General features: G+C 71.0%; 48 protein-coding genes, 1 tRNA gene and 1 pseudogene (1 of these 50 running past the window's edge). 31 read left to right on the forward strand and 19 right to left on the reverse strand.

The window, feature by feature from the left end; translation table 11 throughout:
• The 3 genes from ACFQ87_RS22590 to ACFQ87_RS22600 form a co-directional block, all read left to right on the forward strand.
• Positions 1-1,350, forward strand: the 3' portion of a protein-coding gene (locus tag ACFQ87_RS22590; protein WP_380612598.1) for an amino acid adenylation domain-containing protein. The gene continues 5,799 nt to the left of window position 1, outside the view; the window shows 1,350 of its 7,149 coding nt (coding positions 5,800-7,149); the start codon falls outside the window, past its left edge; its stop codon occupies positions 1,348-1,350.
• A complete protein-coding gene (locus tag ACFQ87_RS22595; RefSeq protein WP_380612599.1) occupies positions 1,347-2,615 on the forward strand; it encodes an MFS transporter in 1,269 nt (422 codons plus the stop codon). Before ACFQ87_RS22590 ends, ACFQ87_RS22595 begins: the two co-directional genes overlap by 4 nt.
• A gap of 342 nt (positions 2,616-2,957) precedes the next feature.
• On the forward strand, positions 2,958-3,233 hold the full coding sequence (locus ACFQ87_RS22600) for a hypothetical protein (protein WP_380612600.1): 276 nt from the start codon (positions 2,958-2,960) through the stop codon (positions 3,231-3,233).
• Positions 3,234-3,306: 73 nt separating this feature from the next.
• Here ACFQ87_RS22600 and ACFQ87_RS22605 read toward each other — a convergent pair whose 3' ends face one another.
• Positions 3,307-4,446 carry a serine hydrolase domain-containing protein gene (locus ACFQ87_RS22605; RefSeq protein WP_380612601.1) on the reverse strand — a complete coding sequence of 380 codons (1,140 nt, stop codon included), beginning with the start codon at positions 4,444-4,446 and terminating at the stop codon, positions 3,307-3,309.
• A gap of 270 nt (positions 4,447-4,716) precedes the next feature.
• Entirely contained in the window at positions 4,717-4,989 is a 273-nt protein-coding gene (locus tag ACFQ87_RS22610) for a DUF6225 family protein (protein WP_380612602.1), read from the reverse strand.
• 252 nt (positions 4,990-5,241) lie between these two features.
• Between ACFQ87_RS22610 and ACFQ87_RS22615 the strand changes: the two genes are divergently transcribed.
• From ACFQ87_RS22615 to ACFQ87_RS22630, 4 genes are all read left to right on the forward strand, one after another.
• On the forward strand, positions 5,242-5,436 hold the full coding sequence (locus ACFQ87_RS22615) for a hypothetical protein (RefSeq protein WP_380612603.1): 195 nt from the start codon (positions 5,242-5,244) through the stop codon (positions 5,434-5,436).
• Between the two features lie 163 nt (positions 5,437-5,599).
• Positions 5,600-6,181, forward strand: coding sequence for a telomere-protecting terminal protein Tpg (tpg, locus tag ACFQ87_RS22620; RefSeq protein WP_380612604.1), 582 nt, complete (start codon positions 5,600-5,602; stop codon positions 6,179-6,181).
• 213 nt (positions 6,182-6,394) lie between these two features.
• Positions 6,395-6,727 (forward strand): metalloregulator ArsR/SmtB family transcription factor, encoded by a 333-nt coding sequence (locus ACFQ87_RS22625; protein ID WP_380612605.1) that lies wholly within the window; start codon positions 6,395-6,397, stop codon positions 6,725-6,727.
• A complete protein-coding gene (locus tag ACFQ87_RS22630) occupies positions 6,724-7,470 on the forward strand; it encodes a DUF2071 domain-containing protein (RefSeq protein WP_380612606.1) in 747 nt (248 codons plus the stop codon). The genes ACFQ87_RS22625 and ACFQ87_RS22630 overlap by 4 nt, the downstream gene beginning before the upstream one ends.
• A 163-nt stretch (positions 7,471-7,633) precedes the next feature.
• On the opposite strand, the gene ACFQ87_RS22635 is transcribed toward ACFQ87_RS22630, so the two are convergent.
• The 5 genes from ACFQ87_RS22635 to ACFQ87_RS22655 all read right to left on the reverse strand — a co-directional run bounded on the left by ACFQ87_RS22635 (position 7,634) and on the right by ACFQ87_RS22655 (position 10,764).
• The gene (locus tag ACFQ87_RS22635; RefSeq protein WP_380612607.1) at positions 7,634-8,458 is read right to left on the reverse strand and encodes a hypothetical protein; all 825 of its coding nucleotides are present in this window, start codon (positions 8,456-8,458) and stop codon (positions 7,634-7,636) included.
• Between the two features lie 55 nt (positions 8,459-8,513).
• A complete protein-coding gene (locus ACFQ87_RS22640) occupies positions 8,514-8,843 on the reverse strand; it encodes a hypothetical protein (protein WP_380612608.1) in 330 nt (109 codons plus the stop codon).
• A gap of 72 nt (positions 8,844-8,915) precedes the next feature.
• The gene (locus ACFQ87_RS22645) at positions 8,916-9,368 is read right to left on the reverse strand and encodes a hypothetical protein (RefSeq protein ID WP_380612609.1); all 453 of its coding nucleotides are present in this window, start codon (positions 9,366-9,368) and stop codon (positions 8,916-8,918) included.
• Between the two features lie 60 nt (positions 9,369-9,428).
• A complete protein-coding gene (locus tag ACFQ87_RS22650; RefSeq protein WP_380612610.1) occupies positions 9,429-9,950 on the reverse strand; it encodes a winged helix-turn-helix transcriptional regulator in 522 nt (173 codons plus the stop codon).
• Complete coding sequence (locus ACFQ87_RS22655) at positions 9,886-10,764, reverse strand: helix-turn-helix transcriptional regulator (protein WP_380612611.1); 879 nt, start codon at positions 10,762-10,764, stop codon at positions 9,886-9,888. The genes ACFQ87_RS22650 and ACFQ87_RS22655 overlap by 65 nt, the downstream gene beginning before the upstream one ends.
• Before the next feature lie 105 nt (positions 10,765-10,869).
• On the opposite strand from ACFQ87_RS22655, the gene ACFQ87_RS22660 reads away from it, so the two are divergent.
• From ACFQ87_RS22660 to ACFQ87_RS22705, 10 genes are all read left to right on the forward strand, one after another.
• Complete coding sequence (locus ACFQ87_RS22660) at positions 10,870-11,568, forward strand: SDR family NAD(P)-dependent oxidoreductase (RefSeq protein ID WP_046426084.1); 699 nt, start codon at positions 10,870-10,872, stop codon at positions 11,566-11,568.
• Between the two features lie 284 nt (positions 11,569-11,852).
• Positions 11,853-12,389 (forward strand): helicase associated domain-containing protein, encoded by a 537-nt coding sequence (locus ACFQ87_RS22665; RefSeq protein WP_380612612.1) that lies wholly within the window; start codon positions 11,853-11,855, stop codon positions 12,387-12,389.
• Positions 12,390-12,774: 385 nt separating this feature from the next.
• On the forward strand, positions 12,775-13,188 hold the full coding sequence (locus ACFQ87_RS22670; protein ID WP_380612613.1) for a squalene/phytoene synthase family protein: 414 nt from the start codon (positions 12,775-12,777) through the stop codon (positions 13,186-13,188).
• 375 nt (positions 13,189-13,563) lie between these two features.
• Positions 13,564-13,902, forward strand: a complete 339-nt coding sequence (locus tag ACFQ87_RS22675; protein ID WP_380612614.1) for a hypothetical protein — start codon at positions 13,564-13,566, stop codon at positions 13,900-13,902.
• A 403-nt stretch (positions 13,903-14,305) separates the two neighbouring features.
• Positions 14,306-14,866 carry an RNA polymerase sigma factor gene (locus ACFQ87_RS22680; protein WP_380612615.1) on the forward strand — a complete coding sequence of 187 codons (561 nt, stop codon included), beginning with the start codon at positions 14,306-14,308 and terminating at the stop codon, positions 14,864-14,866.
• A complete protein-coding gene (locus tag ACFQ87_RS22685) occupies positions 14,863-15,690 on the forward strand; it encodes a zf-HC2 domain-containing protein (RefSeq protein ID WP_380612616.1) in 828 nt (275 codons plus the stop codon). Before ACFQ87_RS22680 ends, ACFQ87_RS22685 begins: the two co-directional genes overlap by 4 nt.
• Before the next feature lie 32 nt (positions 15,691-15,722).
• Positions 15,723-16,532, forward strand: coding sequence for an ABC transporter ATP-binding protein (locus ACFQ87_RS22690; RefSeq protein WP_380612617.1), 810 nt, complete (start codon positions 15,723-15,725; stop codon positions 16,530-16,532).
• Positions 16,529-17,920 carry a hypothetical protein gene (locus ACFQ87_RS22695; RefSeq protein ID WP_380612618.1) on the forward strand — a complete coding sequence of 464 codons (1,392 nt, stop codon included), beginning with the start codon at positions 16,529-16,531 and terminating at the stop codon, positions 17,918-17,920. Before ACFQ87_RS22690 ends, ACFQ87_RS22695 begins: the two co-directional genes overlap by 4 nt.
• Complete coding sequence (locus tag ACFQ87_RS22700) at positions 17,917-18,489, forward strand: hypothetical protein (RefSeq protein WP_380612619.1); 573 nt, start codon at positions 17,917-17,919, stop codon at positions 18,487-18,489. The genes ACFQ87_RS22695 and ACFQ87_RS22700 overlap by 4 nt, the downstream gene beginning before the upstream one ends.
• Positions 18,490-18,560: 71 nt before the next feature.
• The gene (locus ACFQ87_RS22705; RefSeq protein ID WP_380612620.1) at positions 18,561-18,890 is read left to right on the forward strand and encodes a hypothetical protein; all 330 of its coding nucleotides are present in this window, start codon (positions 18,561-18,563) and stop codon (positions 18,888-18,890) included.
• Between the two features lie 152 nt (positions 18,891-19,042).
• On the opposite strand, the gene ACFQ87_RS22710 is transcribed toward ACFQ87_RS22705, so the two are convergent.
• From ACFQ87_RS22710 to ACFQ87_RS22730, 5 genes are all read right to left on the reverse strand, one after another.
• The gene (locus ACFQ87_RS22710; protein WP_380612621.1) at positions 19,043-19,453 is read right to left on the reverse strand and encodes a hypothetical protein; all 411 of its coding nucleotides are present in this window, start codon (positions 19,451-19,453) and stop codon (positions 19,043-19,045) included.
• A gap of 87 nt (positions 19,454-19,540) precedes the next feature.
• On the reverse strand, positions 19,541-19,864 hold the full coding sequence (locus ACFQ87_RS22715; protein WP_380612622.1) for a transposase family protein: 324 nt from the start codon (positions 19,862-19,864) through the stop codon (positions 19,541-19,543).
• 142 nt (positions 19,865-20,006) lie between these two features.
• Positions 20,007-20,342, reverse strand: coding sequence for a hypothetical protein (locus ACFQ87_RS22720; protein ID WP_380612646.1), 336 nt, complete (start codon positions 20,340-20,342; stop codon positions 20,007-20,009).
• Positions 20,343-20,836: 494 nt separating this feature from the next.
• On the reverse strand, positions 20,837-20,944 hold the full coding sequence (locus tag ACFQ87_RS22725; protein ID WP_380612623.1) for a hypothetical protein: 108 nt from the start codon (positions 20,942-20,944) through the stop codon (positions 20,837-20,839).
• Positions 20,905-21,633: a transposase gene (locus tag ACFQ87_RS22730; protein WP_380612624.1), complete on the reverse strand. Its 729-nt coding sequence runs from the start codon at positions 21,631-21,633 to the stop codon at positions 20,905-20,907. The genes ACFQ87_RS22725 and ACFQ87_RS22730 overlap by 40 nt, the downstream gene beginning before the upstream one ends.
• Positions 21,634-21,991: 358 nt before the next feature.
• On the opposite strand from ACFQ87_RS22730, the gene ACFQ87_RS22735 reads away from it, so the two are divergent.
• The 6 genes from ACFQ87_RS22735 to ACFQ87_RS22760 all read left to right on the forward strand — a co-directional run bounded on the left by ACFQ87_RS22735 (position 21,992) and on the right by ACFQ87_RS22760 (position 26,464).
• Positions 21,992-23,338 (forward strand): alkaline phosphatase family protein, encoded by a 1,347-nt coding sequence (locus ACFQ87_RS22735; protein ID WP_380612625.1) that lies wholly within the window; start codon positions 21,992-21,994, stop codon positions 23,336-23,338.
• 996 nt (positions 23,339-24,334) lie between these two features.
• On the forward strand, positions 24,335-24,544 hold the full coding sequence (locus tag ACFQ87_RS22740) for a hypothetical protein (RefSeq protein ID WP_380612626.1): 210 nt from the start codon (positions 24,335-24,337) through the stop codon (positions 24,542-24,544).
• A 20-nt stretch (positions 24,545-24,564) separates the two neighbouring features.
• Positions 24,565-24,786: a hypothetical protein gene (locus ACFQ87_RS22745; protein ID WP_380612627.1), complete on the forward strand. Its 222-nt coding sequence runs from the start codon at positions 24,565-24,567 to the stop codon at positions 24,784-24,786.
• 106 nt (positions 24,787-24,892) lie between these two features.
• The gene (locus tag ACFQ87_RS22750; protein WP_380612628.1) at positions 24,893-25,492 is read left to right on the forward strand and encodes a hypothetical protein; all 600 of its coding nucleotides are present in this window, start codon (positions 24,893-24,895) and stop codon (positions 25,490-25,492) included.
• A 351-nt stretch (positions 25,493-25,843) separates the two neighbouring features.
• Positions 25,844-26,200 (forward strand): penicillin acylase family protein, encoded by a 357-nt coding sequence (locus ACFQ87_RS22755; RefSeq protein ID WP_380612629.1) that lies wholly within the window; start codon positions 25,844-25,846, stop codon positions 26,198-26,200.
• A gap of 187 nt (positions 26,201-26,387) precedes the next feature.
• Positions 26,388-26,464: transfer RNA gene (locus ACFQ87_RS22760), tRNA-Met, on the forward strand.
• 66 nt (positions 26,465-26,530) lie between these two features.
• On the opposite strand, the gene ACFQ87_RS22765 is transcribed toward ACFQ87_RS22760, so the two are convergent.
• Positions 26,531-26,725, reverse strand: coding sequence for a hypothetical protein (locus tag ACFQ87_RS22765; RefSeq protein ID WP_380612630.1), 195 nt, complete (start codon positions 26,723-26,725; stop codon positions 26,531-26,533).
• Positions 26,726-27,093: 368 nt separating this feature from the next.
• Positions 27,094-27,618, reverse strand: coding sequence for a MepB family protein (locus tag ACFQ87_RS22770; RefSeq protein WP_380612631.1), 525 nt, complete (start codon positions 27,616-27,618; stop codon positions 27,094-27,096).
• 72 nt (positions 27,619-27,690) lie between these two features.
• On the opposite strand from ACFQ87_RS22770, the gene ACFQ87_RS22775 reads away from it, so the two are divergent.
• The 3 genes from ACFQ87_RS22775 (at position 27,691) to ACFQ87_RS22785 (ending at position 32,120) form a co-directional block, all read left to right on the forward strand.
• Positions 27,691-28,425 (forward strand): replication-relaxation family protein, encoded by a 735-nt coding sequence (locus ACFQ87_RS22775; RefSeq protein ID WP_380612632.1) that lies wholly within the window; start codon positions 27,691-27,693, stop codon positions 28,423-28,425.
• 1,121 nt (positions 28,426-29,546) lie between these two features.
• Positions 29,547-31,595 (forward strand): glycosyl hydrolase, encoded by a 2,049-nt coding sequence (locus ACFQ87_RS22780; protein ID WP_380612633.1) that lies wholly within the window; start codon positions 29,547-29,549, stop codon positions 31,593-31,595.
• 312 nt (positions 31,596-31,907) lie between these two features.
• Positions 31,908-32,120 carry a hypothetical protein gene (locus ACFQ87_RS22785; protein WP_380612634.1) on the forward strand — a complete coding sequence of 71 codons (213 nt, stop codon included), beginning with the start codon at positions 31,908-31,910 and terminating at the stop codon, positions 32,118-32,120.
• A 121-nt stretch (positions 32,121-32,241) separates the two neighbouring features.
• Here ACFQ87_RS22785 and ACFQ87_RS22790 read toward each other — a convergent pair whose 3' ends face one another.
• Positions 32,242-33,957, reverse strand: coding sequence for an IS1182 family transposase (locus ACFQ87_RS22790; RefSeq protein ID WP_380612635.1), 1,716 nt, complete (start codon positions 33,955-33,957; stop codon positions 32,242-32,244).
• Between the two features lie 507 nt (positions 33,958-34,464).
• Between ACFQ87_RS22790 and ACFQ87_RS22795 the strand changes: the two genes are divergently transcribed.
• Entirely contained in the window at positions 34,465-35,337 is an 873-nt protein-coding gene (locus ACFQ87_RS22795) for a nucleoside hydrolase (protein ID WP_380612636.1), read from the forward strand.
• Positions 35,338-35,567: 230 nt separating this feature from the next.
• Positions 35,568-36,065, forward strand: a complete 498-nt coding sequence (locus tag ACFQ87_RS22800; RefSeq protein ID WP_380612637.1) for an SMI1/KNR4 family protein — start codon at positions 35,568-35,570, stop codon at positions 36,063-36,065.
• A 248-nt stretch (positions 36,066-36,313) separates the two neighbouring features.
• Here the strand turns inward: ACFQ87_RS22800 and ACFQ87_RS22805 are convergent, their stop codons facing one another.
• Positions 36,314-38,143 (reverse strand): pentapeptide repeat-containing protein, encoded by a 1,830-nt coding sequence (locus ACFQ87_RS22805; protein ID WP_380612638.1) that lies wholly within the window; start codon positions 38,141-38,143, stop codon positions 36,314-36,316.
• A 249-nt stretch (positions 38,144-38,392) separates the two neighbouring features.
• Between ACFQ87_RS22805 and ACFQ87_RS22810 the strand changes: the two genes are divergently transcribed.
• Complete coding sequence (locus tag ACFQ87_RS22810; protein WP_380612639.1) at positions 38,393-38,869, forward strand: hypothetical protein; 477 nt, start codon at positions 38,393-38,395, stop codon at positions 38,867-38,869.
• Positions 38,870-38,943: 74 nt separating this feature from the next.
• On the opposite strand, the gene ACFQ87_RS22815 is transcribed toward ACFQ87_RS22810, so the two are convergent.
• The 3 genes from ACFQ87_RS22815 to ACFQ87_RS22825 form a co-directional block, all read right to left on the reverse strand.
• Positions 38,944-39,453 (reverse strand): hypothetical protein, encoded by a 510-nt coding sequence (locus ACFQ87_RS22815; RefSeq protein ID WP_380612640.1) that lies wholly within the window; start codon positions 39,451-39,453, stop codon positions 38,944-38,946.
• A 311-nt stretch (positions 39,454-39,764) separates the two neighbouring features.
• The gene (locus tag ACFQ87_RS22820) at positions 39,765-40,736 is read right to left on the reverse strand and encodes a phosphotransferase family protein (protein ID WP_380612641.1); all 972 of its coding nucleotides are present in this window, start codon (positions 40,734-40,736) and stop codon (positions 39,765-39,767) included.
• Between the two features lie 568 nt (positions 40,737-41,304).
• Complete coding sequence (locus tag ACFQ87_RS22825) at positions 41,305-41,649, reverse strand: hypothetical protein (RefSeq protein WP_380612642.1); 345 nt, start codon at positions 41,647-41,649, stop codon at positions 41,305-41,307.
• Between the two features lie 111 nt (positions 41,650-41,760).
• On the opposite strand from ACFQ87_RS22825, the pseudogene ACFQ87_RS22830 reads away from it, so the two are divergent.
• Both ACFQ87_RS22830 and ACFQ87_RS22835 read left to right on the forward strand, forming a co-directional pair.
• A pseudogene (locus ACFQ87_RS22830) lies at positions 41,761-42,564 on the forward strand (IS5 family transposase).
• Between the two features lie 187 nt (positions 42,565-42,751).
• Positions 42,752-44,005, forward strand: coding sequence for an MFS transporter (locus ACFQ87_RS22835; RefSeq protein ID WP_380612643.1), 1,254 nt, complete (start codon positions 42,752-42,754; stop codon positions 44,003-44,005).
• Positions 44,006-44,095 lie beyond the last annotated feature (90 nt).

The raw sequence follows: 44,095 nt of genomic DNA on the forward strand, positions 1-44,095 counted from the left end.
GAGGTCGAGGCGGCGCTCGCAGCCGCCCCCGGCGTCGCCCAGGCCGCCGTGACCCTGCGCTCCGACGGTCCGGGCGGCGGCACACGGCTGGTCGGGTACGTGGTCCCCGGCCAGGGCCGCGCGGCGGTGGAGCCCTCCGCGCTGCGCGCCCACGTGGCCCGAACCCTGCCGGCCCACATGGTCCCGTCCGCGGTCGTCGTGCTCGACGCGTTCCCGCGCACGCCCAACGACAAGCTCGACCGGGCGGCGCTGCCCGCACCCGACCCGGCCCACCCGGCGTCAGCGACGCGACGTGCCCCCCTGACCCGGCGCGAGGAAGTCCTCGCGGTCCTGTTCGCCGAAGCGCTGGGCCTGCCCCACGACGCCGTCGGCGCCGACGACGGCTTCTTCGACCTCGGCGGCCACTCCCTGCTGGCCGCCCGGCTGATGTCCCGCGTCCGGGAGGCCCTCGGCGAGGACCTGGGAGTCCAGGACCTCTTCGCGGCCCCCACCGTCGCGGGCCTGGCCGCCCGAGTGCCGGAGCGCGGTACCGCCGAGCCCGGCCGGACCGACGACGCGCTCGCCCCCCTGATCACCCTGCGGCCCGGCGCCGCCGGCGAGCCCGCCCTGTTCTGCGTCCACCCGGGCGCCGGCACCGGCTGGGTGTACCGGTCCCTCCTCGACCACCTCGGCCCGCACCGGCCCGTCCACGCGCTGCAGGCCCGCGGCCTCAGCCGGCCGGGGGCGCGGCCCGCGAGCGTCGCGCAGATGGCCGACGACTACGCCGCACTGATCCGCACGGTCCAGCCGAGTGGCCCCTACCACCTCCTGGGCTGGTCGTTCGGCGCACTGGTCGCCCACGCGGTGGCGGTGCGGCTCCAGACGGACGGCGAGGACGTGGCGCAGCTCGTACTCCTGGACGGCTACCCGGCCACCGAGGCGCAGCCGCACACCGGCACGGGTGCGGCCGACCCCCTGCGGGACCTGCTGGACTCGCTCGGCTACCCGCCCCAGGAACCGTCCCACGCCACGGGCCCCGCCCCGATGACCCTCGCCGACCTCGTCCGCGTGGCCCGAACGGCCGACGGCCCGCTGGCGGCCTTCGACGAGGAGACCATCGCCGCGCTGGGCGAGGCGTACGCCCACCACGACGCGCTGGCCGCGGCCCACCGTCCGGGTGTCTTCCACGGCGACCTCACGCTCGTCGGCGCCGCGCACGAGGCCGACGCGCCGGGTCCCGAGACCTGGCAGCCCCACGCCTCGGGCCGCGTCGACCACCACGAGGCGCCGTGCACCCACGGCGAGATGATGGCCGCGAAGCCGGCCGCGCAGATCGCTGCGCTCCTGTCCGAGGGCGTGGTCCGCCGATGAGCACGACGACGACCACGGCGCCGACCACCCCGTCCGGCGCCCTGCGCCGGCGCGACTTCCGTCTCCTGTGGGCGGGCGAGTCCGTCAGCCAGTTCGGCAGCGCCACCACCCGCGTGCTCCTTCCGCTGATCGCGGTGAACACCCTGAACGCCGACTCCTTCACCATGGGCCTGCTGGGCGCCGCGGCCTGGGTGCCGTGGCTCCTGATCGGCCTGCCCGTGGGAGCCTGGACGGACCGGATGCGACGCCGACCGGTGATGATCGTGTGCAACACGGTCTCGGCGGTGCTGATGCTCTCCCTGACGGCGGCCGACTGGCTGGGCCTCCTCACGACCGGTCAGGTCCTCCTCGTCGCCCTCCTGACCGGCACCGCCGACGTGTTCTTCCGCGCGGCCTACAGCGCGTACATCCCCACCCTGCTGCCGCAGGAGGAACTGGCCGACGGCAACGCCAAGCTCCAGACCAGCGAGTCCGCCGCCGAGGTCGTGGCGCCGGGGGCGGGCGGCGTGCTGGCCCAGACCGCGAACGCGGCCCTGGGCTTCCTCGCCGACGGCCTGAGCTTCCTGATCTCCGCCGTGCTCCTCATCCGGATCCGCGCCCGCGAGAACCCGCCCGGCGGCGAGGAGCGGGCGGGAGCCGACCGGTCCCTGCCCGCCGAGATCCGGGAAGGCATCGTCCACCTCGCCCGCGACCCCTTCCTGCGCACCATCCTGGCCTGCGACGCGGCGATGAACCTCTTCCTGGCCGGCGCCCAGTGCCTGGCGATCGTCTTCCTCAGCCGAACCGTCGGCGCCGACAGCGGCGTCATCGGCATCCTCATCGCCCTGACCGGCCTCGGTGGCGTCCTCGGCGCGATGCTCTCACCCCGCCTGGCCCGCCGGTTCGGCACCGCCCGTGCGGTCATCCTCTGCGCCTTCTGCAGCGGCCCGTTCGGACTGCTGATCCCACTCACCACCAACGGCACCGGCCTGCTGGCCTTCCTGCTCGGAGACTTCTGCCTGATGGCCGGCGTCGTTGCCGGAAACGTCATCATCGTGAGCTTCCGTCAGGCCTACTGCCCCCCGGAGTTGCTCGGCAGGGTCAGCTCCAGCATCCGCTTCGTGATGTACGGAACGATCCCCATCGGCAGCCTCCTGGGCGGCACCCTCGCCACCGTCCTCGGCAACCGGGACGCCCTGTGGCTCCTCTACACCGGCAACGCCCTCTGCGCCCTCCTCCTCCTCACCGGCCCCCTGCGCACCCGACGGGACCTACCGGTGCCGTGAGCCCCCGCCCCACGGCCCGGGCCCCGACCGGCCGACGAGCACACGGCCGCGTACCATCCCCGTCCCCCGGGGGTGGTGCGCGCGGAAGTGCACGTCCACTGCCTCGGCATACGCGATTGCGTCGCTCTCCAGCTCCGACAGGTCCCTCCCGACCGGCTTCCGTCGTACGCGACCTCGGGACCGTGCGCGGCGTCGGCAGCGATGCGGAACAGCCCCACGACTTGGCTCACACAGGCCGTGACAAGCAGGCGGTGAAGAGGACTGCTCGTCCCGTTCGGCGGCTCCGGTCTTGAATGCCGTAGTCACTCCTCTGGAGGCACCTGAGACTTGCCGCTGCCCGTCATGTCGATCGCCGACCAGCAGACTGCCGGGTGCCGCCGAGCTCGCACGGATCACGCAGAAGTGATCCGCAAACCCGTCACGGGGCTTGGGATCAGCGCTCTCCTCGCCGGGGTCGAGTTCGGGCAGGCAGCCGGTCACCGCGACGGTCTTGCCGAAGCCGGCGCCACCGTGGATGCACATCATGGCGCGGGCGGCGACGGCGTCGGCGAGGTTCTCCCGCACGGTGAGCAGCGCGCGGGTGGTGACCAGACGGGCCTCGGACGGGTGATGCACTGAACGGCCCTGTCGAGACCGAAGCAGCGCGCCGCCTCGCCGACGGCCTCAAGAGCGACTGATCACCCGCTTACCCTCAGGCGGCGGCCAGGCCCAGGGCCGTGCGGACCTCGTGGACGAGGCGGGAGTCCAGGCCGGGGGCGGTCATCCGGTTCTTGATCAGGGCGAACGAGAACCGGGCCGCCGGGTCGGCGAACGCCGTGCTGCCGCCGGAGCCGCTGTGACCGAAGGCGCTCGGCGGGCGGACAGGGGGCGACGAGGCGTCACCGACGACGAAGCCGCGGCCCATGGTCCAGGGGATGCCCATCGTCCGGTCCACCCCGCTGGCCCGGCCGGTGGCGGCTTCCTTCAGGGTCGCCTCGGAGAGCAGCCGGACGCCCGACAGTTCGCCACCGCAGGCCAGCGCCGCGTAGAGCCGGGCGACGGCGCGCGCGGTCATGATCCCGTTGGCCGGCAGCGGGGTGCGGCGGAAGTCGGCGCGATTGGCCAGCGCGGCGACCGGCAGCACGGCGCGCGGCACGGCCGCGAAGAACGGCGCCTCGGCCGGCATGCGCTCAAGCAGGGCCGCCCAGCCGCCGTCGTAGCAGGTCGCGAGCCGCGGCAAGAGGTGGTCGGGGACGTGGAACAGCAGCTCGTCGGAGACGCCGAGCGGCGCGGCCAGTTCGTCCCGCAGCAGTTGGTCGCAGGTGCGGCCGGTGGCGCGGCGCAGGATCTCGGCCAGCAGCACCCCGTACGTCCAGGCGTGGTAGCCGACCGCACTGCCGGGCTCCCACCGCGGCCGCTGGCCGGCGAGCCAGGCGGCCACGGCCGGCAGGTCAAGCAGCCGCTCGGGCGTCACGTCAGTGGGCAGCTGCGGCACGCCCGCGGTGTGGTCGAGCACCTGTCCCAGCGTGACGAACTCCTTACCCGCGGCCCCGAACTCCGGCCAGTAGCGTGCCACCGGCGCCTCGTACGCCAGCACCCCCCGGTCCACCAGCACCGCGACCAGGGCCGCCGCCACGCCCTTCCCGGTCGACCAGGACGGCACCAGGGTGTCCGGCCCCATCGGCCGCCCCCCGGCCAGGTCGGCCCTGCCCGCCCGGGCGTCCACCACCACCTCACCGTCCAGCCAGGCGGCCACCTGCACCCCGGTCTCCTCACCCGTACCGGTCAGCTCCGCCAGGATCGCCTCGACCCGTCGCTGTGCCGGGTTGTCCGGCGTCGTGTCGGCCGTCATGTCCCGTACCCCTTCGATCCTTCGGGCCACCCACGACCGCGGGGGCCCGAAGGGTCCAACTCGGGCGACGATCAGAACGATCCCCACGGCCGGCCGCAGACCGCCCGGCCACGTCCCGGCGCCCCGGTCCTCGGGGAGCCGGCAACAGCTGAACGTGTGCCTGGAGCCCATCAGTACCGAGGCCGTCGATGGCGCCCTTGGCATCACCGCTGGGGTGTGCCGGGCAGGGAAGGGCTCCTGGGGTCCGGATGGCCGCCCGCGGCGGAGCTGTCAGTCCGGCACGTCGTAGGTTCCTGCTGGCCAGTCCGCGAACAGGGTGTACTCGACCTCGTTCCGCTCCGGCGCGGTCGTCGTCGCCGGCCAGCACAGCTCGATGGGTTCGTAGTCGACCAGGACGTGGTCTTGGTATCCGTCGAAGTCGCCCGGGTCGGACGCAACACCGATGTGGATGGGTGCGTCGTCGGGGAGGTCCTTGATCGCTTCGCGGAGGCGTCCAGCTGTCCAGACCTCGGGCGAATGAGCGTAGGTGTCAGTGTCGGCCATACCGGGAGTATCCCCCTCGGGGCTCTCCGCCCAGGGCGAATGCGCCGCCGCCATCACCGTCGTGTCGGCCGAGATGTCAGCACCACCCTGCTCCCGCCCGGACGGCCAGGGATGAGGGAGAACGAGGGTGGTCGGGCGTAGCCACAGGTCACAAGCGTGCGTACATCAACAAGCGCGTTGCGTCCGCGACGAGCGACAGTGGCCTGCCAGGCCGGCACGCCACGGGAGTGCCGGTGCAGTCAAGCTCAGGCCTTGACCGGGACCAAGGTGCCGGCGGTGACCGCCTGGACGAAGGCGGCGAACGCCTCCGGCCCCGGCGCCCTGGACATCCTCACCAAACCCGACGGCACCCTCACCACCTCGCTGCGCCTCGGGGTCTCACCGGGCCTGGTGAAGTTCGAGGGCTCCCGGCCGGTGGGCCGAGGTACTGGAGCTGATCGCCGATAGGGCCAACCCGGCCCGGCACATGAAGCCCGCCGGGCCGACCTCGCCCGGCGGAGCCGTCGCCGACGAGTAGTCACCTGCGCGGCCCGTCGGCACCGACGGGCGGGCCGCCATCACGACCACCAGCAGTGGCCGCCGCCTGGGCGGCCGGGAAGGGAGGAACGGCGTGAGTCGGGAGATCGACGAGGGCCTGGAGCGCGCCGAGCAGACCCGCCCGATCCCGGTGCACCTCAACACCCGGGTGAAGTTCCTGTGGGAGAAGGTCGCCAAGCAGGACACCAAACGCCTCGCCCGGCTGGCCGGCGTTTCGCAGCGCACCGCGCAGCGCTGGTCCCACGCCCTCAAGGAGCTGGCCGAAGGCCGGCTGGCGGGCGACATCCCGATGACCAAAGCCAACGCGGGAAAGGTCGAGCAGGCGGTGCGCACCGCCTGGCAGCCGCGGGTGAAGCAGCGGGTGCGCCGGGACGCCGAGAAGAACGGGTTCATGCTGCACATCAGCGGCACCTTCGGGTTCAGCGCCTCCGGCGGCACGACCGACGACCCCTGCCCCCGGGTGATCTCGCAGAAGATGCCCGGAAGTGTCGCCCAGGCCCTGCACGCGGCCCGCGACACCCGAGCCACCCAGGCCCAGCAGGAAGCGATCCTCGCCGAGGCCCTCGGCGAGCGCTACTTCAAGGACGGAGGCCGCCGCGCCCGCGGCCTCGACGTCGAGCTCAACGACGTCGCGCGGATGGACGTCGAGATCTGATCCAGTCCTGGCCCCGGTGCAGGCGCGGCGCGTGCGGTCGGCGTCGGCAGATCCGGCGCCTCCACCCCCCTGGAGGTCCTGTTGTGACTGAGCGTTTCAGCCGGCGAGTGAGCGGTCCAGCTGGCCGACTGAGTCGAAGCGGTCGGCCGCAACTGCCGACGGAGGTCGCGGAACCTCTTGTTAGATATTTAGCCAAGGTGCTAAATATCGAGCATGACAGAAGCTCAGGACGAGGCGGGAGCCTTCCGTGCTCTCGCCGATCCGACGAGGCGCCAGATCCTCGAGGATCTCAGAGGCGGTGAGCTCGCGGCCGGCGAGATCGCAGCCAGGTTCGCGATCAGCGCGCCCTCCATCTCACGGCATCTCGGCGTGCTCAAGGGAGCCGGACTGGTCACCGAGCGACGGGAAGGCAACCGGATCCTCTACGCGCTGGCCGAGGATCGCCTGGCCACCTGCATCGGCCGGTTCCTCAGCGCCGTCTGCCCCGAGCAGATCGTGCTTCGCCACACCAAATGGCGCCCCGGGGCGCAGAGCGAGGGGTCATGAGGCAGCCGCGACTGGCCAGCGTCGTTGAACGACGGCTACTGGTGAACTACCGAGTCGCCCCGGATGTCGCGGCACGCCTGCTCCCCGGGCCACTTCGCCCGCAACTGGTGCACGGCTACGCGGTCGCGGGCATCTGCCTGCTGCGCCTGGGAAGTGTCCGGCCCGCCTGGGCACCCAAGGCGTTCGGACTGCGGAGCGAGAACGCGGCACATCGGATCGCCGTCGAATGGGACGGACCGGGCGGCGTCGAGACCGGCGTCTACATCCCACGGCGCGACACCTCCTCGCGGCTCAACGCCTGGGCCGGAGGCCGCATCTTCCCCGGTGAACACGGCCGCGCCGACTTCGAGGTGCACGAGACGCCCGGTCAGATGCGCGTCGCACTGGCGACACGGGATGGCGAGACCCGAGTGGATGTCACGGTCGAGCCGGCCGACGAGCTGCGCGGCAGCGAGCTCTTCGCCGATCTTGCCGAGGCTTCCCGTTTCTTCCGGGGCGGGGCAAAGGGCTTCTCGGCCACCAGCTCCGGCCGTCACCTGGACGGTATGGAACTGCGGACCAACGGCTGGCACGTGGAAGCCGGCCGGGTTCGCTCTGCCGCGTCGTCCTTCTTCGACGACCCGGACCGCTTCCCGTCAAGGAGTGCGACCGTGGACTGCGCTCTGGTCATGCGCGACGTTCCCGCCAGTTGGCGGCCACTCCCGGCCATGCCTTCCGAGCGAGGTGCTCAACTCGCCAACTGAAGCGCTCAGTCACACCTGTGGGTTCTCTGTACCTGGTCGACGGCGAGTCCACGTGTCCGACTGTCAGTCCCCGGCGTTCCCAGGCCGGTCTGCGCTCGGCGCTTTCGACAGCCGTGTGCCGGCCGGGCCGACTTCCCGCGCGGGCGTGCGGTGGTCGTTCGGATCATGCGGTGGTTCCGGGCTCGTCGCCTTCGCGGGAGCGGCGGAGTGCTTCGGCTGCGGCCTTGCGACCGGCGGCCGTGAAGATCATCTCGTTGGAATCCACCTCGTGCCACTTCGCGTCGTGCAGGCGGACACGGAACGCCCGGACGGGCAGTCGGCCGTCATCCGTGGAGTAGAGCTCCTCCCGCAGGCCGCGCTCGAAGGCCTCGGCGAGATACAGCGGAAGGCGGTCCTCGGGAACCTCCAGGACGAACTCGAAGTGCTGCTCCCCGTTGGCGGGCAAGGGCGTGAAGTCCGCGGTGGCAATGGCGTAGTGGCCGCACATCGTGAAATTGACCAGGCGAACGTGCACGTCCCGGATGACGGACGCCTCGCCCGTGGCCTCCTCCTGCGGCTGCTGCGCGCCGGGCCGCAGGGTGACGAGCCGACGCGGACCGACGCCGTCATGGAAGGACTCGGAGAACTCGTGGGCCGCCTGCTGCCCGGCTGCCGCGAAGCCGGCCGCCGTCGACTGCCCCTCACGCCACCGCGCGTGGCGCAGCCGCACCCGCACCGCGTACGGCAGGACCTGGCGGAAGGACCAGGCCCGGAGTTGGGCGAGCAGCCCCTCGCCGAAGGCGGCGCCGAACTCGGCGGGCAGTACGGAGGAGGGCACCTCGTTGACGAACTCGAACGGAAGGTTCGGGTCCCCGCCACCGGTCGGGAGGGGTTCGAAGTCGGCCGAGGCGACGGCGAAGGGACGCACTCCGCCCCGGCTGGACAGGTACGCCTGGACGTCCCTGATCGGCCGGTCGAGTTGCTGAGGATAGTCACGGACTCCTGCCATGATCCGATCGTAGGTGCCACCGCGGTGCGGGCCTCGCCGGGGGCACCGACGAGGGTCAGTCCTCGCCGGTGGCCACGATCACCACGGCGTGACCGTTGCCGGTACCGACGATGGCCGCGTCGAACGTGGCCTCGGTGACCGCCCGGTACAGGACCTCGCCGCGAGACCCGCCGGCCATGTCGGCCAGGCGCTGGTCGTGGCGCAGCACGGCCAAGACGATCACCGTGATCCTCCCGGGCGGCAGGATCCGCCACCTGGACCGAATCGCCTTCAGGTGGCGTCGCAGTAGATCGGCGAGGTACTTGACGGTGCTCGTGGACAGCGGCAGACGGCACTGGTAATCAAGCGGGCAGGTGTCCTCGGCGCGTTCTTTGGATCTCGTCACACAGTTCCAACGGCCGCCGGGGGCACCCCGGTTACGCCCGCACCCCGCTACTCCGGGCGCTGGCGTCCCTGGTCACAGGCAGGTGGTAAACCGGCCGTCGGGTAGTTTCCGCAGCCAGCCGCGATCGACGAGTCTGACCAGTCTCCCGCGCAGCGGTTCCAGCTCGGCCCGCACACTGACGTCGATTCCCAGCGCGTCACCGACCTGCCGGGCCATGACCGGTCCGGCGGCCTGCCGCACGGCGGCGAGAATGCCCTGGTAGTCCGGCGGGGGTGTGCTCTCCTCCACGCCTGACGTGCGGTGCGGGATCAGCATCACCGCTCGTCCGCCCACCTGCCCGGGCGCCGGCGTGACCGATGCCCGTTCGTTGGCGAGCTGTTCGCTCACCCGTTCAAGGACGCGTTCGGCGACGGCGAGTTCGTTCCGCTCGGCCCGTACCTCCGCCAACTGCTTGGCCAGCTGTTCTTCGAGTTCGTCCAGTTCCGCGCGCCGCGCGGTGATCCGTTCCAGCAGCTCAGGATCCATGCACCGGATCGCAGAAGGCCGTCCAGCTGCAGCGAGCAAGAACCGGGGAGCTGACGAGGTTCAGGCCGTGTTCAACGGGTCTGGCGTTTGGTCAAGGGAGTCCCGTCGCGCTGTGCCTCGCTCCCACATGCTGCGCGCCACTGGTTCCAGCGCCCGGCCCTGGCTGGTCAGAATGTAGCGGACGCGCGGAGGCCGGCCCGGGGTGCGGTGACGCTCGATGACGCCCGCACTGGTCAACTGGGTCGGCCTGTCCGAGAGAGCGGGCAGGGCGGCGGACAGTTCGGAGTATGTGGTCTGACCGCGGCGTAGGAACCCGCGGACTACCAGCGGCGTCCACCGACCACCCAGCGCGGCGAGGGTGATGTCAACGGGGCACCGCGGTTCGTGGCCAGGCGGAACGAGGGCGCTGTCCGGGCAGTCCGCCAGCGGGCCGTCCTGATCACCCGTCGGTGCGTGTCCAACGGTTTGGTGCGTCACGAAAACCGTGAGCCGTCGGTCGGCCGATGGGCGGGGCGGATCAGTTGCGCGTGCCGGCCGGTGGGCCGACGACGGTGGTGAGCTGGAGTTTGGTCTCGTCCTCACTGCCCGGCGCGGCGGTCATGATGACAATCTTGAGCTCCGTGTCGCCGTCGGTCAGGACATCGCAGTCCACCGTGACCGGGCCCACCGACGGGTGATCGACCCTCTTGTGGACCTCGCGGTTCGCGGTCACCTCTCCCGTCGCCCACAGCTCGGCGAACCTCTCGTTGCCTGCGTTCAGGTCGCGGACCAGCGCGGCCAGGCGGCTGTCCCGGGGGAAGCGGCCGGTGGCGCGGCGCAGATCGGAGACGAGGGCGGCGTCGGCGGTGTCGGGGTCCGTCTCGGTGACCGGCCACAGCGCGAGGGGGGTGTGATCGACGTCCACCGGGAACCTGTCGCGGGCGAAGTTGCGCATCCGCGGCGGCGAGGCCAAGGGGTCTCCCAGCAGGGCTGCCCAACCGTGGTTCCACCACACCAGTTGCCAGTCCGCCGCGAACACGGCCACCGGTACGTCTCCGAGGCGGACGAGCACCCGTTGCATACCGGGCGGGAGATGGTCGCAGATCGTGCCGTCCGCCGGCGGCACGATCCGGGCCAGCCGGTAGAGGTGGTCCCGCTCGGCGGTGGACAGTTGGAGAGCGCGCGCCAGGGACGCCACCACCGACGCCGAGGGTGTCGTGGCCCGCCCCTGCTCCAGGCGCACGACGTAGTCGACCGACACTCCGGCCAGGTCGGCCAGTTCCTCGCGCCGCAGCCCGACAGCCCGGCGCTTGCGGACGACCGGCAGCCCAGCGGCTGACGGGGGCAGCCGGTTCCGCCACGTGCGGATCATCGCGCCCAGTCCAGCTCCGGGGGGTGTCGTCGTCATGCTCTCCATCCTCCCGCGTCCCCGATCACATGCGGGGGCGCGAGGGTGGTACTGGTCTTCCCACCGTCGAAGCGTCCCTGGTCCGGCTCCCTCGTCAAGGCAACTATCGAAGGCATGACGATCACTTTCATCACCGGAGCCAACAAGGGCATCGGCCGCGAGACCGCCCGCCGCCTCATCGCGTGCGGTCACACCGTTCTCCTGGGAGCCCGCGACCGTGAGCGGGGTGAGGAGGCAGCCGCCGCGCTGGGCGCACGCTTCGTCCCCGTCGACGTGACCGACGACGCGTCCGTGGCCGCCGCCGCCGCGGACGTCGCCGAGCACGAGGGCAGGATCGACGTCCTGATCAACAACGCGGGGGTCCAGGGTCCCTTCGGTGATCCCGGCGACCTCACCGCCGCCGACGCCCGCGCCGTCCTCGACGTCAACGTCATCGGCGTGGTCCGCACCACCACCGCGTTCCTGCCGCTGCTGCGCCGTTCGGACGACCCCGTGATCATCAACGTCAGCAGCGGCATGGGCTCCCTCGCCTTCACCCACGACCCCGGCCGGTCCGAGTCGCACGTCGTTGTGCCGCTGTACGCCTCCTCGAAGGCGGCGCTGACGATGTTGACCACGCAGTACGCCAAAGGGCTCAAGGGCATTCGCGTCAACGCCGCCGACCCCGGCTACACCGCGACCGACATAAACGGTCACAGCGGCTCCCAGACCGTCACCGAGGGCACGGACGCGATCGTCGCCCTCGCCACCGAGGGGCCCGGTGCCGGCACCGGACGCTTCATCGACCGCCATGGCGAGATCGCCTGGTCCTGAGACCGGCGGTGCCGGGTCACCGGCCCTGAAGAACAGAACGGGCAGAACATCGGGACCGGTCCCGGACAGGAGAGCCGCTGCCGCTACTGGCGTCGGCGGAACCTATCGAACGTGACTGGCATGACATGCGCGAACTGGCGCAGGCCGGGTGACAACGGACTGATCTGGCATCACAGAGGGCCGGTGGACTGCACCACCGGCCCTTTCGCATGGCGGAGGATTTCAAGTCCAGTGAGACGGCCGTGACGTTATGAGGTTTGTGGTGCGGGTTCCCTGCGCTTGGCATGATCTGGTCGAAGAACGCCAACGCCTGGGAGCGCGGGGCCGCCTACGCGCGGGCGTTCCACCGCCGGCACGGCCACCTCGCGATCCCGGCCGCCGTCAAGCTGGACGACTACACGGTGGGGGCGTGGATGAGCCGCCGGCGCAAAGCCGACAACCTCAACCCCGACCAGATGGCCAAGCTCGACGCCTGGACGAGCTGTGGCGCCTGGAGCCGGACTGGAACCGCTCCTGCCGCCGTCTGCTCGTCTACCTCGCCGCCGGCGGCACCCTCGATGGCCCGGCGAACCGTACCGGCGGCGAGGCGGACCCGGCCTTCCGGCCCGGCACGTGGCTGCGAAAGCAGGACAAGGCCCACACCGAGGGGAGGCCGACCGACCGGCAGACCGCGCTCCTGGATGCTCTCCACCGGCACGCCGAGACCGCCGTCGGCTGACCTGCCCCGGCGCCCGCCATCTGCACCCCCGCCCGTCCGGGCTCACCCGGGCCGGGACGGCCGCCCGTACCCGGTCCCGACTCCCGGAGGCACCGCGCGATGACCGACACCACCCGCCCCGATCCGGACCCCGCCGCCGCGCCCGGGTGGCTGGAGCCGGCTCTGTGCGGCAGCCGTCCCGCGCCCGCCGACCGGGACCTGGGCCGCCCGGTCCTCGACTCCCCGCTGGTGCGCGGCTCGATGTGGCTGCGGTGGTCCGGCCACGACGGCATCCGCACGAGAGCCGGGTGGCCGTGCCGGGCAGGACGGCACCGGATCGACCGCCGACGAGACGTTGCGGTGGCCGCGTCGTTGAGCCGGTCATGCCTCGGACACCGCAACCCTCCCACCCGGACAACCCAGCGCCGCTCACGACGGCCGACACGCCGGGCGGCCGGCCTGCCGCGAACCGCCCGGCAGCCGCGCCCGCGGGCCGCACGGACACCGCCTTGAGGGCGGCCTACCGCCTGTGCCGCCGCCGGACCAGGGAGGAGGATCCCGAAGCGTACGCACTCGTCCCGCTGATGCCCGCGGCGCTGTGCCCGGCCTTGTGGGCGCTGTGGGCGACGGTGCCCGCCGTCGACGACCTGGCCGACGACAGGACCGTCGCAGCAGTCGAGCGGGCAAGACGAGTGGAGGAGTGGATCGCCGCCCTGGAGGCCGATATGGCGGCCGGGACGAGCACCGACCCCATTCGCCACGCCCTGGTGGACACCGCCGCGCGGTGGCATCTGGACCTGTCCGACCTGAAGGCCGAACTGCTGGTGAACCCCGTGATGACGTCCACGGCCGGCACTTCGCGGACTGGACAGAGTGGCGAGCCTGGAGCCGCGACTGACGCGGTCGAGCCGACCGGCGCGTGACCGGGAGATTCACAAGGGTGCTGGCGACACGTCAACTGAAGGGCCGAGCGCACGAAATGTCCTGAGCGCCACCGCCTCGTGCCCGCACCGGTGCCCTGCCTGATCGGACGGAGCGGGCCGTGCCACTGGACGTTGGACGCGATGGCTGCCGCCGGACGTGAATCACCCGAACGAGAGCCGGCCGGGGCCGGTCGGGTGAGTGCTCGCCTCAGCGGGCCTACCGGTCCGCCGGGAGGACCCGGTGGGAGCGGACCGCATGGTGCGGCGCCGGATCGAGCCGGGACACCGACGGCTGCTGGCGACGGTTCTCGGCACGGTGAGGTGGTCGCCTCAGCCACGCGGGGCGCCTGTACCGGTTTGAGGGGGTGACGGCCCGTGCTCACCATCCGCGCCCCTTCACAGGGCGTCGGCCTCGCCCGCGGCTGGACGGAGCGCGACGTCGACGGCCTGGACGGCTGGGTGGTCCTGGTCGACGGCCGGGTCGTCCTCGGCGCCCGCCCCGGTCTCGCCGGGGCGGAGCCCGTCGTGCACGCCGAGGCGTGGCAGGCCGGCGCGACGCTGCACGCCGCCCTCGCCCAGCACCCCAACCGCCCCCACCACGCCCAGGACGAGGAGGACGACCAGGAGCACCCGCTGCTCGGCGACGTCCGCAGCCGGGACCGCGCGGCCCCCCAAGGCCTGCTGCCCTTGCGCTGCGCGCGACCCAGCCGGTGACCTCCGGCTGGGCCGCGTTGCTCTGCCGCCAGCGCCGGCAGTCCACAGCCGGCCTCGGCCAGGGGGCGCCATGACGACGACGAAGAAGAAGGCCGCAGCGCCCTGCCAGGCCCACGCAGCCGGTAGCTGGGGCAACTGCTGTGACTGAGCGCTTCGGTTGGCGAGTGAGTGCTTCAGTTGGCGGGCTGGACCTTCGGCATCGATTGCGACTGCGAGTCAGTCGGCGTACTCGGTCAGGGCTGCACGGAGGAGGGTGAAGCACCCCGAGGCGCCAGGGTTCACCACAAGCCGGATCGAAACCGGCGACCGGGTTTCACGGGGATCGAAATCCTCCGCGCGTGACACTGTGTCGCAGGTCACGTCAGGCGCAGAACCTGTGCGCAGCATCTGTCGTCTGGCTGGTGTGAGATCACGCAGGAGAGCACTGGACGAGCTGGACGAGGAGCGCCTCGTCCGGCTGGTGGCCAGAGGTGACCGCGGGGCGTTCGACGAGTTGTACCGGCGCACGTCGCCGTGGCTGGCGGTGCGGTTGCGCCGCCGCTGCGCGGACGAGCAGATCGTCGCCGAGGTCATGCAGGAGACCTATCTGGCGGTGTGGCGCGCGGCCGGGGCGTTCGCCGGGAGCGCGGTCGGCGGGACGGCCGTCGGGTGGCTGTGGACGATTGCGGCGCGCCGCCTCGTCGACGCGTTCCGGCGCCGCGCCCACCATGCCGAACCGCCGGTGGCCGCCGCCGAGCGGGCGGTGGTGCCCGCGGCGGAGGACGAGGCACTGGCCGCGACCGTCGGCGGGGACGTCGGCGACGCCTTGCGGCGACTGGCGCCGGAACTTCGAGAGGTACTGCAGGCCACGGTGCTGGACGGGTTCTCCGTGCGGGAGACCGCCGTCCTGCTCAGACTGCCCGAAGGCACGGTCAAGACCCGCGCCCGCCGGGCCCGGATCGCGATGCGGGAGGCGCTGACATGAGCGGGGAACACGCGTCGAGGCGGTTGCTCGACGACTACGCACGTGGTGACGCGACGATGGCCGCGGACACGGTATGGGCGTTGGAGGCCCATCTGGAGACGTGCGCGCCGTGCCGGGGTCGCCTGGCGGCCTGTGTCGCCACCGAGGCGCCCGACATCACCGCGCTCCTCGACACCGTCCGGGCCGGTCTGGAACCGCAGTTGGACGCGGCCGTCCGGGCGCCCTCGCGGCGACACCGCCCGGGGTGGGTGGCGGCCTGGCTGACGCCGGCCATGGCGTCGTGGCTGGCCATGACCGTCGTCGTCACCCTGATGGCGCTGCTGCTGGACTCGCTCGCGCCGCCGACGTTCTTCGGCGACACCTCTCCCGTGTTGGCGATCGCGCCCGTGCTGCCGCTGTGCGGTGTCGCCGCGTCGTGGTCGCGCGCACTGGACCCGGCGCACGAACTGACGGCCTCGACCGCCCGGGCCGGCCTGCCCCTGCTCCTCAGGCGCACCACGGCGGTTCTCGTGGTGGTCCTGCCCGGGCTCCTGGTGGGGGGATGGCTGACCGGAACGATGACGGCTGCGCAGTGGCTGCTGCCCTCCCTGGCCTTCACCTCCACCACCCTGGCGCTGGGCAGCGTGGTCGGCGTGACCCGCGCCGCCACCGGGCTGCTGGTCACGTGGGGCGCCGTCGTCGTGGCACCCGCGTGGGTCACCGGCCACGTCCCCCTTGCCCTGCGGCTCGTCCTGCAGCCGGACCAACTGCCCGTGTGGGGGCTTCTCCTCGCGCTCGGCATCGGCGCCGTCATCGCCCGCAGAAACGCGTACTCAACGCTGTGAAACCATCATCGACCCTCGAAAGGCACCACCGCATGACGCCCACCACGAGCGCGGCCGACACCGCGCCGAAAACCTACGCCTGGGAGATCCGGGCCAGTGGCCTGAGAGTACGCGTCGGACGCAAGAAGATGGCCGTCGACGGACTCGACCTCTCCCTGGGCATCGGCACCCACGGCCTCCTGGGGCCCAACGGAGCGGGAAAGACCACCCTGATCCGGACGCTGGCCACCGTGCTGCGCCCCACCGATGGCGAACTGGAGATACTCGGCACCCGCGTGGGCGCGATGGTCGACCACCGGGCCCTGCGCCGCCAAATCGGCTACCTGCCGCAGGATTTCGGCTACTACAAGCGCTTCACGGTGCGCGAGTTCGTCGAGTACATGGCCTGGTTGAAGGAGGTTCCGAAGGCGGAAGTCCCCGGGGCCGTCCAGCGGGCCGTGGAGCGGGTGGGCCTGGCGGACCGTGCCGACCATCGGATGAAGACCCTGTCCGGCGGCATGGTGCGGCGGGCCGGCATCGCCCAGGCCATCGTCAACGACCCCGCGGTGCTGCTGCTGGACGAGCCGACAGTCGGCCTGGACCCGGCGCAGCGACTGCGCTTCCGCGAGCTGCTCCAGGAACTGGGCCGCGACACCTGTGTGGTCGTCTCCACCCACCTGGTCGAGGACGTCGCGGCCGCCTGCTCCGACGTGGTGCTCTTCGCCGACGGCGGCCTCGTCTTCCAGGGCACGCCGGACGCCCTGGCCGCGGCGGGCGGCCCCGACTACCCGGGCGACAGCCCCCTGGAGCGTGGCTACTCGGCGCTGCTGCGCAACTCCGGTCAGCAGGGAGGGACCTGGTGAACGGACGTGTCCTGCGCATCGAGCTGAAGCGCTCCGTCGCCCCGTGGCCCGGCGTCGTCGTCCTGGCGGGCAGCCTGGCGGTCTTCTGTCTGATCGACGGGATCTGGTGGAAGGGCACCGCGGGGTGGACGGCCCAGTGGACCTCCATGGCCCTGTGGACCCGGTACCTGCTGGTCTTCTGGTGGCCGCTCGTGGTGGGCATGGGGGCGGTGTACGGGTTGCGCGACTCCCGCTCGCGGATGGCCGAACTGCTGACGACCACGCCGCTGCCGGCCTGGCGCCGTGCGGCGCTGCCAGCCGGTGCGATGGCGCTGGCGTTGGCGTCGGGCTTCGGCCTCCTCGTCCTGGTGGGCGGAGTCCGGGTGGCCCTCGGCGCCACCACCTTCACGCCCCTCGGCTGGCTGCCGATCTCGTTGGTGGCGGCGCTGTCCCTCGTCGCGGGGGCCGTGTTCGGCATGGGCGTCGCGCGGGCCGTGCCCTCCGTGCTCACCCCGCCGACCCTGACGGTGCTCCTCTTGCTGACGGCCCTCCTCCTGCGGCAGAGCAATGAGGAGGCACTGCCGTCGAGCATCGCGCCCAACCGGCTCGCCCAGCTGTCCCCGGCGACCGCGGAGCCGCGGGAGATGCTGCTGACCCTGTCCGGCTCCGTACACCTCGGCCAGACGCTCTGGCTGCTCGGCCTGCTCGCCACCGGATTCGCACTGCTGTCGGCCGCCACCCGCCGAGCCCGGCTGCTCGCGGTGGCCCCCGTCCTGGCCGGCGCGGCCCTGGCCCTGCTGGTCCTCCCGGCCGCTGCGCGCGACACCTATGTCGTCGACAAGGCCGCCGCCACCCTGGTCTGCGACGGATCGGTGTGCGTGACGCAGGCAAGCCGCTCACGCCTGCCCGAGCTCGCGCCGCGCGGCAAGGAGGCGCTGCGCGTGCTGCACGACGCCCTGGGCGACGAGGCGCCGGACTCGGTGCGGGAGGACACCGAGCTGCGCGCGCTCGGCGACCCACGCGAACTTTCCGGCGACGTGGTGCTGATCGACTTCGACGACCCGCTGATCGCCCACGCGGCGGGGGCGGAACTGACCCGCCTCCTGGTCGCCCAGGGCCTGGCACCGAACTGCGCACCGCGCACCACTTGGGAGGGCGGGGGGCAGGTCGACATCCCCGTACAGAGCATCGCCGCGAGCTGGGCCCTAGGCGATCGCCAGTTCGAACCGCTGCAGAGGCCGGACTCCTACGCGTACTCGCAGCGTACTTGGGCGGACGCCGACGTCGTCTGGCAGCGGCTGATGGCGCTGTCACCGGCCGAGCAGCGCTCGCGGATCGCCCAGGCGCATGCCGCCGCGCTCTCCTGCAAGAACGAGCTCGCGGCGCTGAGGGGGGAGACATCCGCATGAGGTGGCTGATCCTGTACGCCCGGTCACGGCAGGTGCCCACCTCGGCCGCGGCGGTCGCGCTCGTCGCGCTGGCGGCGTGGGCCTTCAACCAAGACGGCGCGGGCCCGATGGACCTGGGGATCGCGGTCCTGGTCGTGACCGCGAACGTGGCGGCCGCTTCCGTCGGGCTCGGCGGGCAGGATGCCGCGTTGGATCGGACGGCCGCGATCCGGTGGATGCCCCGGCGGGCGGCGCACGTGCTGCTGGCCGGCGCGGTCGCCGGGGCGGCGCTGCTGGCGGTCCAGGCGGCCGGGCCGAGGCTCGCCCCGGCCGCGCTCGTCGTCCGGGACAGCGCGGGCTTGGTCGGCCTGGCCGCGCTCGGGGCGGTGCTGTGCGGGGCACAGTTCGCATGGACTCTGCCGATCGGCTGGCTCGCGTTCACCCTCCTCGTCCCGGTTCCGCCCGGCATCGCGGGAGAGGTGGGCGGCTGGATGATCATTTCCCCCGCCACGACGGCGTCCGACGCGACCGCGTGGGCCCTGCTGGCGACCGGCACCGTGCTGTACGCCGCAGCAGGACCGAGACGGTAACGGACACGCCCCGCGCTGAGCGCTTCAGTTGGCGAAGCTCGCCAACTGAAGCGCTCAGTCACAACTGCCCGGTGGCGGAGCTGTGCACCGTCCGGACACGGCTCCTGGCGCTGCTGGAGCAGTACGCCGACGGCCCGCTGAGCATGGACTACCGGTTCATCCCGGACGAGACCACCGGGCGGGCGATCCGCCTGCTCGCGGCCCTCCTGGACGTGCGTCCCCGAGCCGTACGCCGCCACGCCCGCGGCTGCCGTTGGCGCAAGCTGCGCCGGGCGGTGGACTACCGGACGGAGGAGGAGTTCTGCCCCGCGCGGCTGGCCGAGCGGGCGGCGAAGCAGGCCCGTGTGGAAGCGGCGGATGCCCGGCGGCGAGCCACGCGTGCGAGCCACGGGGGCGAGTAGCTCACCCTCGGCGGGTGTGACCTGTTGGCTCTGGTGGGCGTGTTTTGGCCTCTCTCGCCGTGTTGTCCGGACCTTTGGTTGGACCTGTTGGGGTGGTGGGTGGGAGGCGGTCGCGAATCTGCGGTTTGTTGTCACTGGGGGATCAGCTGGTGTCACTGGCCCTTGTCGGCGGTGGCGTGTGGTGGCGGGGGAGTCGTGGGTGTCACCGAGGTGCGGATGTGTGGTGACATCAGCAGACGCCGCCCGGTGACATCATGATGCGGATCCCCATGCCAGCCGCCGACAGGCAGCGCCTCGGCCTGGATGTCGGGTGTCCGGTGTTCAATACCGGGGTGGTGGACCGGGCACGCATACGTGACAGCGGTTTCGATGTCGATCGCGTCCCGGCGCTCCTGGCGCGGCTGGAACGCCGGGACGACGCGGATGCGTGGCAGGAGCTGGGTTGGCGGCTCGTCCTCGAGGGCGACCTGGTCTTCCCGGCCGGCTTCGCCGCCCTGCCGCAGTTGGTGCGCTTCGCGCCGCGCAGCGCGCAGGCGCGCGCCTTGGTGGGGGTTGAGGCCCAACCCTGCAGCAGGTTGCGGGCCCGGTGTGGGTCGATGTCAGCATGCTCGTGCTGGTGATGGGCCCGTGACTCTCGTGAAGATCGTCGGTCAGCGGGCCAGTTCGCGGCTCGTCAGGACCAGCAGGGCCCGCACCAGCGCGGTCGCCCATCTCGGGTCGGTGCGGACCTTGCCGAGCACGCGCCAGTTCTTCAGGTGCGCGAAGCCGTGCTCGACCGGCGCGCGGACCGCGGCCGGCGCCTTGTTGGACAGCTTTCGACCCCATGTCAGGGAACGGTTGCGGGCGGCCTTGTAACCGGTGATCACCGCCGGGTCGGCATCGGGGCCGCTGTCGTCGAGGCCGACGAAGCCAAGGTCGGCGATCGCGCCGAGGCCGGCCGTGCGGAGATGGGCGGTGAGTCTTCGTGGCGGCAAGCGGTGATCTCCGAGATGCGTCCGGGGGCCCGGACTGCGGAGACCCACACCAGGCGGCCCTTGTCGTCGGTGAGCCACACCAAACTCAACTGTCGCCGGGGGCCCTCCAGTTACGCCGTGGCGGCGTGTTCCACCGGCACGGCTACAGGCGTGCGGTGAACTTTCCGTCAGGACGTTTGTGCAGCCAGCCGCGGTCCGCGAGCTTGACCAGCTTTGCGCGCAGCGGCTCCAGCTTGCCGCGCACCTCCACCTCCAGGCCCAGCTCCTCGCCCACCGCCCTCACCTGCACCGGACCGCCGGCGGCCCGCACGATCGACAAGATCCGGCGGTAGTCACCGGGCAGAGCGGTCTCGTCCAGGCTGTCGCCGCGGTGCGGTACCAGCAGCACCGCACGCCCCGCCACCTGTGCCTTCATCGGGCCGTCCGCCTCAACCCGATCCTGCTCGGCCAGCCGCAGCGGGATCCGCTCGGCGATCACCAACTCCTCCCGCTCCGCCTGGACTTCCTGGAGCTGCTTGCCCAGCTCCCGGCGAGCGCGTCCAGCTCGCCCCGGCGAGCCTTGATCCGTTCCAGCTCAGACATCCCGTACCCACCCCGCGACCCGGCAACGTATCCGCACGGTGACGGATCGTAGGTGGACCCCCACGGCAGGCGCAGCAGAATCCGAAAACCCCGCCGAACGGTCAGTCAGACGATCTCACCGTGGACACCGGCCGCCGACCAGCGTGGGCACGCTGAAACCCGCGCACACCAGGACCGCGACCCGCAACTTCACGATGCACACCGCTCGCTGCTCCTCGTCCCTGCCGGCGGGAAGCTGATCGAGCAGCGGACCGCGCTTTTGGACGCGCTCCACGGGTGCGCCGCTGATACCGTCGCCGGCTGACCGGACCCGTCGCCCGCTGTTGCTTCGCTCGCCTGCAGTGGCTGCCTCATGGAGGCGTCTGGCTGGCTCGGACAAGGTGTTGGGTGTCAGCCGCTCAAGCTCGGTCGGGCACCTTCGTGGAGCAGCCGCTCGAAGAGTTGGCGTTGGGCGTCGGTCAGGTGGGGGTCCGCGCAGTGCGCGGTGTGGTCATCCACGGTGATCTCGTACTCGAAGCCGTCGGGGACGACGGGCGGCGGCTTGGGGTGGCCGGCGGTGACGGCCTCCATCGCGAGGCCCACTCGGTGCGGACGTTGTCACCCTTGGGGAAGCGGTAGGAGTCGATCCGCGTGCCGTAGCGCTTGACCCACTCGGTGGTCACCAGGGGCGTCAGCCACTGCGGTGCCGCTGCCGCCAGCGTCTCCAGCGCCGCCCGCAGGGTCTCGCCGACGAACTCCATCCGGTTCAACGTCCGTACGGCAGCCAGGACATGGGTGGAGTCGGTGCGCTGTCGACCGCCCGAGCGCAGCAGCCCGCCTTCGGAGCATCGGGCCAGGACCAGGTCCAGGACCTTCTCCTCCATACCGTGTTCGATCAGTCGGGAGCGGAAATCGCCGAGTACCGAGAAGTCGAACCCCGGGTCGTCCAGCTCGAGTCCGAGGAGGAACTTCCAGTCCATTCTGGCGCGGACCTGGTCGGCGGCCTGCCGGTCGGTGAGCCCTTCGGCGTACTGCAGCACAGAGACCAGCGCCAGCGCACCCGGCGAGATCGCCGGGCGACCCCGCTTGGGAAACGCCGCCGCGAAGGACCCGTCCTCGAACAGCGGGCCCAGTGCCTCCCGGATCCGCACCGCCAACGTGCCCTTGGGGAACGAAGCCCGCACCACCCGCGCGGTCAGCTCCGGCACCCCACGGTCATCCCGCGACTCCAGCGACACCCAGCCCCCTTCCACAAACAGGCAAGACGATCATGTCAGCCTGCCAGTCACTCGGGTGGTGCTTTGCGATTTTCCCAACGAAGTCCTTTAGGGCGGGGAGGAAGTCAATCTCCATGGCACCCACCGTTCCCCGACACGGAGTGGCCCGCCCGACCTGCGGGCCGATTCGTCATCACGGCGCACAGGCGGCAGCTTCCACGGCCAGGGGAATGTGCCCGACACCGCCGAGCAGGGTGCAGGGGTCTGCTCCTACGGTGGTAGTAGGGGCCGCCACCGTAAGCGGCGGGGCCTTGATCCTCCAGTCCGCGCGATCTGCGGGAGGTGCCAGATGTCATCGGACACCACACTTCTGAGCCGGATAGACCACCTCGTGGTCCTCATGCTGGAAAACCGCTCCTTCGACAACATGCTCGGGTTCCTCTACACCGACCAGAAAAACCGCCCGTCCGGCCAGTCCTTCGAAGGCCTGACCGGCGCGGAGTCCAACCCGGACGGGAACGGCGGCAGAGTCACCGTCTTCCCGATCGACCACACCAAATCCGGCGCGTATTTCATGCCCGGCTCCGTCCCCGGGGAGGAATATCTCAGAGTCAACAACCAGCTGTTCGGTATGCAACAGGTGCCTGCCCCCGCCCCCGCCGCGACCAACGAAGGCTTCGTCACCGACTTCGCGGAGATGTTCCCGACCAGGAAAGGCAACTCCCCGGATGTCACCGCGAGCGACATCATGGGCTGCTTCCCCCCGGAAGCGCTGCCCGTGCTGTCCGGACTGGCCCGGGGCTACGCGGTGTGCGACCACTGGTACTGCTCGGTGCCGACTCAGACCTTGCCCAACCGGGGCTTCGCCCTCGCGGGGACCAGCCTGGGCCTGGTGAGCGACAAGGCATGCGAGAACCAGGCGAAGCTCGACAAGGTCATGTTCAAAACGGACAGCATCTTCGGCCGACTCGGCGACAAGGGCATTGGCTGGGTGATCTACGGCTACAACCTTCCGCCGTTGACCAAGGCCAACTTCCTCGACACCCAGCAGGCCGGTGATCAGCACTTCGGCCACTTCATCGACTTCAAGAACGCCGCTACCGAGGGCTCCCTGCCCGCGTTCGCCTTCCTGGAACCCGCCTGGAAGCACGACGGAAACAGCCAACACCCCAATGATGACGTCGCATTGGGCGAGCAACTCATCCTCGACGTGTACAACGCGCTGCGCACCGGGCCGGACTGGGCCAAGACCTTGCTGGTGATCACCTATGACGAGCACGGCGGCTGCTACGACCACGTGGCGCCGCCCGCCGGCGCGGCACCGCCCGATCGACAGGCCGGAGAGGAAGGCTTCGACTTCACCCGGTTCGGGGTGCGGGTACCCACAGTGCTGGTTTCCCCGCTCATCGCTCGCGGTACCGTCTTCAATGTCTCCGCTGACAGCGTGCCGCTGGATCACACCTCTGTGCTCAAGACGATCCAGCAGCGGTGGGGTGTGTCTCCGCTCACCGCCCGGGACGAAGCGGCCCCCTCCATCGGAGGGGTCCTGACCCTGGACGAACCTCGCGATGACAATCCGCTGGACGGTGTCATCGTCCCCGTCTCCAAGGGCGAAAACCCCGCCCGGGCCGTGACCTCCCACCTCGAGGAGGTCTACAACAACCTCGTCGCCGAGAACGTCCTCCCGAGCACCTGAGGGCTGTTCACCTCCGTGTCTCGAGGCATTCGTCCAAACGGAATGCATGGTTAAAAGACGACAGTCGGGCGTACCTCAAGAAAGCAACAGGTCGTCCGGACCATCACGCCCGGGGAGATGTGCTCACTCCCGTCCAGGTCCGGCAGCACCCGCCGGAGTACGCCCACGGGTGCCAAACTCAGTGCCATGTTGGCCGTCCGGGGTCCCCTAGGACTGTGTCCCTGATGGGCCCAGCCCAGGGGGCCATCCTGCCGCGGTCTACGCGACCCATTACTGGGAGAGGCTATGAATCCAGCCGTCATCGCCGCCTTGATTACAGTTGCCGCTGGGTTGTTGGTGGCCATGGTGAATGGTGCTCTGAACCCCGACGTCGATCTGCCGCGTACCCCGCAGGAAACTGCGCGAGCTGATCGGCGGCGGCTACTCGGCTGGCGGGCTGGACCTCGCGGTGCGGATCGCGCTGGACGGACCGGCTCAGGGACCGCCGCGAGGCCTTCGCCGACTTCGCCGCCCACACCGGCGAGGACGGCGGGAACGCGGCATCCTCGCCAACTCCCGCCTCCTGTCCGAGGGGGGCGTGTCCAGTGAACGGCTCTGTCCCGTAATCGGTTCTGTCGCACATCCGGTGGTAACGGAGCGTTCCGGCGTTCACCCTCGGTGACAGTCTGATGCAAACCGGCGCTCGGGCCTGGGCGTTCTCCGTTTGGCACATCGGACGCCTGGGGGCGGCGGTCCCACGCCTGGCCGACGTCGGATATTCAGGCCGGCATCCCGCCCGGAGGCCACTCGGGCCGTTGAACTGCAGAGTTCTCACTTTCAGCTCTGCCGCAGACAGTGTGACGCTCCGCTACCACCGGATGTGTGCCAGAGCCGAAGACCGCATAGACCCGACGAATGCGACGCACGCATTTTCCCTCGCCGAGAGCAGTATGGAATCGTCGGGGCGGCTTCGACGACTGGCATCGAGCCGCCGGGTGGACTGCGCAAGGAGGCGTGATGGCGTCGAACGAGTCTTCGGCCCCAGAGATTTCGGTGGAGGTCGAAGCGCGCACCGAGCTGCTGAGGGCGATCAGCGCGGAGACCCGCGCCCTGGACCGGTACAGCGGGCAGCACCACCGTGCTCTGGTGGAGCTGGCCCATGCGTACGCGCTGGTGACCGGCGGCATCGGGGCACGGGCCACCTCCAGCCCGGAGCAGCGGCTGTAGCCGGGCCCGGAGGCGATGCGGTGCCGCACGGCCCGGTACCCGGTTTCGGTGGTCCGGGGAGCGAGCAGCGGCTGCTGACCCGGGCGTTCGCGGGGCCGGCGGGCGGGCTGCTCCTGCTCGACGCGCGCGGACGGATCCTGGCCGCCGACCTGCGGGCCGAGGACCTGCCGGGCCGCCGAGCCACGGCGATGGCGGGAACGGGCGGGATCGTCTCGACACTGCTGACCTCCTTTGGGTTGTGACCTGCCGATTCCGTCCAACCACGGCAGGTTCAAGCCGTAAAGTCAGCGGGTGTCGGGTGCCACCGCACCTGCTGCGGTCGGACCGGAAACCATGAGCGAGGTAGGTATGACCACCACATTCGAGACGTGTGACGGCGTCGAGTCCACCATTGCCCTGCTGGAGCGCGAACTTCCCGCGCTCCAGGAGCAGCAGACGCGTCTGGAGAGCGAGTTGAGTGCTGTCACCGGACGTCTGGAGGCGGTGCGGGCCGCTTTGGACAGTCTGCGCTCGCTCGCGGCGGCGCCCGTGCTCCAGCCGGCGCCGGCCGCCCCGGCCGAGGCTGTCGAGGAGCCGCACCCCGTGCCGGCCGAGCAGCTCGCGGCCAAGGTGCCACGCGCCCGAACCCGTGGCGCGGCCAAGGCGCGTCCGGTCACCGGCAGGAAGCGAGCCGAGGCGGACAAGCCCACCCGGGCGAGGAGGACCGGCAAGGCGAAGCCGGCCCCGCAGGCCGCCGCAGCCCCGCGGGCACCCCGCGCGACGGACGCCATCGCGAACTTCCTGGCCACGGCGGGTGAACCGGTTCGGGCCCGCGACGTCGCCCTGGCCCTGGGACGCGAGGACACCCCGAACGCCCTCAACGCCGTGCGCACCGCACTGGAGCGACTCGTCAAGGCCTCCCGCGCACAGCGGGTCGGCCGTGGCCTGTACGCCGCCACCGAGCACTGAGTCCGACGTAGGAGTTTCCGCAACCGACCTGGCACGAGCTGCTCGCCACGCTGGTGTCGGAGCCGGCCGTGTCGTCAGCGAGGTCCGTCACCTTCAGGCCATGTCGATCGCCGCACAACTGCGCGACTCGGTGAGGCTGCCGGGGGGCGCACTGGTCAACGGCTTCGCGTGCGAAAGCCGCGCAGACGTTCGCGCCGCGCCCTCCTGCGGGCGCTTCGGGGAGGCCTCGGCGAGCGGCGGGGTGACGGGTGCCGGATTGGCCCGGGGGCGTAAGCCCACGGGCTGACGTCGCGCGCGAGGTTTCGCCGCCGGGCCGATGCCGGGAGGATGCCGCCACGGCACGGTGGTCCCATGGTTCACGCCAAGCGACTCACGACACGTCAGCAACACTCGAAGATCAAGCGGTTGGTCTCCGGGGTGGCTGCGATGTGCCTGGCCCCGGTCACCACGGGGCTGCTGCCGGCGGGCGCCTCCGCGGCGGACGCCGACGGTCCGACGGCGGGCGGCGACGGCTACAGCGCGAAGATCCGCCGAACCGAGTACGGCATCCCGCACATCCTGGCGCACGACTACGGCGGCCTCGGGTGCGGCTACGGCTACGGCTACGCCTTCGCCCAGGACAACCTGTGCGAACTCGCCGACCAGGTCGTGACGCTGCGCGGCGAGCGCTCGCCGGGGTGGTGGGTTCCGCCTCCGGGGCGCTGGTGAGCGTGCCCGCCCCGGCCCGGACCGCCCTGGCGAGTCCCGCGTCAGTGCAGGGCAGCGGCTGGTGAATTTCCTTCTTCGGCACTCAGCCGGCGCCGGCCGCGGGTGGGCGGGCCGGGGTGCGGGGTCTGGATCGCCGGGAAAACCGATTTCGTGTTGGCGAGGTTGTCGCTTAGGGTGATCTCACCGACGCGGGGTGGAGCAGCTCGGTAGCTCGCTGGGCTCATAACCCAGAGGTCGCAGGTTCAAATCCTGTCCCCGCTACCACGATGGCCGGGGCGGCGCACAGTGTGCGCCGCCCCGGCCATGTTTGTTGGGCCAGTTGGCGGTTGGTCAGGCTGCCGAGAGCAGTTGCTCGCCGTTGTCGGTGCTCTCCCCGACGGCGCGGTGGGCGTGCACTCCGCGTAGGCAGCGCCAGGTACCCGCCGAGACGCCCGCAGCTGCTGCTACGACCAGCAAGCGCAGGCGGCTGGCCGGCCGCAGGGCGGCGAGGAGTTCGCGTGGGAGTGTGGCGAGGACGAGCAGCACGGTGGTGGCGAGGGAGGCGGCGAACGCCCGCCCGCTCGGGGATGAGCCGGGTACGAGCGGCTCACGCGCCGCGCTCCTTCACCGGGCACAGCCTCGAATTCAGCACCCGGGCCTCCCACCACGGATCATCCGGAGCGGACACCAGAGCAGCTACCAGTTCCCGCTCCCTGCGTGGGCGGCGGGTTTCCGGGGCGGCATGCTGCCTCGCGTGATCGACACTCCCGGTATCGACGCCTCGGGCGGGACCTGGTCGTTCGCGATCGCGCGCGAGCCAGCCGAGTTCCCCGCGGTCGAGGTCGAGGGCGTGCCCGGCTGCTCCCGAACGACCCGTTCGACCAGCAGGCCGACGTTGGGACCGAAGGGGCCACCTATGGGTGGTAGAGGGCGTGGGCGCGTGTCATGTCGGTAGGCCCGTCCTTGCCGATGTGGAAGAAGTAGTTCACCTGCCATGCCTGCGTGCTGCGGGCCTGCCGGTTCGTCGTGGTCACCCACGGAGGGTAGACACGGAACCCTCGTTTCCCGCCGGTGCCGTTGCGGGAGACGATGTCGCGCTCGCACAGCACCTCGCGCGGGAACACGAACTGCCCGAAGCCGTTGTCGTCGCGGCTGCCGATGACGAAGAGATCCACCCCGTCGTCGGCGTCGAAAGGCCGGATCGGCCCCTCTTTGGACCGCTGCCACACGGTGACGAACTGGCCCACCTTCGTCGGGGTGGTTTTGGCCACGCGGAACCGGACCGAGCGGCCATCGACCGTGAACCCGCAAGCCGCGTACTCGGCGCCCTCCGGTTCGGCCACCGGCAGCGAACAGACGACACAGCTCGGGTCGTACACCAATGCCTTCGCCGCCAGCAGGTCACCGTGAAACCCCGCCCACGGCTGATTCGTCACCATCCCGTCATCCTGCCATCGCCACCGCCGATCAGCTCCAGCGGCTGCTGCGCCCCGGGGGCGGCGTCGAACGCCGTGATCCGGCAGGCGTTGCGCGATCTCGCGCTGCACGGCCTGGTCGCCTCCGACGGCAACACGAAGGACCGGCACAAGACGGGGCGGCTCGAGGGCGCGGCCGGGCAGGTGCTTGGGATGGTCCGCTCTGAGATGGGCGGAACAGCCCGGGGCGCCGGCCGTTCCGGTGCGCAGCACGCGATGGCGGTCAACGAGACGATCGCCGCGTTCGTCCTCGGCGGCACTGCGCCCGGGGCCGCGGGCGGTGTGGGCTCCGTGTGCTCCTGGTCGACCGAGACGGAGTTCCTGCTGCCGGGCGGGAAGCGCAAGGTGCGTTCGGACGGTGTGTGGCAGGCGGCGGAGATCGGCGTGCCGGTGTTGACGGTGGAGGTCGACCGCTCGACCATGGCCCCGGGCCGGGTGGCGGCGAAGTTCACCGCCTACCGCGAGCTGTTCCGCGTCAAGGTCCGCGACAACGACCCGGCCCGCTCCGGCGAGGAGAGCGCCGACCGCACGGTGCACTGGTGGCGCCGCGCCTATCCCGGGCGCACCCGCCACCACGGACCGGGCCGAAATCCGCACCGGCGCCGCCGTGCCCGCTCCGGCCGAGCCGACCGATCAGCGGGCGGAGGCCTTCGAGGCGCTGCGCCGTGCCGCGTGCACCGACCCGTACCCACCGCTCCACCGGCGACGCCCTGGACGCACTGCTGCGCTCCCACGCCGAGCGCGAGCGCACACCCCGGGTGCAGACCCTGACCCTGAGCCCGGCCACCGGCCGCACTGTGCCCACCGACCGGGGACTGGGCGCACCAGTCCGCTCCTACGCCCTCGGCGACGGCCTGGTCCACCTCACCTGGCCGACCGCCCCGAACGTCCAGGCCCTCGAACAGCGCGGCCGCCTGACTGGCTGGACCGAGGTCTACGACAACGACGGCTCCTGGATCGCCCTCATCAACAGCCCCCCGTTGCGGATGCCGCCGACAACCTCGCCCTGCTCTCCACCAACCCCAACGACGCCCTCACCCTGCTGCGCCTGGCCCTCGAACGGGACCTCGGCAGCGTCCCGCCCGGCTGGGTGCTTCCCCGCAGCGCTGGGTGATCCCAGTCACGGACAAACCGGGAGGACAAGATCCCTGGCCGGGGCGAATCGGGCGGGACAAGGTGCCTGGTCAAGGGGTGGGACAAGAGGGTGCGGTCAGACCGCGGACAAGGGTGCGGTGTGCAGGGCGCCAGCGGCGTCCGCGCGCTCGCCCGGGTGCCGGGCTGGCCATTGTGCCCGTTCCGGCTTCCTGCTGACGGAAGGCCGCCGATTACCACCACCTCGCCCCTGCGCCTGATCCGGTCGACGGCGACCAGGCCGCCGACCACCACCAGCCGGACGAAGCGGCGAAGGCCTCGCCGGCCCGGGAGAACCGGCCCGGCACTACCTCTGCAGTACCTCCACCGGCACGGACACCCCCGTGGGCCCGGGTGTCCGTACGGCGAGGCCGTTCGGGCGGGCGGCCGTACACACCGGGCGCCCTGCCCCGGCCATGGCCGGGGTGAATTGGGTGCCCCGCTTACCACTTGTGTCCCGGCACGCCAGCAGGGGGGTACCAAGCCCCGGGCATCTCAGCCTGCCATTGACAGGCCCGACCCTCATGGGTACGAGGTTAAACATCAAGCTGAGGGGTTCCCTGCGCTGCCGACGGGCTGGCGGCTGGCAGAGGTGCCGGCGACGGACCATGTCTTCGCGGTGCCCGCCTCGGAGCCGCTGCCGGCACCCGAGGCGCTGGCACAGATCACCGGGACAGTCACGCACTGGCCGGCGGACCTGGCGCTCTAGGATGCTTGTTCGGACGGGGGTCGGGCCCCCGCACGCCAGCAGGGGGTACCAGGTGAGGGGCAGACTGCGTCATCGACTCGCCGCGCTGGGGGTGGCGGCCGCCGCTGTCCTCGGCGCGGTCACCACAGGGCCAGCCACGGCCACGGCCGCCACCAGCACGGCGACCGCCGACCCGAACGCCACCCCGCAGGCCCAGGCCGTCCTGGACTGGCTCACCCGGTTGCCCGACCGGGGGCTGCGGCACAAGGTCGCCTCGGGCTTCTTCGCCGGGTACAGCGGTACCGACACCCCGCAGTCCGGCAAGGACTTCGCAACGCAGTACCAGCAGGTGACCGACCTGTACAACCGGACCGGCCAGTTCCCCACCGTGCTGGCGTGCGACTACGCCGGCGGCTGGACCTCAGACGCCAACCCCTCGCCCACCGAGGTCGGTTCGAGCTGCGACTCGGCGCTGATCGACCACTGGAACGCGGGCGGCCTGGTGTCGGTCAGCGTCCACCTCTACAACCCGGTCGCCGGCGCCGCGTGGCGCACCCCGCTACCGGCCGCCACCTTCCAGCAGCTCCAGGACCCGGGCACGGCCGTCGGCCAGGCCTGGCGGGCCGAGCTCGACAAGGTGGCCGCCGGGTTGCAGACGCTGAGCGACGCCGGGGTACCGGCGCTGTTCCGCCCGTTCCACGAGATGAACGGCAACTGGTTCTGGTGGGGCGGCCAGTCTCCGGCCGACTTCGTCACTCTCTGGCGCAGCACGTACGACTACCTGACCACTACCAAGGGCCTGCACAACCTGCTCTGGGTCTACGCCCCCGGCTGCGGCCAGACCGACCCGACGGCGTACTACGCCGGGCACGCGTACACCGACGTCGTCGGCCTGGACTGCTACAGCCCGACCCCCGGCACCATCACCGGCTACGACCGGATGACCTCGCTCGGCAAACCGTTCGCCTTCACCGAGATCGGACCGCCCTCGGGGATGAACGGCACGTTCGACTACGGCAGTTGGGTCGCGGCGCTGCACGAGCAGTTCCCGCGTACGTCCTACTTCCTGGCCTGGAACGGCGAGTGGAGCCCGGCGAACAACGTCAACGGCAGCCAACTGATGAACGACCCGTGGGTAGTCGACCGTGGCAGGGTCGACCTCGCGGCGCCGAAGGTCGAGGCGCCGTCGGTGGTCTACCAGGACTTCGAGAGCGGAACCCAGGGCTGGACCGGCTACCAGGTGCTGCACGGCCCGTGGCAGGTCACCGAGTGGGCCTCGCACGGCAGCGGCTCGCTCAAGGCGGACGTCGACCTGGCCGGCAAGCCCGCCTTCCTCAACCGGGTCGGCCCGCTCGACCTCAGCGGCGACACCACACTGAGCGTTACCGCCCGTACCGCACCCTGGGGCAACCAGGCCGGCGGCAGCACGGCCAAGCTGTACGTCCGGACCGGCGCGAGCGCCGACTCCTCGTCCTGGGCCTGGATCGACTGCGGCGCGACCGCCGCCAACGCCAAGGGGATCCGGCTCACCCTGGACCTGACCAAGGTCGCCGACCGGGCCCATGTTCGGGAGATCGGCGTCGAGTTCGACCCGGCGCCCGGTGCCAGCGGCCAGTCCGCCGTCTATCTCGACGACGTCCGGCTCAGCGGCCTGCTCGACGGCTTCGAGAGCAGCACCGAGGGCTGGACCGGTAGCGGCACGGCCCTGCTGGCCGGGCCCTGGTCGGTGCCCGGGGAAGGCGCGGGTGAGGGTCTCCGCTCGCTCAAGGCGGACGTCGACCTCGCGGGCGGCCCGGTCACCCTCAGCCGGCTCGCCCCCGCGGACCTGACCGGCGCCACCGCGCTGACCGTGGATGCCGGCACGGCTCCCTGGGGCGACCAGGGGGCCGGCACCACCGCCAGCCTCTTCGTGCGGACCGGTACCGCCGACGACCCGGCCACCTGGACCCGCTACGACAGCCCCGCCGCCACGGTCGGTCCCGACGGTCTGCCGTTGCTGCTCGACCTCACCCAGGTCGGGGACCTCGCCCACATCCGGGAGATCGGCGTCCGGTTCACCCCCGCCACGGGTGCGAGCGGCCGCTCCGCGGTCTACGTCGACAACCTGGTCCGCTGGAGCTGAACCCGCCAGGGCCTGTCTGACAATTCGCCTTGGATCAGCGCGCGGCCCCCTCAGCCTTCGGCCGGGAGGTGCCCCCCATGGCGCCCGGCTGGGCGTGCCGGCGAATCGGCTTCGTACTGGGCCCTACTTGGGCGTTTCGCCGGTGCGTCCGTGGGGGTCCCCCGGCCGAAGCCTGGGGGATGCGCCGCGCCGCCCGGCGGGAAGTGTCAGACAGGTCCTGGTGTCGGCCCGTCAAGATCTCTTGGCAAACGATCAAGATCAGTTGTCAGAGGATGGTGTCCTTGTTGACCTCTGACTGGAGACCTTGACGGTTTGCCATTCGATCTCGGCCACCAGCAGGTCGCCATGGAGAACTGGGACGAACTGACTGTCACCGAGCAGGTGCTGGTCCGCCGCGTTGTCACCGGCACCAGCCTGCGCGGCAGCGCGCAGCACATCACAGCCGTGCTGCGCTGGGCGGGCGCGCCCGAGGTGGGCGGCGCAACGCATCGCCCGCGGAAGAGCTGGAGCGCGTGCCGGAGCTGACGGCGGCGGCGCTCCGGCTGGTCGCGGACGGGTGGTTGACGGTGCGTCTGGCCCTGAGCACTTGCTTCGTCCAGGAGGACGGCCCGGCGGTCTGCGTGATCTTGGTGGCTAATTCCAACTGCTATGCAGCTATGGACAGTTGGAGTCTGGCGAGGTGGCTGTGGCTGACTCGGTCGAGGGGGTGGCCGTTCCACCAGGAGTGGAGGCGGATGAGGTTGAGGGCGGTGGCGCTGGTGGTGTGGTCGAGGTGGGTCTTGGGCAGGCCGCGGTAGCGGGCTCGGCGTAGTCCGGTCGTGTGGGTGGCCTGGCGGATGGTGCCCTCGACGCCGGCGCGGAGCGCGTAGTCGCGTTGCCAGGTTCCGGTCTGCTGTCGGTTGCGGGCGTCGCGGATGGCCTCGGTGAGTTCGCGGGGGTAGAGGCTGAGCTGGCGGCGGTTTTTGCGGGAGCTGGTGCATTGCTCCTTGAAGGGGCAGGGAATGCAGTCGAGGGCGGCGAAGGTGACGACGGTCTTGGGCACCCCGTTTTGGATGTTCGGTGTCCAGGTGGCGCTGGTCTTCCCGGCTGGGCAGACGGCCTGCTGATTGTCCCAGTCGATGGTGAAGTCGTCGGCGGCGAAGCCTTCTTGGGCTTTGGCTTGGCGGGAGGTGTCGAGCAGGACCGGAGTGATCAGGGCGATGCCGTAGGTCTTGGCCGATCCCACGATCAGTTCGGCACTCGGGTAGCCGGAGTCGAGGTAGTGCCGCGCGGGCAGGAGCCGACGGCGCTGGAGCGCCTGATGGATCGCTTCCAGGGCCTTGGAGTCCGGGAGGGTGGAGGCGGTGGTGGCCACGTTCGTGATGATGTTCGGCCGGGCGGGGCGGTCGCCGTCGGCCTGCGGGTGGCACGTCTCCGAGACGTGCAGCTTGTACCCGTTCCAGAACATGTCCTGTTTGGCCGACCAGCGGGCGTCGGTGTCGTAGGGGGAGGCCAGGCGTATCGGGCCGGGCGGCAGCCCGTCGCCTCCGTCCTCGGCGCGCTCGCGGCGCTTGACGCGGATGTGCCCGTTGCCGGCCGTGGTGCGGGTGTAGTTCTGCACCAGCACGATGCGCAGGCTCTGCACTGCGGGGAGCTCACGCAGCCATGCCGGGGAGCCGTGTGCGTACACCGCTTGCAGCAAGGTGTAGCCGTCCTTGGCGTAGTCGAGCGCGAGCGCGTCCTGCTTGGTCTTGGAGGTGGGAAGGCGCCAGGTGTCGATTCGGTCCGCGTAGCGGCGGCTCCAGTCCTCCACGACCAGCACCTGCTCGACCCAGTCGGGACAGGCGGCGGCCAGCGCGTTCAGGGCCGCGCGGACGCTTTCGCCGGCCAGCTCGAGCCGGTTCAGATCCCGCACCGCGGCCACGATGTGCGTGGAGTCGGTGCGCTGGCCGCCGCCCGCGTCCACCAGGCCCAGCTCGCGCAGACGCTCCAGCAGCAGGTCCAGCGCCCGCTCCTCCAGCTCGTGGGTGACGACGCGGGAGCGGAACTCCGACAGCACACTGTGGTCGAACCCCGGATCCTCCAAGCTCAGACCCAGGGCGTACTTCCACGCCAGGTTCTCCCGGACCTCGTCCGCCGCCTGCCGGTCGGTCAGGTTCGCAGCCTTCTGCAGGACAGTGACCAGCGCGAGCCGGCCCGGCGACCAGCCCGGCTTGCCCGCCCGGCCGAACGCGTCGGCGAAGGCCGCGTCCGGGAACAGCTCGCCGAGCCGGTCGCGGACCTGCACCGCCAGCGGCGCCTCCCGCTTGCCCTGGTACATCGCCCGGATCGCCGCCGCGATCTGCGGATCAGGCTGGGGCCAGGGCTGCGGTTGCACCGACACGACATGCTCCGATCCAAGACGAGGCCCGAGAGATCACCAGCACTCATGATCCACTGCACCGTGGCCACGCTGCACCCCTGGCCCAAGGAGCAAGTCCCAGACCGCTCCCCAGACCGCCCCAAAGCATCTCAACTAGGAGTCATAACAAGGAACTTGAAATTAGCCACCAAGATCGGGCAGCGTCGTCCCGCCGTCCGCCGGGCCGTCACCACCGCCGGGCTGCTCGCCGCGACGTCGCGGGACGCGGCGGCCGATTCCTCATCGCGGGGACGAATTGCAGGCTGTCGGCGCGGTCAGCACGAAGGCCGGCGGGCGGCACCCGCGCTCGCCGGCGATGTGGACCTTGCTGGTCTGCCCGCCTCTGGAGTGCCCGAGCAGGGCGGTCTTCAGGCGGAGTGAGGCGGATGAAGACGTGACGTCGCCGCCGCCGAAGAGGAGGCGGCCGAACGCGCTCGTCTCGCCGATATTCCGTTGGTGACGCTCCGTCGGATCGGTACGGTCGCGGGCATGGCAATCCCGATCGTGTTCGACATGGAGACCGGCGACCCCGACGACGTCTTCACCCTGTGTGCCCTCGCGACCCATCCGTGGGCACGCCTGGTGGCCGTGACGGTCATGCCCGGATCGGATGAGCAGGTCGGCATCGTCAAGCACCTCCTCGGGCGCCTCGGGGTGAGCGTGCCGGTCGGCGCGTACCGGCCCGGCGCCGACGTGAAGCCGGTGTCGGGCTTCCACCGCCGGTGGCTTGGCAACGTTCCGGCCCGCGAACCCGACGCCGAGGCCTGGCAGCTGCTGCGGGACGCCCTCGCCAGCAGGGACGCGACGCTGCTCACGGGGGCGCCGCTGAAGAATCCCGGCATGCTCCTGGAACGGAAACCGGACGTGCGCATCGCCCGCTGGGTCGCGCAGGGCGGCTTCGCCGGCGACTCCGTCGTCCCGCCCGAACACCGGCTCCCCAAGTTCGAGGGACGCGAGACCTGCCCGACGTTCAACTTCAACGGCGCTCCGGACGCCGCGTTGAAGCTGCTGGAATCGCCCCACGTCGGTGAGCGGGTGCTCGTCTCGAAGAACGTCTGCCACGGCGTCGTCTACGACGGCGCGATGCACGCCGCCCTGTCGGCGCGGCGGCTCACACCCGGGATGGCGCTCGTGCGGGAGGGCATGGGGGTCTACCTGGCCAAGCGCCGCGCCGGCAAGGCCTTCCACGACCCGCTCGCGGCGGCCGTGGCGCTCGACGAGTCCGTCTGCGCGTTCCGCGAGGTCGAGGTGTACCGCGAGCGCGGCGCCTGGGGTGCGCGTCCGGCGGCCGGCACCCGGACGCGGATCTCGGTCTCGGTCGACCACGCGCGATTCCTGGACGTCCTCACGGCTACCGGGTGACGGACCTCTGCGGTACGGCTACGAGATCTACGAGGCGACCGCACCGGCGGCGTTGTGTGTCGCGGCCGTCCTGGCCCGGCGCGCGCGGCAGCGCCCGAGGGCGGCGGGCATCGTCTACGCGCAGCTGCTGGGCTGGATGGACGGTGTCGCCCGCGACTTCGACACCGTGTGCCGCGAGGGCGGCCAGCAGTATGGATCCCGCGGTAGACCCGAGTGATTGACTCTGCCGCATGACTACAGAATCTGCTGGTGCGGACTGGTTGCCGCAGCTCGTGACGGCTACCGCATGGGGCGCCGAGCAGACACTCCAGATCGACTGGGCGTCCGTAGAGGAGCGGCTCGGATCCCCGTTGCCGGGTGACTACAAGCGTCTCGTCGAGCGATTCGGGAAGGGGACCTTCGACGACGGCTACATCGACCTGCACGTCCCTGAAGACCTTGCCGACTGGACCCAGTTCCACGCGGAGACTGGGGCTTTGCCGTGGGCCAGCAATGAGCAGGAGATGCTCTTCTGCTGGATCACCGACGGGGCTGACGCCGATGCCTGGCCGGTATGCGTGATGGGTGTCGGTGACGATGTCGGAGACCGGTTCGACTGCACTGCCACGGAGCTGATCGTCCGGGTGCTCACCGATTCACGGCACCCGTACACCATCCCCGCCGACTACACCTCGCACTGGTTCGTGCCCTGCGGAAGTCCTTACCGGCTTGCGCCACCCGGATTCTGAGCCCGAGGAAGCCGAGCTGGTCCGAGTCACTGACGCCTGCCAGGCCCGCTGACGGGGCCACGGTCAAACTTCGTTGAGAAGCGTCAAACTTTGCTGAGTCGGGACACGGGTTGTGGTGACCTCTGACACGAGATTTCGGCCGTTTGCCGGGCGATCTTGACGGCCAGCGGGTGTTAGTGGACAGCTCCACGGGCAGCGGGCTCGGTCTTCACGCCTCTACCGGCAGTCAAAAGCCAGCCGTGTACGCCTCACCGCTTCACGCGGCCCCGGAGGGCCAGGAGGGCGAGGCCGAGCAGCACCGGGCCGGTGAGGCGGAGGACGGCTTGTAGCAGCTTGCCCCATGCGGTGAGCTTCACCTCGTCGTCGGTGAGGGACAGGGTGGCGCGGAGTGCATACAGCAGGCTGGTCCAGTACGAGACCGGCTGCGGCGGGCTGGCGAAGCCGACCAGATGGAACACGAGCGCGAACACCGCGGTCACGGCGATGAGCCAGGCAAGCGCCGGCCAGGCGCGCAGCCCGTACCCGGACACCAGCCAATACGCCGTCAACACGCAGCGTTCGACCCGTCCCCTGCTGGTGCGGCCATCGGCCGGGCTACCGGCGGCAGGGCGCGCGTGTCGGCGCATTTCCATTTCGCCGTAGTAGAAGTCGGCGGCGCCGGGCTCGTCCTTGGCGTCCTCGCGCCCCTTGCGCAGGGCCCGGTACAGAGCGGCGATCTGGCCCGGGTTCAGATCCCCGGGCAGCGGCCGGTCGAGCCACTCCGGCCAGCGCGGGGTGACCCAGCGGAACGACCGGAAGACCCGATCGAGCGCAGAAGCGGCCCAGCGAGGTAACCGGGTGGCCCGGTGACGTGACCGGGCGGCCCGCCAGCTGCGTTCTTCGGCGATCACCTGCCGCCAATCCCAGCTCCGCGGTCCTCTGCCTTGCGGGGCCGACGTGGTCGTGAAGCCGACGTCGGCTTCCAGGCGCAGCTTGTCGAGGTTGTGCGCGCCGGTGAACAGGCAGTCGGTGGCGGTGATGTTGCTCAGCCCCAGGCCCGCGACGTTGGCGCGCCGCAAGGACAGCAGCTGCGGCCGCTCGGAGATCTCCCCTCCCAACAGGCGCTGCCAGGCGCCGGCGATGCGCGGTTCCTGGGCCAGCAGCCAGCCATGGTCACTGGCCGGCTGGGGGATGCCGGTGAGGATCGATGGTGCGGGGAAGTCGGCGTCGTCCAGTACGACACGGGCCCACCGCAATCGAAGCTGCACGCCACCGGGGAAGCGCGCACGACGGCAGGACAGCCCGATCGTGCTCACCTCGATCCGCACCGGCTGCATGAACTGCGCCTCGTCCAGCACCAGTCCTCGGTGAGCCAGCAGCGGCCCGAATTGCCGCGTCTGCTCGAACCTGGCCCGCTCGAACCTCCCGGGGCGGCGGAAGACCGCCCCGTCGAACCGGGCGTCGCTGGTGAATGTCGCCCCGTTGAATCCGGCGTCGCCGGTGAATGTCGCTCCGTCGAACCGGGCGTCGCTGGTGAACGTTGCGCCGTCGAACCGGGCGTCGCCCGGGAATGTTGCCCCGTTGAATCCGGCGTCGCCGGTGAATGTCGTCCCGCCGAACCAGGCTCCGCCGGTGAATGTCGTCCCGCTGAACCAGGCTCCGCTGGTGAATGTCGCTCCGTCGAATCCGGCGTCGCTGGTGAACGTCGCTCCGTCGAACCAGGCGTCGCCGCTGAATGTCGCCTCGCCGAACCAGGCTCCGCCGGTGAACGTCGTCCCGGAGAACCAGGCGTCGCCGGTGAACGTCGCCCCGCCGAACCTGGCACCGCCGAGGTGGGGCTGTCCTGTGGTGGGGTCCTGGAGGGCTAGGAGAAGTCCGGTCAGGAGGGCCTCGGTGAAGGGGGTGCCGCGATGGTCGATGTGGGCGCCGGGGGCCAGGCCGGCGAAGTAGGCGGGGCGGTCGGCGTCGGCGAGGTGGGCCAGGCAGGCGGTGTGGCCGGGGACGTGGATGCCCCGGCAGCCGACCGGGTCGGTAGTGGGGTCGGCGCCGTGCCCGCAGTGTGCCCAGTCAGGTGGCCGCGGCGAAGGGGCCGTGCTCATGGCCCGGGGACCGTCCGGTGCGTCATAGCGTCCATCGTCGGTCGGCCGGTATGACCGCGGCGGCGTGCGGGGACGGCCCGGCGCATTGGTTCACCCGCCCGGCGGACCGCCGAAGAGGGAAGGATAAGGGCCCGTTATCCTTTCCTCCCCGCGCAGCGAGATCCGGACCGAACCTGGGCGGTCAAACTCACCTGGCAAATAGTCAAGATCAACTGTCAGAGGACACGAACTGTCCCGTCTCGACGGAGTTTGATCAGTCTCGGCGATCCGCGCCTCAAGGTCGGCGTCAACCTCGACGGCCAGCTGCACTTCCCCGGCCCGGACGGCAAGACCGGGGTCTACCTGCCCACTGTCGCCCAGGACGGCCTGACCCGGCCCTTCCTGCTCATGGGCACCCAGAACCCCGACTCCGGCAGCTACCACCGGCAGCCCGGCTGGGACGCCCTGTGGCAGCACAGCACCGGCTGGCACGCCGACGTGACCCTCACCGGCTCCCGCCACCGCTCCTACACCGACGCCCAGTCCCTGCTGCCCCAGCTCGCCCGCCAGGGCGCGATCAGCGGGGAGGACCTGACCCGCGACGTCGGCGACATCCGCCCCGACCGCGCGGTCCTGGCCACCCGCTCCTACGTCGCGTCGTTCCTCGACCGCTGGCTGCGCGGCCACGACGACCACCTCCTGGACGGCCCGTCGCCGTGCTTCCCCGAGGTGGTCTACGAGCGGTAAGTCCGCCCGGACGGGCCGCGCCCGCTGGCCCGCCTGAGGGTCAGGCCGTGGGCCACGCGCGGGGGCGGAGGCGTCTATCCGCGGTCCGGGTTGGTGATCTGGGTGCGGGCGCGGGCGAGCATCTCGTTGGCCTCGGTGAGGGCGCTTGTTGCCGTTGCTGGCTGGTAGTCCTGGTCGAGGTCGGCCTGGAGGATCAGCATGAGGGCGCGGGCCGTGTCGCTGGCGGCGTTGATCAGCTGGTTCTGGCCCTCGGTGGCATCGCGGAGGTAGCGCAGCTGTCCGGCGAGTTGGGAGACCTGCCAGTACCAGATGGTGGGCAGGTTGGCGGTCATCGCGGGCAGTATGGTCGCGCGGCTGGCGGTGATTTCGTCCAGGTCCGCGCCGCTGTTCAGCAGCTGGATCTCGGCCAGTGTGGCCTCGCTGGCCAGGGCGCCGTAGGCGGCGGCCGCGAGGCTGGCCGTGCGCAGGGCGTGTTGGTCGGTCGCGGCTTCGTAGGTGTGGGCCGGGATGGCGGGGTCGGCGACGTGGAGGAGCCGCAGGATCCGGGCGAAGGTCTGTGCGTCGGGTGTGCTGTGGTCGGTCACGGGTGGCATTCCACAACGTCCGGGCGGTTGAGGTGTCTGTGGCGCGCGGAGGGCCATGCGTAGGCGTCCGAGCGGGTCAGGCGGTGCGTCGGAGGGTGAGGACGGCGTTGTGGCCACCGAACCCGTAGGAGTTGCTCGACGCCACGTCGCCGTCGGGCAGGGGTCGGGGCGTGCCGGTGACGATGTCGAGGGGGGTGTCGCCGTCGCGAGTGCGGCAGGGGGATGCCCGAAATTCCCCAGGGTCTGCTCGATTCCCCACTTGGTTGAGCGGTAAACGATGAGGTCGGGGCCGCGCCCCGGACCGCCCTGGCTCAGCCCAGCGCGTCCATCAGGGAGGTGACATAGGCATCCAGCCGCTCCTCCACAGCTCGTGTCGTCAGCTCGGTCCGTCCTGCCTCCCGCCACGGCTGCGCCACCCACTGCACTTCCTCCGAGAACGCCAGTGGCTCCCGCACCTGCCAGTACAGCCGCTCGTCCGCGGCCACGGCCAGCATCCCGCCGGCCTCCTGGTACGCCTCGGTGAAGCGCAGGCCCCACACCGGGCCGTGCAGCAGCGCGAGATTGGTGGAGCAGTGCGCCACGTCGAGGTCCGCCGGGCCCCAGGAGGCCGCCGCCCAGTCGACGACGCCGGTGATCCGGGCACCGGCGGCACCGGCCGGGTCCTCGGGCGGCAGGTCGAACAGCACGTTGGCGGGCTGGAAGTCCCGGTGCAGGAACCGCCCTTCGTAGCGCGGCGCGGGCTTGCGGATCACGTCGATCGCGGCGGCCCAGACCGCGGCGTCGGCGCCCTCGGGGGTCACGGCCGTGTCGGCGGTCGTCAGCGCCACGTACTCCCGGGGCCGGACGGCCGGCCGCACCGCGTGGACCGCCACGAGTTGACGGGCCAGCAGGGGCAGGCGCGTCTCCAGCCCCTCGTCGTCGAGGACCGTCCGGCCCGGCAGGTGGGTCATGAGGAGCGAGGGGTACTCGCAGTGCGCGGCGGTCGGATCGACGGCGACGAGTCCGGGAGCCGGCACGCCGGTGCCGGTGAGCGTGGTCAGGGCGTCGGCCTCTCTGTGCAGGAGGTCCTCGGCCGGCCCCTGCCGGGTCGGGTCGACGAAGGAGCGCAGCACCAGGTGCCGGGTGCCTCCGTCCCGCATGCCGATGGTCAGCCTCCGCACGTCGGCGGTGGCGCCGCCGTGCAGCGCCTCGGCTCCGACGATCCGCTCGCCGGCCTCCAGGTGCCGGCGCACCCAGGCCAGTGTCAACGGTCGGACAGTCGCCGCCTCATCATGATTGGTCACCGTGCCACCTCATCATCCGGACGGCGGCACGCGCGAACCCTTTACGGGCCTGTCCGCGAGTCAGCGTGCAAGTGGTGGGTGGGGGAGTTGGGCGAGCAGGTCTGTCCGTACCCATAGCGAGGGGTGGGGAATCTCAATGAGCCTCATCAACATTGCCCCACGTCGGTCCGGACCGCGCGGAACCAGCTACGTCCGGGTCGCCGCCGCGGGTGGCCGGCCCGCTGGCTCCGCAGCCGCACCGGACGATAAGTCACATGCCCGCGCCCGCTGTTGCGGTACGGTACGGCCATGGGCTGATCGTGGCCTTGCCGGGAGCGGCTTCGGCCGCTCGGGAAGGCATAACAGCGATGGAAAGGGGCGGCCCGCACTCGGGCCGCCCCTTCGCCGTTCCCGCCCCGACCAGGCGGGAGCTGGTGGCCGCGCTGGTGTCCGCTCCGGACGATCCGTGGTGGGCGCGGCAACTGCGGCCCGCCACTGACGCCGGCCCGCCACTCCAGCAGGACAGCGCGGACCCCGGTTTGGGGTCCGCGCTGTCGTCGCCCTCGTGGTGGGCCGGGTGCCGGTGTCCTCAGGTGCGGTGGTCGCAGTGCGGCCGCTCGTCGTGGTCACAGTGGTGCCAGTGACCCGGACGGGGGTCGATGGCGGTGGGGTCGGTGATGGTAGCGGTGCCGTTGCCGCCTCCGCTGACGCTGACGGTGGCGGTGTTGGTGACCGTGCCGGTGGCGGTGCGGGAGACGAGGACCCGCAGGGTGATGCGCGGGTAGGTGCCGCCGGGGTTGAGGACGTCGCTGCGGGTGCAGGTGACGGTGGGGGTGCCGCACAGGACGTGGGCCCGCTGGTGCTGCCGGTCCCTGACCGGTGTCTCTACTGCCGTACGGTGGCTGAGCAGCGGCTTGGCAAGCGGTCGCGTCACGGGCGTGATCGCGGTTCGTGAGTCTGCGACTGCTGTACTTGCTGATCGTTTCTGAATGAGCTGGGCTGCTGGCCTTGCGGTCGGGCGATCTTGGTCGGCAGGCTGCCCGATGTGCGTGCTGATCTTGTTCCGGATGACCTCTGGGCGCGGGTGGCTCCTGTATTGCCTCCTGCCCCCGAGCGCCGCTACCGCTACCCCGGGAGACTGCGTGTTCCTGACCGGGCGGCCCTCGCGGGGATTCTGTACGTGCTGCGAACCGGTGTCGCCTGGCGCGATGTCCCAGCGGAGACCTCGGGTTCCGGGGTGACAGCCTGGCGACGGCTGCGGGACTGGACCGAGGCCGGAGTCTGGCCGCGGCTCAACGCTGCTCTGCTGACCGCACTGCGCCGCACCGAGCTTCTGGACCTCGACGACTGCGCCGTGGACGGGTCCCACGTCCGGGCGCTCAAAGGGGGGATCACGTGGGCCCCTCCCCGGTTGACCGCGCCCGTCCCGGGTCGAAGCATCATCTGATCGTCGACCGTCACGGAACCCCGCTCGCTGTCGCCCTGACTGGTGGTAACCGTCACGACGTCACTCAACTCGTGCCGCTCCTGGACGCGATCCCTCCGATTCGTGGCCTGAGGGGGCGTTCCCGCCGCAAGCCCCGTCGGCTCTACGCGGATCGGGGCTACGACTTCGACAAGTACCGCCGCCTGCTGTGGAAGCGCGGCATCAAGCCGCGATCGCCCGACGCGGCGTCGCTCACGGCTCGGGCCTGGGCAAGGTGCTTGGGTGGTCGAGCGCGCTTTCGCCTGGCTGCACCAGTTCAAACGGCTCCGTATCCGCTACGAACGACGCGCGGACCTTCACCAGGGCCTGCTCGAAGTGGCTTGCAGTCTCATCTGTCTCCACCGCCTGCGCCGCGCGTTCTGAACGGTCCGTCAGCGCGCCGACCTGTCACAGCAAATTCGATTGCGGTCCCCGTCGCGCCGTGTGTAGGGTCCCGCCCGTGCTTACAACGCCCCGTGTTTCTTAGCTCGGACACCAGCCTCGACGCCACCCTTGTGTCCTAGAGCTGTTACGGAGCGTAACAACAGTGAATACCTTTCGTGGTTCCAGCTTGCTTCGGAACCGGGACTTCTCGCTGCTGCTGAGCAGCCAACTGATATCCGCCATCGGCGACCAGGCCCAGTTCATGGCCCTGCCGCTGGTCGTCCTGGCCCTCACCGGGTCAGCCACCCAGGCCGGGTTCGTCCTGGGCCTGGGCACCGTCTCCTTCCTCGCCTTCGGGCTCGTCGCGGGGGCGCTCGTCGACCGGTGGGACCGCAAGACCACCATGATCTGGTGCGAGGCCGGCCGGACCGTACTCACGGCCGGCGTCGTCGTCGCAGACTGGCTGGACCATCTCACGATGCCCCAGCTGTACGCGACGGCCGTCCTCGCCGGGATCCTAGGGACGCTCTTCCAGGTCGCCAACACCGCGGCGCTGCCGAACGTCGTCGATGCACAGCAACTGCCCACCGCCCTTGGCTACCAGCAGTCCGCCGGCAGCGCGGTGAGCATCCTCGGAGCCCCGCTCGCCGGTACGCTCTACGCCGTCGGGTGGGTCGTGCCGTTCGCCGTCAACGCGGTGTCCTTCGCCGTCTCCGCAGCGTCTCTCCGTATGATGCGCGCCCGCTTCCAGACGGAACGTCAGGAGATCCGAGCCAGGGCACGGATCACTAGGGAGATCCGCGAGGGGGTCGGCTGGCTGTGGCGTGAGCCAGCCGTCCGCTTCCTCGCCCTCGTGACGGCCGCTGACAAGGTCCGCTACGGCGCCGGTTATCTGCTGATCATCACCCTTGCCCAGCAGCTCGGCTCGTCGCCGCTGTGGATCGGGGTCATCTTCAGCGGAGCGGCCGTCGGTGCGATGGCAGGGGCGTTGGTGTCGAACCGGGCTACGCGTCGATTCCCGCTCGGTCACATCGCCGTGGTGATGCTGTGGCTAGAGGCGGTGATGTTCCCGTTGTACGCACTGGCTCCCAACCCACTGCTGCTGGCCGTAGTCGCAGCCGGCGAGTCCCTGGTGGCTCCTGTGTACGCGGTGGCGATGAACACCCACCAGCTGAGCATCACCCCCGATGAGCTGCGAGGCCGCGTGACAAGCGCCGTATCGACGCTCACCACGGGTGCACTGTCGATCGGCACGCTGGCAGGCGGTGCGTTGATCGGCGCGCTAGGGGCCAAGCCGCTGGTCTGGCTCTGCGGAGCGTGGCTACTCGCCCTCGCCCTGCTGACCACCGCGAATCGGGCCGTGCGGCACGCGCCGAGGGCGGGCACCATCTCGCAGACGGAGAGCGCCAACGCGCTCCAGAAGGCGAACCTGACCAGCTAGCCGGTGACTTCGCAGGTGGGGTTTTGGGTTTCCAGCCAGCGGGGTCGGGTTTCGTCGATGCTGAGGAGTTCGAGCAGGTGTGCTTGGACT

The organism is Kitasatospora sp. NPDC056531, assembly GCF_042794375.1.
Classification (GTDB): Bacteria; Actinomycetota; Actinomycetes; order Streptomycetales; family Streptomycetaceae; genus Kitasatospora.

Excerpts from the sequence above, each read along its gene's own strand:
- ACFQ87_RS22610 (WP_380612602.1), bottom strand. The coding sequence starts at position 4,989 with ATGGCCGACACTGACACCTACGCTCATTCGCCCGAGGTCTGGACAGCT.
- ACFQ87_RS22805 (WP_380612638.1), bottom strand. The coding sequence starts at position 38,143 with ATGAGCACGGCCCCTTCGCCGCGGCCACCTGACTGGGCACACTGCGGG.
- ACFQ87_RS22750 (WP_380612628.1), top strand. The coding sequence starts at position 24,893 with ATGACCACCACATTCGAGACGTGTGACGGCGTCGAGTCCACCATTGCC.
- ACFQ87_RS22635 (WP_380612607.1), bottom strand. The coding sequence starts at position 8,458 with ATGGCAGGAGTCCGTGACTATCCTCAGCAACTCGACCGGCCGATCAGG.
- ACFQ87_RS22660 (WP_046426084.1), top strand. The coding sequence starts at position 10,870 with ATGACGATCACTTTCATCACCGGAGCCAACAAGGGCATCGGCCGCGAG.
- ACFQ87_RS22630 (WP_380612606.1), top strand. The coding sequence starts at position 6,724 with ATGAGGCAGCCGCGACTGGCCAGCGTCGTTGAACGACGGCTACTGGTG.
- ACFQ87_RS22795 (WP_380612636.1), top strand. The coding sequence starts at position 34,465 with ATGGCAATCCCGATCGTGTTCGACATGGAGACCGGCGACCCCGACGAC.
- ACFQ87_RS22735 (WP_380612625.1), top strand. The coding sequence starts at position 21,992 with ATGTCATCGGACACCACACTTCTGAGCCGGATAGACCACCTCGTGGTC.
- ACFQ87_RS22600 (WP_380612600.1), top strand. The coding sequence starts at position 2,958 with ATGTCGATCGCCGACCAGCAGACTGCCGGGTGCCGCCGAGCTCGCACG.
- ACFQ87_RS22770 (WP_380612631.1), bottom strand. The coding sequence starts at position 27,618 with ATGGTGACGAATCAGCCGTGGGCGGGGTTTCACGGTGACCTGCTGGCG.
- ACFQ87_RS22595 (WP_380612599.1), top strand. The coding sequence starts at position 1,347 with ATGAGCACGACGACGACCACGGCGCCGACCACCCCGTCCGGCGCCCTG.
- ACFQ87_RS22800 (WP_380612637.1), top strand. The coding sequence starts at position 35,568 with ATGACTACAGAATCTGCTGGTGCGGACTGGTTGCCGCAGCTCGTGACG.
- ACFQ87_RS22740 (WP_380612626.1), top strand. The coding sequence starts at position 24,335 with ATGGCGTCGAACGAGTCTTCGGCCCCAGAGATTTCGGTGGAGGTCGAA.
- ACFQ87_RS22690 (WP_380612617.1), top strand. The coding sequence starts at position 15,723 with ATGACGCCCACCACGAGCGCGGCCGACACCGCGCCGAAAACCTACGCC.
- ACFQ87_RS22685 (WP_380612616.1), top strand. The coding sequence starts at position 14,863 with ATGAGCGGGGAACACGCGTCGAGGCGGTTGCTCGACGACTACGCACGT.
- ACFQ87_RS22655 (WP_380612611.1), bottom strand. The coding sequence starts at position 10,764 with ATGGAGAGCATGACGACGACACCCCCCGGAGCTGGACTGGGCGCGATG.
- ACFQ87_RS22665 (WP_380612612.1), top strand. The coding sequence starts at position 11,853 with ATGATCTGGTCGAAGAACGCCAACGCCTGGGAGCGCGGGGCCGCCTAC.
- ACFQ87_RS22700 (WP_380612619.1), top strand. The coding sequence starts at position 17,917 with ATGAGGTGGCTGATCCTGTACGCCCGGTCACGGCAGGTGCCCACCTCG.
- ACFQ87_RS22645 (WP_380612609.1), bottom strand. The coding sequence starts at position 9,368 with ATGGATCCTGAGCTGCTGGAACGGATCACCGCGCGGCGCGCGGAACTG.
- ACFQ87_RS22605 (WP_380612601.1), bottom strand. The coding sequence starts at position 4,446 with ATGACGGCCGACACGACGCCGGACAACCCGGCACAGCGACGGGTCGAG.
- ACFQ87_RS22755 (WP_380612629.1), top strand. The coding sequence starts at position 25,844 with ATGGTTCACGCCAAGCGACTCACGACACGTCAGCAACACTCGAAGATC.
- ACFQ87_RS22625 (WP_380612605.1), top strand. The coding sequence starts at position 6,395 with ATGACAGAAGCTCAGGACGAGGCGGGAGCCTTCCGTGCTCTCGCCGAT.